This is a genomic window from Rhizobium sp. WW_1, assembly GCF_003610155.1.
Classification (GTDB): Bacteria; Pseudomonadota; Alphaproteobacteria; order Rhizobiales; family Rhizobiaceae; genus Rhizobium; species Rhizobium tropici_A.
On the sequence record NZ_RAIN01000027.1, the window covers coordinates 1 to 57,671 of the forward strand.

At 58.1% G+C, this 57,671-nt stretch carries 45 protein-coding genes, 4 pseudogenes and 1 riboswitch (1 of these 50 running past the window's edge); of the genes and pseudogenes, 17 read left to right on the forward strand and 32 right to left on the reverse strand.

Annotation, left to right across the window (positions count from 1 at the left end; genetic code table 11):
• Positions 1-145 precede the first annotated feature (145 nt).
• Both BJ928_RS35625 and BJ928_RS35630 read right to left on the reverse strand, forming a co-directional pair.
• Positions 146-760 carry a TetR/AcrR family transcriptional regulator gene (locus BJ928_RS35625; protein ID WP_047636745.1) on the reverse strand — a complete coding sequence of 205 codons (615 nt, stop codon included), beginning with the start codon at positions 758-760 and terminating at the stop codon, positions 146-148.
• Positions 761-933: 173 nt separating this feature from the next.
• Positions 934-1,680, reverse strand: a complete 747-nt coding sequence (locus BJ928_RS35630) for an alpha/beta hydrolase (RefSeq protein ID WP_052228048.1) — start codon at positions 1,678-1,680, stop codon at positions 934-936.
• Positions 1,681-1,887: 207 nt separating this feature from the next.
• Between BJ928_RS35630 and BJ928_RS35635 the strand changes: the two genes are divergently transcribed.
• Complete coding sequence (locus tag BJ928_RS35635; RefSeq protein ID WP_047636743.1) at positions 1,888-2,586, forward strand: DUF1223 domain-containing protein; 699 nt, start codon at positions 1,888-1,890, stop codon at positions 2,584-2,586.
• A 188-nt stretch (positions 2,587-2,774) separates the two neighbouring features.
• Here the strand turns inward: BJ928_RS35635 and BJ928_RS35640 are convergent, their stop codons facing one another.
• The 7 genes from BJ928_RS35640 to BJ928_RS35675 all read right to left on the reverse strand — a co-directional run bounded on the left by BJ928_RS35640 (position 2,775) and on the right by BJ928_RS35675 (position 8,024).
• Positions 2,775-3,485, reverse strand: a complete 711-nt coding sequence (locus BJ928_RS35640; protein WP_047636758.1) for a glutathione S-transferase C-terminal domain-containing protein — start codon at positions 3,483-3,485, stop codon at positions 2,775-2,777.
• A gap of 75 nt (positions 3,486-3,560) precedes the next feature.
• Positions 3,561-4,214 (reverse strand): peroxiredoxin-like family protein, encoded by a 654-nt coding sequence (locus BJ928_RS35645; protein ID WP_047636742.1) that lies wholly within the window; start codon positions 4,212-4,214, stop codon positions 3,561-3,563.
• 112 nt (positions 4,215-4,326) lie between these two features.
• Positions 4,327-4,746, reverse strand: a complete 420-nt coding sequence (locus BJ928_RS35650; RefSeq protein ID WP_047636741.1) for a CopD family protein — start codon at positions 4,744-4,746, stop codon at positions 4,327-4,329.
• Positions 4,747-4,854: 108 nt separating this feature from the next.
• A complete protein-coding gene (locus tag BJ928_RS35655; protein WP_047636740.1) occupies positions 4,855-5,064 on the reverse strand; it encodes a hypothetical protein in 210 nt (69 codons plus the stop codon).
• Positions 5,061-5,834: a hypothetical protein gene (locus tag BJ928_RS35660; RefSeq protein ID WP_245432743.1), complete on the reverse strand. Its 774-nt coding sequence runs from the start codon at positions 5,832-5,834 to the stop codon at positions 5,061-5,063. The genes BJ928_RS35655 and BJ928_RS35660 overlap by 4 nt, the downstream gene beginning before the upstream one ends.
• The gene (locus tag BJ928_RS35665) at positions 5,831-6,838 is read right to left on the reverse strand and encodes a Rieske 2Fe-2S domain-containing protein (protein ID WP_245432744.1); all 1,008 of its coding nucleotides are present in this window, start codon (positions 6,836-6,838) and stop codon (positions 5,831-5,833) included. Before BJ928_RS35665 ends, BJ928_RS35660 begins: the two co-directional genes overlap by 4 nt.
• A gap of 472 nt (positions 6,839-7,310) precedes the next feature.
• Entirely contained in the window at positions 7,311-8,024 is a 714-nt protein-coding gene (locus tag BJ928_RS35675; RefSeq protein ID WP_047636736.1) for an SDR family NAD(P)-dependent oxidoreductase, read from the reverse strand.
• A 244-nt stretch (positions 8,025-8,268) separates the two neighbouring features.
• Here BJ928_RS35675 and BJ928_RS35680 point away from each other — a divergent pair, with 244 nt between their 5' ends.
• The 5 genes and pseudogenes from BJ928_RS35680 to BJ928_RS35700 all read left to right on the forward strand — a co-directional run bounded on the left by BJ928_RS35680 (position 8,269) and on the right by BJ928_RS35700 (position 14,178).
• Positions 8,269-9,597 (forward strand): hypothetical protein, encoded by a 1,329-nt coding sequence (locus tag BJ928_RS35680; RefSeq protein WP_047636735.1) that lies wholly within the window; start codon positions 8,269-8,271, stop codon positions 9,595-9,597.
• 29 nt (positions 9,598-9,626) lie between these two features.
• Positions 9,627-10,109: pseudogene (locus BJ928_RS35685) on the forward strand (hypothetical protein).
• Positions 10,110-10,201: 92 nt separating this feature from the next.
• Entirely contained in the window at positions 10,202-11,830 is a 1,629-nt protein-coding gene (locus BJ928_RS35690) for a thiamine pyrophosphate-binding protein (RefSeq protein WP_047636734.1), read from the forward strand.
• Between the two features lie 25 nt (positions 11,831-11,855).
• Positions 11,856-12,959, forward strand: a complete 1,104-nt coding sequence (locus tag BJ928_RS35695; RefSeq protein ID WP_052228047.1) for an OpgC domain-containing protein — start codon at positions 11,856-11,858, stop codon at positions 12,957-12,959.
• Between the two features lie 7 nt (positions 12,960-12,966).
• A complete protein-coding gene (locus BJ928_RS35700) occupies positions 12,967-14,178 on the forward strand; it encodes a CoA transferase (protein WP_047636732.1) in 1,212 nt (403 codons plus the stop codon).
• A 332-nt stretch (positions 14,179-14,510) separates the two neighbouring features.
• Here BJ928_RS35700 and BJ928_RS35705 read toward each other — a convergent pair whose 3' ends face one another.
• The 5 genes from BJ928_RS35705 to BJ928_RS35730 all read right to left on the reverse strand — a co-directional run bounded on the left by BJ928_RS35705 (position 14,511) and on the right by BJ928_RS35730 (position 19,802).
• Positions 14,511-14,978 (reverse strand): YHS domain-containing (seleno)protein, encoded by a 468-nt coding sequence (locus BJ928_RS35705; RefSeq protein ID WP_047636757.1) that lies wholly within the window; start codon positions 14,976-14,978, stop codon positions 14,511-14,513.
• A 101-nt stretch (positions 14,979-15,079) separates the two neighbouring features.
• Positions 15,080-15,634, reverse strand: coding sequence for a hypothetical protein (locus tag BJ928_RS35710; protein ID WP_047636756.1), 555 nt, complete (start codon positions 15,632-15,634; stop codon positions 15,080-15,082).
• Positions 15,635-15,759: 125 nt separating this feature from the next.
• A complete protein-coding gene (locus BJ928_RS35715; protein ID WP_047636731.1) occupies positions 15,760-16,569 on the reverse strand; it encodes an alpha/beta hydrolase in 810 nt (269 codons plus the stop codon).
• Between the two features lie 434 nt (positions 16,570-17,003).
• The gene (gene arr, locus BJ928_RS35720; RefSeq protein ID WP_047636754.1) at positions 17,004-17,426 is read right to left on the reverse strand and encodes an NAD(+)--rifampin ADP-ribosyltransferase; all 423 of its coding nucleotides are present in this window, start codon (positions 17,424-17,426) and stop codon (positions 17,004-17,006) included.
• A 549-nt stretch (positions 17,427-17,975) separates the two neighbouring features.
• Positions 17,976-19,802 carry an EAL domain-containing protein gene (locus BJ928_RS35730; RefSeq protein ID WP_052228046.1) on the reverse strand — a complete coding sequence of 609 codons (1,827 nt, stop codon included), beginning with the start codon at positions 19,800-19,802 and terminating at the stop codon, positions 17,976-17,978.
• A gap of 270 nt (positions 19,803-20,072) precedes the next feature.
• Between BJ928_RS35730 and BJ928_RS35735 the strand changes: the two genes are divergently transcribed.
• Together BJ928_RS35735 and BJ928_RS35740 are read left to right on the forward strand one after the other, a co-directional pair.
• Positions 20,073-20,753: a LuxR family transcriptional regulator gene (locus BJ928_RS35735; RefSeq protein ID WP_281024181.1), complete on the forward strand. Its 681-nt coding sequence runs from the start codon at positions 20,073-20,075 to the stop codon at positions 20,751-20,753.
• Between the two features lie 426 nt (positions 20,754-21,179).
• Positions 21,180-22,955 carry a methyl-accepting chemotaxis protein gene (locus BJ928_RS35740; protein ID WP_047636730.1) on the forward strand — a complete coding sequence of 592 codons (1,776 nt, stop codon included), beginning with the start codon at positions 21,180-21,182 and terminating at the stop codon, positions 22,953-22,955.
• A gap of 346 nt (positions 22,956-23,301) precedes the next feature.
• Here the strand turns inward: BJ928_RS35740 and BJ928_RS35745 are convergent, their stop codons facing one another.
• The 3 genes from BJ928_RS35745 to BJ928_RS35755 form a co-directional block, all read right to left on the reverse strand.
• Positions 23,302-24,045: a LuxR family transcriptional regulator gene (locus BJ928_RS35745; protein ID WP_052228044.1), complete on the reverse strand. Its 744-nt coding sequence runs from the start codon at positions 24,043-24,045 to the stop codon at positions 23,302-23,304.
• 283 nt (positions 24,046-24,328) lie between these two features.
• Positions 24,329-24,808 carry an NUDIX hydrolase gene (locus tag BJ928_RS35750; protein WP_245432746.1) on the reverse strand — a complete coding sequence of 160 codons (480 nt, stop codon included), beginning with the start codon at positions 24,806-24,808 and terminating at the stop codon, positions 24,329-24,331.
• 978 nt (positions 24,809-25,786) lie between these two features.
• Positions 25,787-26,599 carry a helix-turn-helix transcriptional regulator gene (locus BJ928_RS35755; RefSeq protein WP_047636729.1) on the reverse strand — a complete coding sequence of 271 codons (813 nt, stop codon included), beginning with the start codon at positions 26,597-26,599 and terminating at the stop codon, positions 25,787-25,789.
• A gap of 134 nt (positions 26,600-26,733) precedes the next feature.
• On the opposite strand from BJ928_RS35755, the gene BJ928_RS35760 reads away from it, so the two are divergent.
• The 3 genes and pseudogenes from BJ928_RS35760 to BJ928_RS39590 all read left to right on the forward strand — a co-directional run.
• The gene (locus tag BJ928_RS35760; RefSeq protein ID WP_047636728.1) at positions 26,734-27,429 is read left to right on the forward strand and encodes a class I SAM-dependent methyltransferase; all 696 of its coding nucleotides are present in this window, start codon (positions 26,734-26,736) and stop codon (positions 27,427-27,429) included.
• Complete coding sequence (locus BJ928_RS35765; RefSeq protein WP_052228043.1) at positions 27,429-28,172, forward strand: siderophore-interacting protein; 744 nt, start codon at positions 27,429-27,431, stop codon at positions 28,170-28,172. The genes BJ928_RS35760 and BJ928_RS35765 overlap by 1 nt, the downstream gene beginning before the upstream one ends.
• A gap of 244 nt (positions 28,173-28,416) precedes the next feature.
• Positions 28,417-28,704, forward strand: a pseudogene (locus tag BJ928_RS39590) (Tn3 family transposase); the annotation flags it as partial.
• A 115-nt stretch (positions 28,705-28,819) separates the two neighbouring features.
• On the opposite strand, the gene BJ928_RS39595 reads toward BJ928_RS39590, so the two are convergent.
• The 12 genes from BJ928_RS39595 to BJ928_RS35825 form a co-directional block, all read right to left on the reverse strand.
• Positions 28,820-37,873, reverse strand: a complete 9,054-nt coding sequence (locus BJ928_RS39595; protein ID WP_245432748.1) for a YDG domain-containing protein — start codon at positions 37,871-37,873, stop codon at positions 28,820-28,822.
• Positions 37,789-40,629: a filamentous hemagglutinin N-terminal domain-containing protein gene (locus tag BJ928_RS35775; protein WP_245432750.1), complete on the reverse strand. Its 2,841-nt coding sequence runs from the start codon at positions 40,627-40,629 to the stop codon at positions 37,789-37,791. The genes BJ928_RS39595 and BJ928_RS35775 overlap by 85 nt, the downstream gene beginning before the upstream one ends.
• Positions 40,630-40,915: 286 nt before the next feature.
• The gene (locus BJ928_RS35780) at positions 40,916-41,425 is read right to left on the reverse strand and encodes an invasion associated locus B family protein (protein WP_052228035.1); all 510 of its coding nucleotides are present in this window, start codon (positions 41,423-41,425) and stop codon (positions 40,916-40,918) included.
• Between the two features lie 136 nt (positions 41,426-41,561).
• Positions 41,562-43,343, reverse strand: coding sequence for a ShlB/FhaC/HecB family hemolysin secretion/activation protein (locus BJ928_RS35785; RefSeq protein WP_245432752.1), 1,782 nt, complete (start codon positions 43,341-43,343; stop codon positions 41,562-41,564).
• Positions 43,344-43,569: 226 nt separating this feature from the next.
• Positions 43,570-44,403 (reverse strand): hypothetical protein, encoded by an 834-nt coding sequence (locus BJ928_RS35790; RefSeq protein ID WP_052228036.1) that lies wholly within the window; start codon positions 44,401-44,403, stop codon positions 43,570-43,572.
• A gap of 135 nt (positions 44,404-44,538) precedes the next feature.
• Positions 44,539-45,009 (reverse strand): invasion associated locus B family protein, encoded by a 471-nt coding sequence (locus BJ928_RS35795; RefSeq protein WP_183079505.1) that lies wholly within the window; start codon positions 45,007-45,009, stop codon positions 44,539-44,541.
• Positions 45,010-45,019: 10 nt separating this feature from the next.
• Positions 45,020-45,571 carry an invasion associated locus B family protein gene (locus BJ928_RS35800; protein ID WP_082012043.1) on the reverse strand — a complete coding sequence of 184 codons (552 nt, stop codon included), beginning with the start codon at positions 45,569-45,571 and terminating at the stop codon, positions 45,020-45,022.
• Between the two features lie 212 nt (positions 45,572-45,783).
• Entirely contained in the window at positions 45,784-46,710 is a 927-nt protein-coding gene (locus tag BJ928_RS35805) for a hypothetical protein (protein WP_052228038.1), read from the reverse strand.
• Between the two features lie 334 nt (positions 46,711-47,044).
• The gene (locus BJ928_RS35810) at positions 47,045-47,899 is read right to left on the reverse strand and encodes a methylenetetrahydrofolate reductase (protein WP_047636719.1); all 855 of its coding nucleotides are present in this window, start codon (positions 47,897-47,899) and stop codon (positions 47,045-47,047) included.
• Between the two features lie 331 nt (positions 47,900-48,230).
• Positions 48,231-48,725, reverse strand: a complete 495-nt coding sequence (locus BJ928_RS35815; protein ID WP_047636721.1) for a flavin reductase — start codon at positions 48,723-48,725, stop codon at positions 48,231-48,233.
• Positions 48,726-48,931: 206 nt separating this feature from the next.
• Complete coding sequence (locus BJ928_RS35820) at positions 48,932-49,960, reverse strand: methionine synthase (RefSeq protein ID WP_047636684.1); 1,029 nt, start codon at positions 49,958-49,960, stop codon at positions 48,932-48,934.
• 25 nt (positions 49,961-49,985) lie between these two features.
• Positions 49,986-50,969 (reverse strand): DUF1852 domain-containing protein, encoded by a 984-nt coding sequence (locus tag BJ928_RS35825; RefSeq protein ID WP_047636723.1) that lies wholly within the window; start codon positions 50,967-50,969, stop codon positions 49,986-49,988.
• Between the two features lie 322 nt (positions 50,970-51,291).
• Positions 51,292-51,502: riboswitch (cobalamin riboswitch) on the forward strand.
• Between the two features lie 98 nt (positions 51,503-51,600).
• Between BJ928_RS35825 and BJ928_RS39600 the strand changes: the two genes are divergently transcribed.
• The 6 genes and pseudogenes from BJ928_RS39600 (at position 51,601) to BJ928_RS35860 (ending at position 55,914) form a co-directional block, all read left to right on the forward strand.
• Entirely contained in the window at positions 51,601-51,912 is a 312-nt protein-coding gene (locus BJ928_RS39600) for a hypothetical protein (RefSeq protein WP_047636686.1), read from the forward strand.
• A 2-nt stretch (positions 51,913-51,914) separates the two neighbouring features.
• A pseudogene (locus BJ928_RS35835) lies at positions 51,915-52,718 on the forward strand (LysR family transcriptional regulator); the annotation flags it as partial.
• 38 nt (positions 52,719-52,756) lie between these two features.
• Positions 52,757-53,488: pseudogene (locus BJ928_RS39605) on the forward strand (IS3 family transposase); the annotation flags it as partial.
• Between the two features lie 233 nt (positions 53,489-53,721).
• Positions 53,722-54,315, forward strand: a complete 594-nt coding sequence (locus BJ928_RS35845) for a hypothetical protein (RefSeq protein WP_047636690.1) — start codon at positions 53,722-53,724, stop codon at positions 54,313-54,315.
• Between the two features lie 304 nt (positions 54,316-54,619).
• Positions 54,620-55,318 carry a hypothetical protein gene (locus BJ928_RS35855; protein WP_147413979.1) on the forward strand — a complete coding sequence of 233 codons (699 nt, stop codon included), beginning with the start codon at positions 54,620-54,622 and terminating at the stop codon, positions 55,316-55,318.
• Between the two features lie 155 nt (positions 55,319-55,473).
• Entirely contained in the window at positions 55,474-55,914 is a 441-nt protein-coding gene (locus BJ928_RS35860) for a hypothetical protein (protein ID WP_047636702.1), read from the forward strand.
• Positions 55,915-56,244: 330 nt separating this feature from the next.
• Here BJ928_RS35860 and BJ928_RS35865 read toward each other — a convergent pair whose 3' ends face one another.
• From BJ928_RS35865 to BJ928_RS35875, 3 genes are all read right to left on the reverse strand, one after another.
• Positions 56,245-56,853: a hypothetical protein gene (locus BJ928_RS35865; RefSeq protein ID WP_047636704.1), complete on the reverse strand. Its 609-nt coding sequence runs from the start codon at positions 56,851-56,853 to the stop codon at positions 56,245-56,247.
• 131 nt (positions 56,854-56,984) lie between these two features.
• The gene (locus BJ928_RS35870) at positions 56,985-57,629 is read right to left on the reverse strand and encodes a hypothetical protein (protein ID WP_147413980.1); all 645 of its coding nucleotides are present in this window, start codon (positions 57,627-57,629) and stop codon (positions 56,985-56,987) included.
• Positions 57,626-57,671, reverse strand: partial view of a hypothetical protein gene (locus tag BJ928_RS35875; protein WP_147413981.1) — the 3' portion only. 518 nt of this gene lie beyond the right edge of the window; only the last 46 of its 564 coding nucleotides appear in the window; its start codon lies off the right edge, out of view; its stop codon occupies positions 57,626-57,628. The genes BJ928_RS35870 and BJ928_RS35875 overlap by 4 nt, the downstream gene beginning before the upstream one ends.

A 57,671-nucleotide genomic window follows, 5' to 3' on the forward strand; every position in this document is an offset into this window, starting at 1 on the left:
ACCAGGCCAAAGCGGCTTAAATCAACCCGCAAACTGAGCCGGAAACTCCATTCTTCCAGAGCCCAAAAAGTCTCAAATCATTCGACGACGGACAGCAGCGACAAACGGCTCGTCGCCGAAGGCATTTGAGAACGAAGAGGTGGGATCATAAGCGAGCAGCTTCCAGTTTAGATGCCTCGTCGGATTCAAGAAGCGCGAAGATCGGCCGGACCAAACCTTCGAGGAGCTCCTTCTCCGGTCTGGCGCGCGCCAGAACCCGGACGCCAAGCAAGGTCGCAAGCAGCGTACGCGAGAGATCGGATGCCTCCTGTCGTCGGCTGATAGTTCCATCCTCCTGGCCTCTTGTCACACACCGCAAAAAGAAACCTTCAACCTGGATAAGGACACCGGCCACCACGCGCTGAAACTCCTCGTCGTGTGGCGCCACCTCGAGCGCGGAGTTGACAAGCATGCAGCCCTTCCTTTTGGTGTCGCTCAGTGAACGGGCGATAATCTCACTGAAAAATGCGCGGATCGCGTCACGAGGCGGCTTCGGTTCGAAGCGCCCGACACGCTCCATGAAGCTGCGCGCGACATAGAAATCCAAAGCCCGACGATAGACTGCGCGCTTGTCGCCAAATGCATTGTAGATGCTTGCGGTCGTCAATCCCATGGCCTGCGCGAGATCGCGGATCGATGTCGCTTCATACCCCCGCTCCCAGAATTGTTCCACGGCGAGTGCCAAAACCATTTCCTCATCGAACTCTCTTGGCCGGGCCATCCGTTCATCTCATACGCAATTGAAGACGCCGATTGCATAAACAGCAGAGCATGCCAGACTATTTTATAACGAATGAATTAAAACGCAATCCGGGAACGCCCCCGTGGATCCGCTTGTACGAAGAGCTCTCTCGATGTTCCCGGACCGGCGAAACCGCCGGACGTGCATTGGCCTCATTGACGCGGAAACGCCCCATCAAGAAATGACATGACGTGCTTCCAGTTTTCTGCCGCGCCAGCTGGATCCGCGTCTACCCGCAATGTCGAGGATCCATGAACTCCAATTGCCGGAATGTATTGGACTGCTTTGTGGCCCGGCACCGCTCTTGCAAGTGCCCCGCCGCCTTGAACCTCGTCACTGTCAGGTGAGGAAGTGATGAAAACGGGAATGGTGAGCCTCGCCGCTTCCTTCTCGATCGAATAACCCTTGATGTATTCAGCGGGCGAAAAGGCCAGCAGCGCTTTGACCTCCGGATGGCGCTCAGCTGCGATGAAGACTAGCGCTGACGAATAGCTCGATCCCCAGGCGGCAAGCGGGCCCGAAGTACGGGTGCAGCCATAAGCGATCGCCGCCTCCAGATCAGGAAGCGTGTCGGCATAGCTGGGCGTGCCAGCGACGCCTGCGGCGGTTTCGTTGATGCCTCCGAAGAGATTGCCGCCCGAACGCTGATCGATTGCCAGAGTGGCAAAACCCGCCTTGTTGAGAATGGGTGCCAGGGGAGAATATTCGCTCTTGTTCGAACCGGCCATGTGAAACAACAGGATGAGCGCGCGCGGGTCTCCTTGCGCGCGTCGGAAGTCGCCGAATATCGTTACACCGTCCCGTGTCTTGAAGGAGACTGGCTCTGCAAGCGTTGAAATGACAAATGCCGGATGGAGGACCATTGCCAAAGCGAGCGAGACGGATCGTAGCGGGTTCATGATTTCTCCCAAGAAAAGTCGACGTGACTCTCCCCTCTACGAAGACGGGCAAAGGTCCGTTACCGCACAAGGATTTGATCGCGGAAATGTTACCTTCCGCAAGCTCGCGATCACAAGGGTGTGAGGCTGTAACAATGCGCGGCATCCAGGCGAAGTTCAATTGTCAGCGGCAATTGCTCGGCGCAACACAAGTTTGGGAGCCTCTCGATGAAACATCATAGCCTGACCCTGGGATTGGTCTTCTTGTCTTTGCTGACGGCGGCCTGGGCCGCCCCGGCAGTGGCGGATGATCGACAGCCGATCGTCGTCGAGCTCTTCACAAGCCAAGGCTGCTCGTCCTGCCCTCCAGCCAATGCCAATCTCATCAGGATCAGCGGCCGAAAGGACATTCTCGCACTGAGCTTTTCGGTGACTTACTGGGATTATCTGGGATGGAAGGATACGTACGGACGAGCGGAGTTCACCCAGCGTCAGGTGGCCTACGAGCCAGCCCTGCACCAGCCGGGCCCCTATACCCCCCAAATGGTCGTTAACGGCACTGCAACGGCAGTCGGAAATAATCTGGCCGAGCTGGAATCACTACTCGGCAGTGTCCCTCTCCTGCACGGTCCCGACTTGAGCCTCAATCCAGGTGCCGTTGAGATCGCCAGTGGATCTCAAACCGTCATTGCCGATGTCTGGCTGGTGCGTTATGATCCCCGGCTCCAGACCGTGCCGGTTGCAAGGGGTGAAAACAGCGGCGCGGCGCTGCAGCATATCCACGTGGTTCGTCGGCTGGAGCGGCTCGGCATATGGGATGGGCACCAGGCCCATTTTCTCCTGCCCGCTCCTGATGCCGGATTGAAGACCGCCGTTCTGGTGCAACAGCAAAATGGCGGTCATATTCTTTCGGCGATCACAGATTGACCGGGCCGTCAGTCCAGCCTTGCATCCCGGTATCGTGACGCCGGACACTGTCTGGAAACAACCACGCCCTTCGTACTGAGGACGTAGAGTTACGTGATGGGTATCCGTCGCCAGAGGGCAGCGCTACGGTGGCAATTGTACCGCAGCGCGTGCCTCCCGGTTAGAAATCTTTCGACCAGTTGCCCGTCTCAAACAGTCCGGGCAGCAGGGTAGTTAGATGGAAACATAGCCCGTTTTGATTCCTCATCATCCGTGGTCTTGAAGCTATGGTCCCGACCCATGTTCCGAGCACGAGCGACGGCGGGACGCGAATCGACGGATTCAAAGAGCCTCTTTAGGTTCGGGTAGGAGGCCAGCGGATTGTCCAGCCCCTTGAGAACGCGCGACGCCCGGTCCAGCCAACCCCAAGCCGACATATCCGCAATCGTGTATGTATCGCCTACAATGAAGGCTCGTCCGTCGAGATGATCATTGAGAACCTGATAGTGGCGCTCGGCCTCGCGGCGGTAACGATTAACGGCATAATCGAGACCCTCCGGTGCAGCATATTGGAAATGAACTGCCTGACCCGAGAATGGGCCCAGGCCGGAGCCGAGGAAGAGCAGCCACGAGAGCAACTCTGGCCGGTCTTCCGCCGAACCTAGGAACTTTCCGGTCTTTTCGGCGAGGTAGAGCAGGATCGCCGTTGAGTCGAATACACGGGCCTCTTTGCCGCCGGGACCGTCCGTGTCCACAATTGCCGGAACTTTTCCGTTCGGATTGATGGCTCGAAACCATTCGGTATGCTGGTCGCCTTTGCGCGTATCGACCGGGATTAGCTCGTATGCGAGCCCGGTTTCTGCCAGGAAGAGTGCGACCTTGGCCGGATTTGGCGTCGGATGAAAATAAAAGCGGATCATGTCGTGCTCCCAAATTAGAAGGCCGGTCGTTGTTGCGGTCCTCGACAGGACGAAGAAATCGGCCAAACGTTTATGCTAGTTGAATGCCAAAGCGGTCAGTGCCTTCAGGATCGAAGCAGGTTCGAGTCGCTTGCGGTAGTCGACATCGACATGCGCAAGCGCAACGGCACCGCGCGGTGCGATGACGAAGGTGGCCGGAACCGGAAGTTCCCAAGTTTCATCACCATTCATGTCCGGAAGTGCTTTGTTGTTGGCACGTAGGGCCGCGCGTAGTTCAAGTGGCAGACTATAAACCAGTCCAAAGCGTCGCGCTGCAACATTGCCGACGTCGCTCAAGACGGCGAACCCGAGCGCATTGTCATTCGCGGTCTTTTCGGAATAATCGGGCTTCTGCGGAGAGACGGCAATGAGACGAGCTTTTAACCTCAATATATCCGGTAGGATGGCCTGGTACGCGCGCAGTTGAATATTGCAGTAGGGGCACCACGCCCCGCGATAGAACGTTAGAACTACGGGCCCCGATCGCAGCGCATGACTTAGCATCATAGGCGTCCCGTCAATATCGGGAAGTTCAAAGTCCGGAGCCGACTCGCCGACTTGCAAGGCTTGATCAATTGGAAACGTTAGGCGGAGTTCGCCGATCTTGTCGTCATAAAGCGCGACGCGCTGTGCCGGCGCTGTTCGCTCGAATTTAGCCTTGAAGGCCGCAAGCTCTTGTTCCAGATCCATCGGAGAGGCTCCTGTGATTGTATCGAGAGTGCTTTTGAAAGCTTTAGTTCGATCGTTTTAAAATTCAAGAAACCGCAATTCAAATTGTAGTCAACACTGCCGCGATCGTGGCTCAAAAGGGCTTCGTCACCGCGAGCCAAACGATGGCCGCAAAAGCAATCAGAATGGCCGCCGGTGCAAGGGAGAAATATCGATGCACGGGTCGCCGTTCCCGCAACAGCCGTTTTAGGGCAACGCCCTCCAGACTATGCAGAGCACTCAGGAATAAGACCGGCACAATCTTCAGGCTTAGCCAGATCGAGCTTTCCCATCCGGCTCCAAACGCCATCGCAAGACCTGCCATCCAAACGGTTGCAAGCGCAGGTGTCGTCACAAAGCCATCCCAGCGCAAAAAGGCTTCCCCGAAGCGCTCCAGGTCCTTTGCGGAACCCGTCGTGGCCGCGACGCGCAAAACAAGCGCCATCGCCAACATACCGCCGATCAGAGCGACCACAGCAAAGACATGTAATGCCTTAATAGAGAGATAGAGCATTCACCCATTCCCCGCGAGAAACGACAGCCGGCAAGCGCTGCCTTCGAAGGAGCCGCAACCCTCGCCTTAGATGATGAGGTCCATGCCTGCCCGAACGGCACGGCCTTGTCAGTCCATGAATTTCGCCATCAATGCATGCAGCCCCGAAAGCATTCCGATGGCGGCGACACCGAAGATCACATATTGCAGCTCTTCAAACGGGGTACCGTCGAGGAGCGCAGGGCCATATTCAAAGACGAGGGCTATCAGTCCCGCAGCGACCGTTGCGACCAACAAGCCAACCAGATGGCGCCAGGAGCCGTGCCAATGGACGATCATGCGCCCACTCCTCCTACAAGCCGCTCGACCTTGAAGATCAACAGATCGTCGCGTCGCTCGACCGTGCCCTCAAGAACCACCGGTACGCTTGTCTTGTTGAGCAAGGCTTTGGGCATGGGTCCGCCATCTTTCCCCGCCAGCAACAGAAAGATGTGACCATCCACCGGTGCGGTCGAGACGAACACCGGCGGGACGCCGCCTGAAATGCATAAATTCGCACAGGCCTTATGCGCCAGTCCCGTGCCCGGCTTCATAGCCCCGCTGCTACATTTCCCGTCGCAAATTTCACCGGTAAGCCGCCACCGTCCGAGATCCTGCGCCGGCGGGACCGGCGCCAGCATCTGGCCTCGTTCTCCGGCGGCCTTCAAATCGTCTCCAGCGCCAACCAGAAGCATTTCGAGATCTCCTCGCTTGACGAAGATGCCGCCAACCTCAGCGGCCTTGCCAGACAGCGGTAGAGCGCGGTTGTCGACGCCGAACTTTCCCGAACCGCCGAGCATGACGGCACGAGCCGGATGCTTGTCATTTGCCGGCACCCTCAGGATCGGATAGGGCTTGACCTCCATCGTCCCGATCAGATGCTCGCCATGTAGTTCATCCGCATAGCTTCCCGACCCTGGGCTTTCCGTATTGAGAGACAGGAATACGGAGGCCGATGCCATTCCCGCCATGAAGAAGACGATGAAGCCGATCATCAACACCTTGACGTCGGACGGCACCTTTTTGAAGTAACCGACAAAAAAGCCACGTTCGGCGGGCCTTAACATCATGCGCCTCCTTGCTTTGCCGGAGTTGCTGTTGCAACAAGCAACTCTCCGGGAATGGGAACCGGCTCCAGTTTCGTGCCGAGCGGCAAAGGTTCGGGATCAACAAGCACGCAGGAGCCCTTCAACTGAACACGATATTTGCGGATGCGCTCGCGGAATGGTGGCGGCGAACACCCGTCGTCGGGGCGATATTGATAACCATGCCACGGGCAAGTGATAAAACCGAGGACGACCTTGCCCTCGCCTACCGGTCCGTTTTGATGCGAACAGATGTTCGATATTGCCGACAGGCCTCCTTTCGAGCGGAAGACTGCAATTCGCTCGCCGCCCGGAGCCGCACCGATAATCGCCCTGCCCTCGGCAATCTCGCTAAGGTCGCCGACGACGATCCAGGGTTTCTCCGGCGCCTCGAGGGAGGCCGTGGCGTCCATCTCTGTCTCCCTGCGCCCTGCAATCAGATGCAGAGTGCAGAGCAACGCCAGCCCCCCAAACAGCAATAATCCCAATGCGAGGTCGTGGCGATCGAGCAGTGCTCCGAGCGTCACATGCAGGATGATGGCGGCATAGGCGAGGTAGATGCTCATGTGAACCGCCTTCCATATAGGAGGCGTCAGGAAAGAAAGCCAGAAATCGTGACTCGTCACCGCCAGAATAGTGAGAACAATCAACGCGAATAGACCGAAAAGCTCAAAGGGAAACCCGGCAATACTCGTAAAGCTGGTATTACTGGTAAGAAGCGCGGTCAGTTGCGGCGTCGGGCTGAAAGAGAAATACCAACCAAGCACATAATAGGCATGCGTTGCAGCGATAATGGCAGTCATGACCCCGAAGTGACGCCTGTTATAGAGCAGCGGCAGAAAACGCGTATCGATGCGAGCAAGCGGTCCAATCGCAAGGACGACCGTCAGCATCAGGAATGCCAGCGATCCGAAGGCGCGCATGCGTTGGGTTGGTAGATCGACGTCATGCAGCGCAGGTGACAACCGGGGACCGACCTTGAGGAACAATAGGATATAGATGCAGATGGCGGACAATAGAACGCCATCATAGATCATTTTCGTCCTGTTCCAGATCACTGGCTTGTAGGATACGCTCATGGTTGGGTCCCCACGGATGTCGGTCCATCCAGGCGGATCGCCGGCGCATCGACCGGCACCTTTGGATAACTTGCAAAAATCGCGGCAAGCAGGAGCGGCAGAATAATTGCCATACCGGTCCAGATTGCCGTGTGCGCGCGACGATGACGGCGTTGCATCTTACGTTCCCTCCCTCGCCAACCGCATCCAGCGCCAAAGAACGAACGGCCACAGAAGGACGAGCCCAGGCACAAGCAAAGGCCTCACCGCATAGGCGCCGTGCGCACCAGGATCGACTTTGTCGAAGCCAAAGAATAAAAAGGCGACCGCAACGACCAGTCCGATGCTGGCCCACGCCATCAAAGCTTCCGCAACGGGATCGGATGAGCCGAACATGGCAACCTCACATCCGACCGGTTGCCGGTATGGCGGCTCCCGTGACAATTCCCGCAGCTGGCGAAATCAGAAAACTGATGAGCTTTGCGATTTCGCTCGGATGAACCCAGCCATCTGTCTTTGCATTGGGCATTGCCGCCCGGTTTTGCGGCGTATCGATCGTTCCCGGAAGAATGCAGTTTGCCGAAATGCGTCTATCGCGGTTCTCCGCAGCGATCGCCTCGGTCAACCGGATCACCGCTGCCTTCGACGCCGCATACGCAGCCTGGTTGGCGCCGGCCTTCAGCCCGGGGGCAGCTGCAACGTGAACGATGCGCCCGTAGCCAGCGTCCTGCATCGGCCGCAGGACCGCTGTGCTGATGATGTAGGCGGTGCGTGCGTTGAGCTGGAACATCTGATCCCATTGTTCGAGGCCCGGCTCGCCGACCGGACCGGTCTGGAAGCCGCCGACCGTGTTGACAAGGGCATCTATCCGGCCGAACTTCGCAATCGTCTGGCGAACGGCGTCCTCGCAGGAGGCCAAATCGTTCAGATCGACGCCTCCAAGTTCAAGCTGCGTCGTTTCCTGCCTGCCGCGCGGTCGCGCCCCAGAAACGAAGTTACGTTCGACGGCGGCAATCTTCGCGCCATTCGTTGTCAACTCCGCAACGACCGCACTGCCGAGATTTCCGGCAGCGCCCGTTACCATGACCACGATCTCATCCTTTGCAGCCTTGCTCATCTCAGCTTCCTCCAAGCATGGGATTGGAACCGTTTCTCAATCCTATACGCTTCGGAACGAAGCTTTGTTACTTGCCCTTCAAAACAATTCCAGAATCGTCCGGCCCGAAAGAAATTCACGACAGCGGGGAAAAAAGTCACCCGCTGATGTAACGAACCCCAGGACGCAATCGTAAAGCCCTATGTCGGAGCCGAAGTTCGAGTCTCACAGCCCGAACGACGAGCCCTCCCCAAGGAGCAAAACAATGAAACGCGATGCGTATGACCTCGTCACAAGCACGGACAGCACAGAGGCACAACGAGCTTTCGAAAATGCAGTATTCGCAATTGCGGCGCACAGACCAAACGCCGGCACAGCCCTCCAGGCCACCCTTGTCGCCGATCCGGACCACGTCGCCGGACATGCCTTGAAGGGCTTTGCAAATCTTATACTGGCACGATCGGAACTGAGTACCGCCGCAACAAGCGCTCTTCGTGATGCCCGGGCTGCTCTGATCAGTAGACATGGCGGCACGCAAGACGAGCGCGTTTTGGTCGCGGCACTCGACGCAGCTGTGAGCGGGCATTTCGCAAAGGCGGCTGACGTGCTGGATATCGGCTTTAGCGATCATCCGGCAACGTTCCTCCCCTTCAAGCTAGCTCACGCTCTTCGCTTCATGATTGGTGATGCCGCCGGCATGCTGGCAGCCAGCACCCTTGCCGTAAGACGGCTCGGTGTAGGCACCAACGCCGCAGGCTTCATTCTCGGATGTCACGCCTTCTCCCTCGAGGAGCATGGGCGTTATGCGGAGGCATTAGAGGCCGGCCAGCGGGCAGTCGCACTTCAGCCGGACGATTCCTGGGGCCTTCATGCCGTGTCGCATGTCTTCGAAATGCGTGGAGATACGCAACAGGGCATCGACTGGCTCGAAGGTAGCCGCAGGGCCTGGTCGCGATGCAACAACTTTTCCTTTCACATGGCCTGGCATCTTGGCTTATTGCACCTCGAGCGCGGCGATTACGAGCGCGTCCTCGAACTTTACGACGATGAGGTCCGCCCGCAGCAAACGGACGATTTCCGCGATATGGCAAACGCAATTTCGTTGCTATGGCGCCTCGAGCAATCAGGCATCCACGTCGGTGATCGCTGGAGCGACGTCGCAGAGATTGCCTATCGCCGAAGAAGCGACACGACCTTGATCTTCGCTGCCCTTCACAACCTCGCTGCCATGGTCGCGGTGGGCGATAGGGAAGGCGTTGCCGAACTCGTCGCTCAAATTGACGCCAAAGCCCTTGGCATGGACGATCAGGCCAACATCGCCGCCGAAATCGGTGTACCGATGGCACGTGTTCTTGCCGGCCTGGATGCTCCTGCCGATCAGCGCATGATCGATCGCATGGTTGCCAATCTCCCGAAGATTGGCGGCAGCAACGCCCAGCGCGACTTTTTCGTGCTCGCCCTGGCCAAGGCCGTCGGCGCAGGCGGCGACAACGCCGCGGTCTCCCGCATTGGCCAAATACGTCAAAGGCTCAAGGCTGACGATCAGCTCTTCAAATCCATCGAACGTTTGGTCGGCACGCGACTGTCGGCCTGAGTGCTACCCGTCAAAGAAGGAAAATTGCGATGTCCATGATCGAAATGCACAAGACAAGCATCTTCCCCGAAATCCAGCCGGGCCTTGCAAGGACGATTGTCCTCTCCGGCCTTGCGGCCGACATCACCTGGGAAATCTGGGCCCGTCTCATTACACCACTTTGGGTTGGCGGACCGTTGGAGCCGGCCGCCCTCGTCCAGTCGGTCTTTGGGTTCAACAATCTGTTGTTGGCCGAGGCCATTCATGCCCTGGTCGGCATCGTCTTCTATCCGATTGGATACCTCTTCATCGCTCGTCCGCTGTAGCGACTCGTCGTCCCGAAACTCCCACTCCTGTTGACCGGCATCGGCTTTGGCACCGGTCTGTGGGTTTTCGCCCTCTACGTGATGGCGCATCTGTTTGCGGGATTGCCGCCCTTCTTGGGTTTCATCACGCTTACCTGGGCCTCTCTCATCGGTCACATTCTTTTCGGCACCGTCGTCGCGTTCGTTGTCCGCTTTATGGAGCGCTGATGGTGTCGTGAAGGAGGCCTGTCCGGCTCTCTCACCGCCCTGCCGGGCAGGCCAGTCTCTTCAGAATACTCACACGAACAGGTTTTCGCCCAATGCCTCAATCACACACCTCCGACCGTGTCGCCGATATCGTCGCCAGGACGCTTTATGCGCACATGGTGCGGCATGCCTTCGGAGTCCCCGGGGGCGAAATCGTCGCGTTGATCGACGCCTTGGAAGCAGTCGGGATTCCCTTTCATCTGGCGCGCCACGAAACGTCAGCCGCGATCATGGCCGCCGGCGCAAGCACGATCAGCAGAAATCCCGAACTTCTGGTGACCACCGTCGGGCCGGGCCTTGCCAACGCGGTCAATGGTATCGCCGACGCTGCACAGGAGCATATACCGCTGATCGTTATCTCGGGCATTGTCGATCGCGCCACGCGAAGCCGTTACACCCATCAGGTGATCGATCACGCGCAACTCCTGCGTCCGCTAGTCAAAGCGTCGTTCGAGATCGAACCGGAAAGTGCCGCCTCGACCGTGGCAAGAGCACTTGCAATCGCAACAACGGAGCCGATGGGTCCGGTACATCTGGATCTGTCACCATCCGTTGCAGCCTCGACAACCCCGGAACGGTCAGTGCCCGGTCCGGCTACGCGGTTTACCGTTTCAGCCTCTGTGACCGAGCCTGCGATTGCGTTGCTGACGGAGCGTATTCGTTCGGCCGAGCGCCCGCTGATCCTTGCCGGGCTTCAGGCGGTGCGCAGCAACAGTGGTGCCGCGGTCCTGCAATTGGCCGAAACGATCGGGGCTCCCGTGGTCACGACCTACAAGGCAAAGGGTCTCGTTCCTGAAATCCATCCTTTGTGTCTCGGTGGCGCGGGCCTGTCACCGATGGCCGACCGGATCTTGTTGCCCCTCATTCAAAAAGCCGATCTGGTGTTGACGATCGGCTACGATCCCATCGAGATGCGGCTCGGCTGGCTGGATTTCGTCTCCGACCAGTCCAAGCTGATCGATATTTGCAATACCGTTCCCGATCACGCCATGCATCATGCCGGGACATGGATACTGGGCGATCCACGGGGCGTATTGCAAGCGCTCAACAGCCGGATTGCCGAACGCAAGACCTGGCACGGAGGCGAGCCGCTTCATGCCAAGGCAGAGCTCGAGCGCATCTTTTCCCGTGAGGACCTGTGGGGCCCTCATGCGATCGTCGATCATCTAAACCGGGCCGCAGGGGCAAACGATCTCGTCACGGTCGACAGTGGCGCCCATCGTATTCTTCTTTCTCAAAAATGGATCGCCGCGCAGCCGCTTACCCTTCTGCAGTCCGCCGGATTTTGCACTATGAATGCAGCATTGCCTTTGGCAATCGGGGCCTTCATCGCCGACCGATCGAGGCGGGTCTTTGCCGTGATGGGCGATGGGGGGCTTGAGATGGGGATTGGCGAACTCGCAACTGTTCGCGATCTGCGCCTGCCGCTCACGATCGTTCTCTTCCAGGATCGCAGCCTTGCGCTGATTGCATTGAAACAAGCCTCCGCAGGCCTGGCATCGACCGGCGTTACTCTTGGCGAGACTGATTTTTCCACCGTCGCTCGCGGTTTCGGCGGCTACGGTGCCAATGTGGAGACCATTCATGAATTCCGCGACGAACTTGAAAGGGCCAGAACGCGTCCAGGCTTCAGTCTCATTGCCTGCAGGTTCGACAAGAGCGCCTACGACGACGCCTTCTGAGCCGCAAGCAGATCTGTCGCAACCGATGAAAACGACCAAACGTCCCCGCGATCCGCGGCTGGACTTTTTCCGCGGCGTCGGAATGCTCATTATCCTGATCGCCCATATTCCCGATGATGGGTGGGCACTATGGATTCCGGCGCGTTTCGGCTTTTCAGATGCCACGGAAATGTTCGTCTTCCAGTCCGGTATGGCTTCGGCAATCGCCTTCGGCGCAACCTATGACCGCAACGGTGCAATTGCACTTGTCGCTCGCGTCGGTCAGCGCATCTGGCAGATCTTCTGGGCGCATATCGCAGTCTTCATCGTGGTAACAGCCCTTATGGTGGTTGCGGGAACACGCTATGACGGCGTTAGTTACATCGAAAGCCTGAACCTTGTGCCGTTTATCAAGGATCCTGGCCACCTTCTCGTCGGTTTGCTGACGCTGACCTACGTGCCAAACTATTTCGATATACTCCCGATGTATATCGTCATTCTGGCGCTAATGCCGCTAATGGTCCTGGCTTCAAGATTTCAGCACTATCTACCCTTCGTCATAATGATCGGGCTTTGGCTCGCTACGCAATTTGGTTTGACGAGACTGCCGGCAGAGCCATGGTCTGATCGCCCATGGTTCTTCGATCCGTTCGGGTGGCAGCTACTGTTTTTTACCGGATTCTTCCTGATGCGCGGCGTCCTGCCGGCGCCAGGCTATGATCGCCGCCTGATGATCGCCGCGATTGCGATGGTCGTCGTGACCGTGCCGTTCGCCTGGGTCCGCTTCCAGGAGGTTCATCCTTTCTTCCAGACGGCTGCAAGCCACATTGCGTTCCTCACCGATAAGACCGACTTCGGCTTGCTGCGCTTTGTTCATTTCATGGCCCTTTGCTATATTGCCGCGCATCTGGTCGGCGAAAACGGATCGCGACTGCGCGGTCCGATTGTTCGCATCCTGACGGTTGTCGGCCAACAGTCGCTCGCCGTCTTTATTACCGGAATGGTAATCGCCCAGCCGATCGGTATCGCGCTCGACCATGCCGGCCGCACGGTCTCGGCCGAAATCGCCGGGAACTTGGTTGGCTTTGCGACCCTTATCGCAACAGCCTATCTGGTTCGATGGTTCAAGACCTCTCCCTGGAAATCGTGAGGCGCCAATGTCCGACTATCAGAAACCATCAAGCCTCGAAGGGCTGCGTATTCTCGATCTTTCGCGCATCCTTGCCGGCCCCACCGCTGCCCAGCTTCTCGCCGATCTGGGCGCGCAGGTCATAAAGGTAGAACGTCCCGGCGCAGGTGACGATACGCGCAGTTGGGGACCGCCATTCGTGACGGGCACGGACGGCAGCGACAGTGACCTCAGCGCCTATTTCCTGGCCGCGAACCGCAACAAAATGTCGATTGCGATTGATCTTGCAAGCGACGAGGGGGCGATCCTCATCAAAAGGCTCGCCGCCGTATCCGACGTCATCATCGAAAACTACAAGCCCGGCGACCTCGACCGCCGCGGACTTGGCTATGACGACCTTCGCAAGATCAAGCCCGATATCGTCTGGTGTGCGATTTCGGGCTTCGGACAGACCGGCCCCTACGCCGACCGTACCGGCTATGATTTCCTCATCCAGGCCATGGGCGGCATCATGAGCATTACCGGCGAGAGCGACGAGAACGGCGGCCGCCCGGTCAAAGTCGGGCTGGGCATTGCCGATGTCATGTGCGGTATGTATGCCACCGTCGGAATACTCGCAGCACTTCGCCATCGCGACCGAACAGGGGAAGGCCAATACATCGATCTGGCACTTTACGACACGCAACTCGCCTGGCTCATCAATGCCGCAACAAACCATCTGGTCTCGGGAAAAGTGCCCGGGCGGATCGGAAACAGGCATCCCAACATCGCACCCTATCAGACCTTTCGGACAGCCGACGGCGACATCGCTATCGCGGTCGGAAACGATCAACAGTTTGCCCGCTTCTGCGCGGCCATCGGAAAGCCTGAGCTCAGCCGCGACGAGCGGTTCGTACGTAACCGTGACAGGGTCCTGAACGTTGACGCCCTGGATCATCTCGTCACGGAGGCTCTAAAGGTCGATGTAGCCGGGAACTGGGAGAGCCGCCTGCTAGCAGCCGAAATTCCCGCTGGCCGTGTTGCGACGATCGATCAAGTTCTTTCCAATCCGCACACTTTGGCTCGCGAAATGGTGGTCTCAATGGAGACACAAGATGAGAGGAGTTTGCGGCTTTTAGGAAACCCATTGAAAATGTCGGCGACACCGATACGTTTCGACCGCCCGCCGCCGCATCTCGATCAGGATCGCTGCGAAGTTCTCCAATGGTTGCGGGACATCGAAACGAAGGAACGCGACTGAGGCACATTTCAGCGGTAGCCAATCGATGGCGCCCCGAGACATCAGAGAGGCGCGCATGTCGCATCGAACGATATCACGTCTTGCGTGCCAGCTCTGTCGCATTGCGCAATTGATCCTTGCTCAACTCTCTCGACAAGGCGTTCTGCCGACGGCCGTTGCCTTGTCGATAAGTGCGCTCATGTCGGTCACGATAGCCCGTTCACATTCGCGAAGCCGACATGGCGAGGCTTCAGGCAACGACGGTGCAGGAATCGTGGCTTGTCTCCTTGGAGAAACGTTCAGCTATCCCGTCCGCCCGCCTATGCGGGCAGCGGGAAGCCCATGGACGAGAGCTATTTCGGCGAAGGTTGCGCCTTCACAGTCTCCCAATTCTCATTTGCCTTGTTGATGTAGCCGGCGATGTCGGAGCGCCAAGTCTTAAGAACCATGTCGTTATAGTTGAGATAGAGCTTGTCATTGACGACGGTAAACGCCTGAGGCTCGGTTGTAGCCTTATGGCCCTGTGCCGTTCCGAAGGCGCAATAGCCGCCATATTGCGGAGCAAAGTGTTCCGGGTTCTGTATAAACGCGTCGCGGTGCGCCGCAGATGCAAAGTAGAAGGTCGCTCCCTTGTATGGCGCCGTGAATTTGTCGGAGCCCTTCACCGGCCTGTGATCGGTGAAGTAAGCGACGGCATCGTAACCATTTATGGCAATTCCATCGGTCGTATAAATCTCACCACCGAATACGATGGAAGCGGATGAGAATGCGAGCGCGGCAACTCCAGCTGAAAGCAGAATATGTCTGATGGATTGGGTCATGATCATTCCTTTGCAGTTGAGCTGAACACACCCGTTACGCAGGCCGCAGAGTTGATGTTACATATTTCGCCGTTCACAACTTTGTGCATGCCCGACCGGGACTATTGCGCGCACATCGCCAGCGCGACTTTCGCTTCCAGCTCGCGAATTCGGCGATCCTTCTCGGCCGCTTCACTCATCAACCGGTCAATGCGAGCATCTCCCGACCGACGAATTTCCCAGAAGGTCACGGTAAAGACGATTGGCAATGTCGTCGCGCTATCACAATTGGCGCCCCCCGGTTGCTGCGCTGCTTGTGGTTGATCGTCAGCCTTGACGCTACCCCAAAGCCTGAGCGCGGAATCGATACCCAAGTCGCAATGGAGCATGCTCTCGATGGGAGTATGCGGCCGACCGACAGCATGGCGAAAAGCCGGCGCCTCTGCGCGAAGCCGGATCGTCGAGGCGTTGCTAACGCTGGGCGACGTGACCAAACCCCTGACCGCCTCAAACACGATACCCGGGCGTATGCGCGAATAGTCTATCTCCAATTCATGACGCTCCCGGAGAAGATGGGCGACGCTCGGAGTAATCGATTGGCCCCAAACGGCAGCGCCCGCGCCAAAATGATGGACGATAGCGTGGCCTACATTCGGGCATACGATTGCGTGCAGCATGACGAGTTCCTTTGCAACAATCGAGGCTTCCGCTCGACCCCAGAATTCGGAGCCGGCACCCCGATGCTCCATATTCGTCGTGCTCGGGGCCTTTGTTACAAAGAAACTGAAAAATTCGACGTCGGCTACCGGGTGAAGCCAACGGCAGTCAAACCGGCATCGAGCATATCGGCGCGTGCCTCATGGCCCGCATTGTGAATGCACATGATGCTGGCTCCGCGTATGCAGTCCGGCACGTCTTCACACTGAATGCCGGCAAGTCGAATGGTCTTGACGCCTTTTGGTGCGCACTTGGCCCGTGCTCGCATCACCGACATGCTTTCGAAGGCGTTGCCTTGGTAGAATTGACCACCGATCGCCCTTCCGGCCAGAGGAAAGGTCTGATCGGCGGTTCCGTGAAAATGCACGATGGGCGGCAGATCGGCAATACAGTCGTCTGCCCTTGGAAGAGGATCCCAAAACACCCCGGAGAACGTCACCATGGCTGCGGCCTTTTCGCCCTGTTGGCAGGCGGTATACCACGCCATGGAGGCGCCGATGGAAAAGCCGCCGAGGACGGTTTGGTCCGATGTAAAGCCGTAACGAGTATGCAAATCGCTGAAAACACTCGCAATGAAGGCCTTCTCATCGCGGCCGGCGCGAGGGCTGTGGGGAAAGGACCAGCTTCCGTCGACCCCGTCGACCGCAACAAAGGCCAGGTGATGCGCGAGTGTTGTTTCGACCAGCGGACGCTGCTGCATCTCGGATTCTGCCGAGCTTTTGAAGCCGTGAAAAAACACATAGGCACCGCGTACATCGCCGTCCTTCGGTAATTCGATCCGATAATCACCCATTGCGACCAAACAGGGTGCAGGACCGCCGCAAGAGCTCGCCGCAGACGCGATCGAAACGTGCCCCGTCATAATCAAGAAAAAGAAAAACAGATACAGGCGCATTGGCGAATTCCCCCACGACCGGCAGAACCTGCGTAGAGTGTTGTCGTGTGCTCGGCAATTTCCCCATTGATCAAATTAGCGAGAGCACGCTCTCGATCCCGAGCGACGCAAGTTCTCGATTGTTCGAAAGCGAGCAAATGATTGCCTCAGCTATTTGCTCAGCAGCGCGAGCGTCGGATTCCGAAGCTGTAAGTCCCCATAGCGCGCTGAACAACCGCCATTGCTACGAGAGCTCCCATCATTGCGACAGCCGCCGCGAGATATAGGCGAAAGCAAGTAGAGGTTCCCCCAGTGATAAGGAGACCACCACAGCCAGAGGAAGAGAGGGCCAAGACAGCCGGATGATCTGGGCATGTCCGCGATTGCTGGAAAGCTGACCGTCTCCCTTTAGCGATTCGATCATCTAATGAGCACACAATGCGTGTCGCCTCGCATCAGTTGATGATTTCTCCTCGTTCGTCTGAGCGCAGGGAGGTCAGGCGTTCTCTCCATACCTGTAGCGCCTCAGGCGTCAATCTGGTCCATTGCGTGATTTCGCCGATGATCCTGAGTGGTGCGCTGCTGCGATAAGACCGGGTCGGGTTGCCGGGAAATTTCTTGTCGGTCACGTTCGGGTCGTTCTCGAATGTCCCGGTCGGCTCTACGACGTAAACACGCGGGACTGCGTCGTCTTTGGCGAGTTCAGCCGCGATTTCAGCGGCAAGGCCGGCACCGTCCACAAGGGCAGTGAAATAGATATGGTTCATCACCACTTCAGGGCGATAGTTCGACCGATATCCCGCAGTGAGGAAATCACCCACGCGCAAATCCGCGATTGTGCCATGAAAGAAAGGCCCCTCGTCCGGTGCTTCGGTCATCGTGATCGTCCTTACCCTGTGAGTCTGCTTGTAATCAGTTAGCCAAACAATGCCAACATCGTTGATGGGGTCGAGCGCAATTTTCACGAACGCGTCAAGGGATGTTGCATTTGTTGGCGCAAGGCGTCTACAAATCTCGGGGCAAGTCAACCAGCATCGGAGTAAGGCCACTAGCGAGCGTGAATCGGTGCTATTGCGTGCCCCCTGCCGCTTGTCCTTCAGGTTCGTCATCAAGCGAAAAATCCTCCGCGGCACAGTGAGCCGAGACGATCGGGCTTGCCGTGACAAGATGCTTGGTCTCATGAAGACATCTGTGGTTTCGTTTGCGTCCTGATTTCAGGCGAATTTACTTTCGTGCGACGCTGCTCTGAACTCGATACATGAAATTTGTCAAAGGCTTCTCAGCGAAGGGATGGATCGATGCCCGATGGAAGTTCAGGTCAGATTGACGTGAACTCGACACCGAAGCGATTTCGAGAACCTATGATAACGATCAGCACTGAAATCCTATGCCGATTCAGTTACAAAGCACCTATGATACGCTCCGCTCTACTTGAATGCCTCGCCGGTGGTGCCTTTTATTCTCGGCATGGTGGTAACGATTTGCGCGAGTTGGCCAACGGTGCAAGCCTTACTGAAGTACCAACCCTGAAGCAGATCGCATTTCATTCGGCGCAAAAGTTTGACCTGTTCGACCGTCTCGACACCCTCGGCGGTGACGACCTTGCCTAGGCTATGTGCTATTTCGATAATGCCACGCACAATTGCTTGATCTTCGCGCGACGCAACCATGTTTGCAACGAAGCTCTTGTCGATCTTCAGACGATCGATCGGCAGATCGCGAAGGTGCGTCAAAGAGGCATATCCCGTTCCAAAGTCGTCGAGTGCAATCTCGACGCCGCTGCGATGCAATCTGCGCAGCCCAACATCCACGCGCTTCTGATTAAGCCCCAGAAACATCCCTTCGGTCACCTCCACGCAGAACTGCTGAGGTGGAATCCTGGTCAGTGTGCAGAGTTCAAAGAAGCGATCCAGGAACGTGTCCGACCGAAAGTCCGAGTTTGTCAGGTTCATGGCAACGCGGCGCAGGGGTATTCCCTGATTTCGGAAGGTTACAACGTCTTTGAAGACCTGCTCCAGCATGAACATCCCGAGTGCCGCACGCACGGCCTGGTCCTCAAACCCGGCCGCGAAGTGACCCGGAGTGAGCAGACCGAGCCTGGGGTGGCGCCAGCGCATCAGTGCCTCGAGCGAAAACGTAGCTTGCGCGTCGATCGGAACGATCGGCTGATAGTAAAGTTCGAACTCGTCTTTCAGCAGGCCGGCTTCGATCTCCTCCAGAAGCTCAGCCTTGCGCTCAACCACCTCGCGCAGATACGGCTCAAATGTTTCCGCACGATCTCGCCCCAGCGCCTTGGCATGATAGAGGGCCAGATCCGCCGCCTTGATGAGGCTCTCCGCATCCATAGCATCGCGCGGACAGGCAGCCACACCGATACTGGCGGAACATCGCCTTGGCGATGAGCCGATGGACATGGGTGCACGAATTGCTTCGAGGACACACTCAAAGAAAATGCCCGCCTCGTTATCCGTTGCACCCACAAGGATCAGCGCAAACTCGTCTCCCCCGACACGCGAAATGAAAACACGGTCGTCAGCGATGGATCGCAGCCTGCCACCCGTCTCCTGCAAGAGGGCGTCGCCGGCATTGTGCCCGAAAGAGTCGTTCACTTCCTTGAAGCAGTCGACATCCATGAGCCCTAGGTGAAACGATCGCCCACCTCTTGCGTGATCCGCTACGAGCGTTTCCAGATGCTCCTGAAAACGCCGCCTGTTCGGCAGCCTCGTCAGTGCATCGAGATTGGCGATGAGATCGAGGTGTTCCTTGCTCGACCGCAGCGCATCTTCAAGCTTCTTACGCTCGGATATATCAAATCGGATGGCAGTGTAGCTGTCGACCTTTCCGCGCTCGTTCAGGTGCGGGACGATCGTTGTGTCGACCCAATAGAGCGAGCCGTCCTTTCGGCGATTGCATATCTCCCCATGCCAGACCTTTCCCTGAGCAACTTCTCGATACATCGCCTTGAAGAAGGCCTTGTCATGCACGCCAGAGCGCAACATGCGGTGGTTCGACCCCAGCAGCTCAACTTGGGAGTAGCCACTGATTTCACAGAACTTGCTGTTGACATAGGTGATCGTGCCTTGGACGTCGGTGTGAACGACGATTGCGGCACTGTCTAACGCGTATCGGATAAACTCATCCTCAAGAATATGACGTGATGATGTATTTAGTCTATCGGCTATCTGCTCCAGTGTTTCGACATAGAATGAGGTATCACCCTTCGCAACGCCCTTGAGCTTGTCAACCAATGTCATACTCATCTCGCACTATTACCCAGGCCAAAATCAACACAACGCCTAGATGCAGATATAATAATGAGAGGAGCGGCAAGTCATCTGTCCAGTTAAACACTTGTCAACCGATCTGTATTTAAATATTATCGCGGATCTATTTCAACGTTCCTCGCCTCAATTGAGAAGGAGGAAATCGTTACATCCGCGACAAGGTGCATTCTGAAGACGGACCTCCTAGAACAAATTGTCACCATTTCCAACGCTCTATATGAAGCCAAAAGCCGTGAAAATCTGTTTGACGCCTTGAATTCCGGATGCTTCGCACTTGGGTTCGATCTCTTTACACTGTCCTGTAACAAGCCATCGGGACGAGCAATGATCCTCGACTCTACCTTCACAACGGTCAGCAGCGAGTTCCTCCGTGACTATGACCATCTCGGTTGGTACGATGACGATGCCATGGCTGCTCGCATCGTCTCTGGCGATGGCCCATTTGCCTGGAATAGTCAGCATGACAAGTTTTCGGAAGTCCGAAAACAGAGCTACGTCGATTTCCTTCATGCCAACAGTCTTTGCAGTGGAATCATGGTGCCGCTTGCGGGAAGAAACGGGACCGTTGGCATGCTCGGATTGATCAGCCTGAGGCAAAGTCTGTTCGAGCGCGAGTTGATTGCTGCCGTAACGATCATTGCGAACGCCGCCGCGGCTCGGGCCGAATTGCTGGGTCTCGTCGGACACGTCTCGTCGGATGAAGCCCAGGCCCTGCATACCCTTTCGGAGCGCCAGTACGAGATCCTTCGGTGGATTGCCGAGGGCAAGTCCAATTCCAGCATCGCCGTGATAATGGGCCTCAACGAGCGAGCGGTTCGTTTTCACGTCAGCGAGATACTGCGTAAGCTCGGGATTGCGACGCGCAACCAGGCCATCGGCATCCTCCAGGCCAGCGAAGCAGCCATTCGCCCTCGAAAATAGAGCGGTGCTAGCGAACAGAGATCGTTGCACAGTCCCGATCGCTGCCGCGATTCAAGCCAATCAGTCCGAAACCCCATACTTGCTATCGAGAGACAGGGCCAGTCACACTCAGGCGATGGCAGCTCATCTGTAAAGGCGCAAAGATCGATGAACCAACTCGTCCCAACCCAGCGTCGAGTAAATCAGCAATTCTAATTCTGATTGCATTTAATAAAGACACAGATACCCAGATTAATATGGGTGATTACAGTTAACAACTGGCGAACAATACAGTCGCACTCTTCGAGATCTTACGTCAGCTATACCGGTAGTTACGGCGGATTTCCAAAAGAAATACCATTATGAGGCAGATCGATAGCAATCTGCTTTCATGGTCTTTCTGATCACCGAATGGAGATGCCCGGCAATCTGTGAGGGAACGCGGACATGTTGAGAATGACTTCGCCTATAAAGACAGCAAAACTCCGTGCTCTCGACTTGATAACCGCAAATATCATGATCGCGGACGCGGATCTGAACATCGCCTACATGAATTCCGCGACACGGGGCCTGCTGAAAGAGGCAGAGGAAGATCTCAGGAAAGAACTGCCGCGCTTCAGTCTCTCTTCCCTGATTGGTTCGAATATCGATATCTTTCACAAGAACCCGACACATCAGAGGACCATGCTGGCCGCACTCAAGACTCAGCATCGAGCGACAATCTGGATTGGACAGCGGATATTTGACCTTATCGTCACGCCACTCATGGAAAAAAATAGGAGCGTCGGCTTCGTGGTCGAGTGGGCAGACGCAAAAGCCCGTATCCAGAATACCGATTTCCGCAACCAACTTTTGGCAATCAGCCGCGTCCAGGCTGTGATCGAGTTCGCGCCGAACGGCGATATCGTCGCGGCAAACGAGAATTTTCTAAAGACGATGGGTTATACATTTGCCGAGATCCAAGGACGTAACCATCGCATGTTCCTCGAACCCGGTGCGACCGGGGACCAACTGTTCAAACAATTGTGGGCAGACCTTGCATCCAACAAAGCGCACATCGGCGATATCGTCCGCTATGGGAAGAACGGCAAACAGATTTTTCTCAATGCAGCTTACAATCCAATCACCGACGACTCAGGAAAAGTCGTCAAGGTTGTCAAATTCGCAAACGATGTTGGAGACCGTGTTTTTTCCGTTCGCACGATCGGCGAAGCGCTTTCGAAACTGGCGGCCGGCAATCTGGACTTTTCCCTTGATCATTCATTCGCGGCTGATTTCGAAGCCTTGCGTGTGAATATGAATGAAGCATTGGGACAGTTGGGCAGCACCCTTGTCGCCGTCTCGCGTTCGAGCGAAATGATCGACGGAGGCGCGCGAGAAATCAGCGAGAGCAGCAGCGATCTGTCAAGACGTACAGAACAGCAAGCAGCAGCGCTTGAGGAAACGGCGGCCGCACTCGACCAGATCACCGCAAATGTGGTTAATGCCTCCCGGCGGGCTGAGGAGGCCCGCCAGGCGACCGAAGCTGCTGATGCCAGTGCGAACCATTCCGGCCAGATCGTGGCGGACGCCGTCGCAGCCATGGCGCGCATCGAGCAATCCTCCAATCAGATTTCCAGCATCATCGGCGTCATCGATGAAATTGCGTTCCAGACCAACCTCCTTGCGCTTAACGCTGGTGTGGAGGCTGCACGTGCCGGTGAGGCAGGCAAGGGCTTTGCCGTGGTGGCGCAGGAGGTTCGCGAACTGGCGCAACGCTCGGCCAAAGCAGCCAAGGAGATCAAGGAGTTAATTCGCAGCTCCAGTGAGGAGGTTAGAAGCGGCGTAAAGCTCGTAAGCGAGACCGGAGACGCACTGCGGAAGATTCAAGGTAATATTTCCACCGTCAACCAGCACATGCAGGCAATAGCAGTGTCCGCACGTGAACAATCGACCGGCCTGTCGGAGGTAAATTCCGCCGTCAATCAGATGGATCAGGTCACTCAGCAGAATGCGGCAATGGTCGAAGAATCGACGGCAACGGCAGCATCACTTGCTCAAGAAGCCGAAGCGCTACGTCATTTGATCGCGCGTTTCCAATTGGAGACATCGTCATCCCAGACGGTTCAGACGCGGCCCCAGTTCGCGGGACGGCGGGCGGCGATCACCGTCTCGCCGAAAGTAAGCCGCCCCGTGATAGTCGGCAACACCGCCGTCGAGGCCGGAGAATGGCAGGAATTCTGACGTGCCGTAAGATAGGAGTTGCGCGTGGCAACTTCTTTGCCATTTGAGACGCCCACTTCTTGCCAGGTTAGAACTGAACGCCGATTGCACAGAAGGTTTCAATAGCGGTTACTCGCGTCGGAAGGGTGCCATTTTAGCGTCATCAAGATGATACCAACGCATGCAGTCCCGACCGGTTCGATCCGACAATCAGCAAGGCGGCGCCTGCGATCGGATGGCCGCGCCGGGCTTACTCGGTCTTGCGCCGACGTTGGAGATCACGATCCGCTTTGTATCGCGGGTAATATCCGCGATGACATTCGCGCCTCAACCGGCCAAAGCTGTCTGTCGTGAAGTGTCACTGCGGTCAAATGATCAAACCCGCCGAGGACTGAAAGATCGCAATCGCCTGTTGGCGTGTCGCGACGCCGAATTTGCGAAGGATCTCGCTTACATGGTAGCGCACCGTCCGTTCGGTATGCCCAGTGATGACGGCAATGACAGAGTTGGATTTTCCTTCGGCCATCCATTTCAAGATCTCGACTTGCTGCAAGGAGAGAAGGCGAAGAGCGGCAGCCTCGTCCGCCGAGATGCCCTGACTAAGGCCAAGCATTTCAGCCTTAGTCAGGGCAGCGTTCGCGACTACCACGGCAGCCAGCTGCTGATCGCGCCCAAGTTGCTGAGGATTGAGAGACAACAACGCCATGCCGCTGACGCTTCCATCACAATGCGATGAGGGCAGCACCATCCATCCAGACATGCCCAGTGATCGCATGAAATCCACGAAGCTTCTTCGGCGGATCTCGGGATAATTATGATCCTGAATATTCCACATAAAGCGCTTTCTGTCTGTAAAAACGCGCTCGGTGATTGGATCAACATCAGCCCAATGCAGTCGTTCATAATCCCTCAGGAACTGATCTGGAAACGTAGCAGCAACCGGTTCCATCACCAAACTCACTCGGTCATTCTTGCGCGAGCTAAGATGAAAACTATCGAAACCGAGAGCGCGAATGCCAGAGGCCAACGCCTGAAAGAGCATGTCACGGTCGCTCGCTGCATAGATTGCATCTGAAATGGTGACAAGGTGTTGCAGAATTTCAGTGTCCAAATATCCCCCACGAGCCGACAGCCAACTTTACCAAATAAACGCACAATGACGACACTCGAGTGCCCGAACCTGTGAATGCCGCGAGCATCCGGCCCGGAATGGATCGCGCCGTCAATCATTGGGCTGACGTAGCGGAACACCGGTGAAACACACGCGACAGAAAAGGTGCGTCACGCCGGATGATCACCCGACAGCGATCGGGAGACGACAATCATGGTTCTCTTGCGACGAGACTGGGAGCACCGAATTCACGCGCCCAATAAATAGAAAGCCGGCAAGTGCTTCAACTGTCACGGCCTTCGCGTGACGCGAAGGGTAAATTCTCGCTTGGATGCTGCGTACCAATTTGATTTGCATTATGGACCTTTTGAGACTGCCATTTCTTCTTAACCATCATTTTTTCGGCAAACGCTTGCAATAGAGGTCTAAGTCCGTCCTCGTCGGTCTCCGCGGCAGCCGTTCCTGCGGCAACCCATCGGACTTCACGCTGCCGCATTTCCGGCCACTCCTTGTATTGCCGGTTCACCGAAAGGGGAAATACTTCAACCTCGCAGAGAATCGCCTTCCCTTCGTCGTCCATCAGTTTACTATAGAGAAATCTCCCGATCGGCCTGGACCTCACTGGACCTCGTACGCCGGCTTCTTCGAACGCCTCCCGCGCTGCCGATTCATCCGGTCGTAAACCCTTTATTGGCCAACCCTTTGGAATGATCCATCGGCGTCGCGTCCTCGACGTGACAAGCAGTATCTCCAGTTCACCCACATCATTGCGACGATATGGCAAAGCCCCATATTGGACCCTGATGTTCTTTCCTGTGAGTGCATACTTTGCGATGGTTCGTATCTCCTCATTGCAGGCGCCAGCTGCACTCCGTTATAATGCTGGAAACTCTCTCGCAGTATCGGGCAGGGTAGCCACTTGTTATTGCTGCGACACTTCACTATTATTCCGCCTGTTTGTTGTCACATACCTAGGCGCGCCCATCACAACTAGAATGTGCAATCCGCCGATACTCGATCCTTGATGTATTATCTGATATTATTGAGCATCGCAGATCGCAACGAGGGGCGTCCGGAGTTGTGATCGAACATGCGATCATGAAAGCCGCCAGAGCGCTCAAGTCGTTCACCCAATCAGAATATTCATCCCCAGAGCCTAACGGATCCAGACGAATGGGCCGGGAATCTTTTTGGTTCTCACACGCCAATCTTGAGTTTGGTCCCATTATCCTGAGCCCGAGCCCGTCGAAAGCGGGAAATGGTGCAACAGCTCCTCGCGGCGACCGGATGTGAAGTTGTACGGGCCCGTGGACGGGCCGTTAATTGCTATCGGCTCAGACCGCGGATCCGCTGACCACGGAGTAAAACGATACCATTCAAATGATCCATTGACAAAAATCCTGATGTGAAAGGATACGGACCTAAGGCCCGTAGTTTCGGCATCATTGGAATGATCTATCCATGTGATTTTGTTGGAGACACTGATCTTACGCCTCTCACGACCGGACTATCAAATACATTATTTTCGCATAGGGCGCGCCACTCCATCAACGATTTGCTTAGGTCTGGCTGACGGAGATGTCGCGGAAGTATTCCAGAGCAAGCTCAAATACGTGGCAAGCAGGCTTTCCGTGCGCGTTTTCGAACGATTTGTGGCCGGGTCGAATTACATAGTCTCCATTTCTGCTGGCTTAGAACTGATGCGTCAAATCACAGCGGAATTCAACTGATTGAGCCTTGCTCAGGTGCGGCGGAAATGGCGTTCTACCATGTAGCGTCCGGGCGAGGTTCCGAGCGTCTTGCGGAACATCGTGACGAAGCTAGGCACGCTCTCATAGCCAAGGTCAGCCGCCACCTGTTGGATGGAAGCTCCCGCAGCAAGCCACTTGACCGCGAGCATGACACAGAGCTGTTGACGCCAGCGCCCGAAGCTCATGCCTGTCTGCCGGCTCATCAGCCGTTCCAACGTTCGCCCGCTCATGCCCACTTTCATGGCCCATGCGTCCAGTGTTCCCCGGTCGGCTGGGACCGCCATCATCAGGTCGATCATCCGCCGAAGGCGTGGGTCAAACGGCATTGGCAAATGCAGATCTTCAGCCTTTGCCAATGCCAGCTCGTCGAGCAACACGGTCATCAGCCGCGAGTTGGCGCCGCCTTCCTCATAAAGGAGCGGCAGATGGGCGGAGCGGATCAGGAGTTCGCGCAGCAACGACGTCACCGAAACCGCGCTGCAGGTTGCCGGCAAGTTGATGCCGGCAGCCGGAGCGACAAAAGCGCCGTAGCCCTCCAACGCACCTGCCACCTTTATGGCATGGACCGCGCCGCCGGGTATCCATATCGCACTGCGGGGCGGGACGATCCACAACCCGCCTTCCACTTCGCAGCTCAGCGCTCCACGCTGAACGAGCAAAAGCTGGCTTTTGGCGTGGAAGTGGGGTGCCAACTCGAAGTCACCGAAGGTTTCGGACGCGAAGCCATAGGTGACCACCGGGCGAGGCACATCGTCAGGTTCAACCCAATCCGTCTCACTGGAAACATCGGTTAGAAGCGGCATGGCGGTTCCAGAACTGAATGGCGGAAATGAATAATAATCTGTCTATACTTGGGAATGACGTCAACTGCGGCCTCCCCTATCTGATCTTATCACGCCAGTTAAGGCTGATCGGTTCCGCAGGCAAAGGAGAGTCCATGAATACGTCGAATAGCGGGCGCGTCGCCCAAATATTGACTGAGCTTCATCAAGAAGCTGAGGCGGCCGATGGCCCCTTCTTCCAAAAGATGATAGCAGACCTCGAGGTCTCAGGCACTACGATTGCGCAAGCAGCGGCGCAGCTGATTGCCGATGAGCGTGGCAATTACCCTGCGGTCTATGGCCGTCACTCCGAGCACTTCCTATCCGTCTCGCCCAGCTATGGACATTTCCTGTACGCCATGGCGCGGGCGTGCAAAGCAACCCGGATCGTGGAGTTTGGCACATCGATGGGGATTTCGACCATCTATCTCGCTGCGGCGTTGCGAGACAATGGCGGTGGGCAGCTCATCGGGTCCGAACTGGAGCCGACCAAGGCGGTCAAAGCACGCGGGCATATTGCTGCTGCTGGGCTCGGCGACCTCGTTGAAATTCGCCAGGGCGACGCACTCCAGACGCTCAGGGATGTTGGCGGAGAGGTCGATCTTGCATTGATCGATGGTGCCTGGTCGCTATACCTGCCTGTGCTCAAGCTGATCGAACCATGTCTGCGACCCGGCGCTGTGATCCTTGCGGAAAACGCCTTTGCTGAAGACTATCTGGAATATGTCCGCGACCCCTTGAACGGCTACATCGCGCAAACGCTGCCGATCGACGAGGGCCGCGGCAACGAGTTCGCTGTGAGGATTCTGTAATGGCCGTAGCGCAAGCAAATGATAGCGCCAGGAGGGCGCCTGGACGGCTCACCAAGACGCTGCTTGGGCTGTTCATGAAACATGCGACTGTCGCCGCGATAGACGATACCAACGATCGTTTTCGGCTTGTCACGCTAGAGGGGCCTGCCCTACAGGGCGTTGAGTGGAAGCCTGGGCAAAAGGTCCAGATTGCAATGGGCTCGGCCTTCTCAAGCCGGACCTATACATCGATGAGTTGGGATGCGATTGCGGGACGTACTCGTATTCTTGGCTTCCTGCATGGCGATGGGCCGGGGAGTGTATGGCTGCGCGGCCTCAAGACAGGAGACGAATGCGATCTCTTCGGCCCGCGCAGTTCGCTCGGCGGTATGCGCACGCCTGCACCGCTGGCCGTCATCGGTGACGAAACCTCGCTTGGGCTTGCACACGCGCTGATATCGATGAACTGGAACGAAGCCCTGACCTGCTGCTTTGAGGTCACCGACGTGGCGGGTGTCCATCAGGTCTTGACGCCGCTCGGCCTCCAAGAGGCCGCGCTGATCGCGAAGCGCGACAATGATGCTCATCTCGACAAGATGGAGGCCACGCTTGGCGCACCTGCTACCGCTGGCGCCTCGTTTATATTGACGGGCAAGGCCGGCACAATCCAACGGCTTCGGCAATATCTAATTCGGCAGGCCGTACCCCCAGCACGTATCCTCACCAGGGCGCACTGGGCGCCCGGGAAGCAGGGACTCGATTGAAGCCCAAAGATGGGTAAACAATTATCCCTTTAGCGGAAGGCATCTTTCGCCTGAATGGCGGCAATATCCCTATTTGCTCTTGAATGGATTTGAACCGACAGCCCTGTTAATGCAAAGCACCATCCATCTGATATTCCTGAGTAGTGGACTTCGACTTTACCGCTACGGAGCGAATGATTGAGGCCGGTACCCGGCGCCTATGCAAAGAAGAGCCAAGGCCCTCAACCGACACACCGTACAGAAGATGGCCGCTATTACAACACACGCTGTCACACCCTCGACGATCCTTGAAAATTGTCCGCGTCATCGAAATCCAGCGAGTTAGCGAAGGCGCTCCGCGAACTTGGCCGCATTGAGAGAGCCTCATTCGTGATCGGGCGGTATGCGAACCCAGGTTTGTATTGGCGCTGCTAGGCCGGCTCAACAAGTGCGAAGACGCGCACAAGCTTAAACGCGCCATCTTCCACGAACGCGGTCAAACCCATGACCGATCTTTGATAGTCGGGCATTCCGCGCTTCTGGCCTTAGCCTAGCGGGTTCAATTCCATGACTGTTGCTCGAACCCGATTGCGCCCGCTAACCAGACACGCGCGATCGCGAGATAGCCTTCGTCCATCTTGCTCGACACTCCTGCGAATTGCTCATCCTCACGGCACAGCCGTCCGGACCACACACCCCTCTCCATTTCCGAAGCAGACGACGGTGCCGTCGAAGCGCGGGTCGACGATATAGGGTCGGCCGCCCTGATCATTCCTCTCGCCACTGACAAAGGTGGGTCCCGCCTGCTCCTGAACCGGCAGCAGAGGCGTGGTATCGGGTGCATAGGAACGGGGTATGCCGACGCTGGCGAGTTGCGCGCTCGGGATCGTCGGCGCCGCCGTCACCGTCAGCACGCCGTCGATAAAGCTCATGTCGTAGTTGCCGGACGCGGCAAGCGAGCCTCGGGTGATGGCATAGCTGCCCGGTGAGGAGAAGGACGTGGCCGCGCTTGCGAGCTGACCGAACAGCCTGTCGCCATTGACAAGACCCGCACCACCGATGGTGTAGGTGAAGAGCGGATTGGCTGATCCCGTTGCTCGGCTGGCATTGTTGGCGATGACGTTGATCAGGCGCGGCGTGATCGTCAGGTTGGCGCCGGTATAGCCGATCGTGTAGTTGGCGTTGCCGAGCGTGCCGAGACCGATGACATAGGAGCCGACATTGGACAAGGCATTGGCCGAGGTCGAGAGCGCGCCGCTCAGGCTGTCGCCATTGACCAGGCCGGTCGTGATATAGCCGAGGAGCGGGTTCTGGTCGCCATAGGAGCGGCTGGCGCTGTTGGCCGCAACCGTGATGGTGCGCGGCGTGACGGCAAGGCTGCCACCGGTGAAGGTGAGGTCGTAATTGCCCGAGGCTGCAAGCGAGCCCTGGCCGATGCCATAGATCCCGACATTGGAGAACTGGCTCGCGGCGGTAGCAAGCGCGCCTGAGAGATTGTCATTGTTGACGAGGCCTGCTCCGCCGATGGTGTAGGAGAGCGCCGGATTGGCATCACCATAGACACGGCTCTGATTGTTGGCCGCGACAGTGATGGCGCGCCTGGTGACCGTCAGATCCGCCCCGGTGAAAGTGAGGTCGTAGTTGCCCGACGCTGTAAGGGTACCCTGTGTGACACCATAGATCCCGACATTCGACGTGCCATCGGCCGAGGTCGAGAGAGTACCAGAGAGACTGTCATTGTTGACGAGGCCGGCACCGCCGATCGTGTAGGTGAAGGCCGGATTGGCATCACCATAGATACGGCTCTGATTGTTGGCCGCAACCGTGATGGCGCGCGGCGTGACGGCAAGGCTGCCGCCGGTGAAGGTGAGGTCGTAATTGCCCGAGGCTGCAAGCGAGCCCTGGCCGATGCCATAGATCCCGACATTGGAGAACTGGCTTGCGGCGGTAGCAAGCGCGCCTGAGAGATTGTCATTGTTGACGAGCCCTGCTCCGCCGATGGTGTAGGAGAGCGCCGGATTGGCATCACCATAGATACGGCTCTGATTGTTGGCCGCGACAGTGATGGCGCGCCTGGCGATATCGGCGAGCGCCGCGGCAGTCGTATCAGCCAGCGTATAATTGCCGGCATCCGCCCCCGAGAGAGACAAGCCGGAGATCGCGACCGTCTTGCCCGCGCCCGCGTTGGCATCTGCAAAAGCCCCACTGTAGCCATTGCCAAGGGTGAGCACGTCGCCGGCGACCATACCATTGAAGGTGGCGCCATTGGTGTTCAGGGTCGCACCTGTCGTGCCATCGTACGTCTTGCCATTGGCGCTGATGCCACCGATCGAGGAAATCACCGCCTTGGCGATGTCGACCATGTCGGTGCCGCCTGCCAGCATGTAGTTTGAGGCAAGACCGCCATTCGTGCCGTTGCCGAGCGCCAAGGAGCCGAGGCTCACGGACTTGCCAGTGCCGGCATTCTTATCGGCCATCGCGCCTGTGCCCGAGAGCGTCAGTGTCTCGCCGGTCACCAGGTTCGACAGCGTGAAGATCGAGTGGTCGAGATCGGTGGAACCGTTGTAGGTACGGCTGCCCGACAGGCTGATCACTCGCTGGGCGATGTTAGCGAGTGTCGTCGCGGTGTTCGAGGCGAGCGTATAGTTGCCGGCGTCTGCTCCATCAAGCGTCAGCCCGGAGATGGAAACTGTCTTGTTCGTCCCGGCATTGGCATCGGAGAACAGGCCAGTGAAGCCGCTTCCGAGCGCGAGCACGTCACCCGGGACGATGCCGTTGAAGGAGACGCCACTGGTGTTCAGGGTCGTATCGGTCGTGCCGTCGTATGTCTTGCCATTGGCGGTGATGCCACCGATCGAGGAAATCACCGCCCTGGCGACATCGACCGTGTCGGTGCCACCCACCAGCGTATAGTTCGAGGCCAGGCCACCGCCCGTGCCATTGCCGAGCGCCAGCGAGCCGAGGTTCACGGACTTGCCATTGCCGGCATTCTTGTCGGCCATCGCGCCTGTGCCCGACAGCGTCAGTGTCTCGCCTGAGACCAGGTTCGAGAGCGTGAAGATCGAATGGTCGAGATCGGCAGAGCCATTATAGGTTCGGCTGCCCGACAGGCCGATCACCCGCTGACCGATATCGGCCAGCGTCGTTGCCGTCGTATTGGCCAGCGTATAGTTGCCCGCATCCGTGCCACCGAGGCTGAGGCCGGAGATGGTGACCGTCTTGCCGGTGCCAGCGTTCTTGTCGCCGAAGGCGCCGCTGAAGCCGTTGCCGAGCGTCAGTACGTCGCCGGCAATCATGCCGTTGAATGTGACGCCGCCGGTATCCAGCAGGGCATTGGTCGTGCCGTCGTATGTCTTGCCGTTGGCACTGATACCACCGATCGAGGAAATGACCGCCCTGCTGATGTCGGCGGTCGTCGTCGCCGTATCCGAGGCGAGCGTATAGTTGCCGGCGTCCGAACCGGCGAGCGCCAGGCCGTTTGCCGTCACGGTCTTGCCCGTGCCGGCGTTCTTGTCGGAGAAGGTGACACTCGACCAGTCTGTTCCGACGAGGTCGCCCGCCACCACGCCGCCGAGGCTGATGACGGGGCTGCTCACGGAGGTGGTGCCGTCATAGGTCTTGTTGGCAACCGTGAAGCTGTTGATCGTCAGCAGCGCCCTGGCGATATCGGCTGTCGCCGCAGCGGTATTCGAGGAAAGCGTATAGTTGCCGGCATCGGCACCGGAAAGCGATAGGCCGGAGATATCAACCACCTTGCCCGTCCCAACATTCTTGTCGGAGAAGGTGCCGGCAAATCCATTGCCGAGCGTGAGCACGTCGCCGGCGACCATGCCATTGAAGGTAACGCCATTGGTGTTCAGCGTCGCATCAGTCGTGCCGTCATAGGTCTTGCCATTGGCGGTGATGCCACCGATCGACGAGATGACAGCCTTGGCGATGTCGACCGTGTCGTTGCCACCTGCCAGCGTATAGTTCGAGGCCTGGCCACCGCCCGTGCCGTTGCCCAGGGCCAGCGAGCCGAGGCTCACGCCCTTGCCGTTGCCGGCATTCTTGTCGGTCATTGAGCCGATGCCCGAGAGTGTCAGTGTCTCGCCGCTCACCAGGTTCGACAGCGTGAAGATCGAGTGGTCGAGATCGGCAGAGCCATTATAGGTTCGGCTGCCCGACAGGCCGATCACCCGCTGACCGATATCGGCCAAGGTCGTTGCACTCGTATTGGCCAGCGTGTAGTTGCCGGCGTCCGCGCCAGCGAGCGACAGACCGGAGATCGTTACCGTCTTGCCCGAGCCCGCGTTGGCATCGGAGAACAGGCCGGAGAAGCCATTGCCGAGCGAGAGCACGTCGCCGGCGACCAAGCCGTTGAACGTGACCCCACTGGTATCCAGCGTCGCACCGGTATCGCCATCATAGGTCTTGCCTGAGGCCGCAATGCCGCCGATCGACGAGATGACCGCCCTGGCGATGTCGACCGTGTCGGTCCCGCCCGTCAGTGTGTAGTTGGAAGCAAGGCCGATGCCATCGCCAAGCACCAGCGAGCCGAGGCTGACCGCCTTGCCGTTGCCGGCATTCTTGTCGGCCATCGTGCCGGTGCCAGACAGCGTCAGCGTCTCGGTGCCCACCAGGTTCGACAGGGTGAAGATCGAGGCAGCCAGATCGGTGGAACCATTATAGGTACGGCTGCCCGAGAGGCTGATCACCCGCTGACCGATATCGGCCAAGGTGGTCGCACTCGTGTTGGCCAGCGTATAGTTGCCGGCATCCGCGCCACCCAGCGTCAGGCCGGAGATATTGACCGTCTTGCCCGAGCCGGCATTGGCATTCGCGAACGTGCCAAGCGCGGTGTCGGCGGTGAGGCTGTCGCCCGCGATCATGCCGTTGAAGACGGCGTTGTTGGTGTTCAGCACCGCATCGGTCGTGCCGTCATAGGTCTTGCCCGAGGCCGTAATGCCGCCGATCGACGAGATGCTGGCGCGGGTGATGCTGGCATAGGTGTCGTGATCGGTGATGCCGAGCTGATAGTTGCCGGCATCCGCACCGGTCAGATAAAGGCCGCTGATGGTGACGGTCTTGGAACTGCCGGCATTCTTGTCGGAGAAGTTGGCGCTGGCATAGCCCACATGCATGTCGTCGGTGCTGATGACCGGTATCGTGTAGATATTGACGGTTGCCGTCGTCGTGCCGTCGTAGACCTTGTTGTTGCCGCTGATCCCACCGAAGAACACATAGGCCTTGGCGATATCGGCGGTCGTCGTCGCGGTGTTGCTGGCGAGCGTGTAGTTGCCCGCATCCGCGCCGGAAAGCGTCAGGCCGGAGATATTGACCGTCTTGCCCGAACCGGCGTTCTTGTCGGAGAAGGCGCCCGTGGCGCCGCCGAGTGTCAGGACGTCACCCGCGACCATACCATTGAAGACAGCACCACGGCCATCGAGCGTCGCAGCCGTCGTGCCGTCATAGGTCTTGCTGCCGGCCGTGATGCCACCGATGGACGAGATCGTCGCCTTGCCAATGTCGGCTGTGGTCGTGGCGGTGGAGGCAATCGTATAGTTGTTCGCATCCGTGCCCGACAGCGTGATGCCTGCAAGCGTCACCGTCTTGCCGGTGCCGGCATTCTTGTCGGAGAAGGTCGCACCGCTATAGCCGAAGGAGACGGTGTCGTTGGCAACGAGGCCATCGAGCGTTCCGGCATTGCTGATCCCGGCGCCCACACTGCCGTCATAGGTCTTGTTCGACACGGCAAAACCGCTGAGCGTCAGGCTCGCCCTGGCGATATCGGCCAAGGTCGTCGCAGTGGTCGAGGAAAGCGTATAATTGCCGGCATCCGTGCCGGAAAGCGAAAGACCAGAGATGCTGACCGTCTTGCCGGTGCCGGCGTTCTTGTCCGAGAAGGCCCCGGAGAGGCCATTGCCGAGCGAGAGCACGTCGCCTGCGACCATGCCGTTGAAGGTGACGCCACCGGTGTTCAGCGTTGCACCTGTCGTGCCGTCATATGTCTTGCCATTGGCCGTGATGCCGCCGATCGAGGAGATGGTAGCCTTGGCGATATCGACCGTGTCGGCGCCACCGACCAGCGTATAGTTCGAGGCCAGGCCACCGCCCGAACCGTTCCCAAGGGCGAGCGAGCCAAGGCTCACAGACTTGCCATTGCCGGCGTTCTTGTCGGTCATTGAGCCGATGCCCGAGAGCGTCAGTGTCTCGCCCGAGACCAGGTTCGACAGGGTGAAGATCGAGTGGTCGAGATCGGCAGAGCCATTATAGGTTCGGCTGCCCGACAGGCCGATCACCCGCTGACCGATATCGGCCAAGGTCGTTGCACTCGTATTGGCCAGCGTGTAGTTGCCGGCGTCCGCGCCAGCGAGCGACAGACCGGAGATCGTTACCATCTTGCCCGAGCCCGCGTTGGCATCGGAGAACAGGCCGGAGAAGCCATTGCCGAGCGAGAGCACGTCGCCGGCGACCATGCCGGTGAAGCTGGCTCCATTGCTGTTCAGCGTGGCACCTGTGGTGCCGTCATAGGTCTTGCCCGAAGTCGTAATGCCACCGATCGTGGTGATCGTGGCCTTAGCGATGTCGACCGTGCCGGTGCCAAGAACGTAGTTCGAGGCAAGACCGCCATCGCCATGGATGCTGTTGCCCAGGGCCAGCGAGCCGAGGCCCGCAGACTTGCCGTTGCCGGCGTTCTTGTCACCCATGCTGCCGGTGCCCGACAGCGTCAGCGTCTCGCCCGAGACGAGATTGGACAGGGCGAAGATAGAATTATCGAGCGCCGTGGTGCCGTCATAGATGCGGTTGCCCGACAGGCTGATCACCCGTTGGCCGATATTGGCCAAGGTGGTCGCCGTCGTATTGGCCAGCGTGTAGTTGCCGGCATCGGCGCCAACGAGCGACAGACCCGAGATCGTCACCGTCTTGTTCGAACCGGCATTGGCATCGGAGAACAGGCCGGAGAAGCCAGTGCCGAGGGTAAGCACGTCGCCACCGATCTTGCCGGTGAAGGTCACGCCGCTGCTGTCGAGTACGGCGTTGGCCGAGCCGTCATAGGTCTTGCCCGAAGCCGTAATGCCACCGATCGTGTTGATGACAGCCTTGGCGATATCAACCGTGCCGGTGCCGAGAACATAGTTCGAGGCAAGGCCGCCATCGCCATGGATGCTGTCGCCCAGCGACAGCGAACCAAGATTGACAGACTTGCCATCGCCGGCATTCTTGTCACCCATCGAACCCGTACCGGACAGGGTCAGCGTCTCATTGCCCACGAGATTCGATAGCGTCAGCATCGAGTGGTCGAGCGCCGTCGTGCCGTCATAGACCCGGTTGCCCGAGAGACTGATCACCCGCTGGGCGATATTGGCAAGCGCGCTGGCCGTGTTCGAGGTGAGTGTATAATTGCCGGCATCCGCACCAGCGAGCGACAGACCGGAGATGGTGACTGCCTTGTTCGAACCGGCATTGGCATCGGCGAACAGGCCGGTGAAACCAGCGCCGAGGGTGAGCGCATCTCCGGCGACCATGCCGTTGAAGGTGACGCCATTGGTGTTCAGGGTCGCATTGGTCGAACCGTCATAGGTCTTGCCATTGGCGGTAATGCCGCTGATTGTAGAAATGGTGGCCTTGGTGATGTCGACCGTGCCGCTGCCAAGAACATAGTTCGAGGCCAGGCCACCATTCGTCCCGTCGCCCAGCAACAGCGAGGAAAGCGCCACAGCCTTGCCATTGCCGGCATTCTTGTCGCCCATGCTGCCGGCGCCCGACAGCGTCAGCGTCTCATTGCCCAAAAGGTTCGACAGCGTCAGCATCGAGTGGTCGAGCACCGTCGTGCCGTCATAGACCCGGTTGCCCGAGAGATTGATCACCCGCTGGCCGATATCGGCAAGCGTGGTGGTCGTATTCGACGCGAGCGTATAGTTGCCGGCGTCAGCGCCGGTGAGGCTGAGGCCTGAGATGGTCACGACCTTGCCCGAACCCGCATTGGCGTCAGAGAACAGGCCGGAGAATCCAGCGCCGAGGGTGAGCGCATCGCCCTGTGCCATACCGTCAAAGACCACGCCGGACGCATCGAGTGTCACTGCGGTCGAGCCATCATAGGTCTTGTTGCCGGCGACAATGCCGCCGATCGATGAGATCAACGCCTTGCTGATGGTGATCGTGTCCGTGCCGCCGGCAAGCGTGTAGTTCGAGGCAAGGCCCGAACCATTGCCAAGCGCCAGCGTGTTCAGCGAGAAGGTGAGATTGCTGCCGACATTCTTGCTCGCAAGCTGGCCGAGACCCGACAAGGTCAGCGTCTCGCCATTGGCAAGGTTGGAGAGCGTCAGGTTGCCGGAGGCGATATTGGTCGTGCCGTTATAGGTCTGGTTGCCCGAGAGATTGACGATCCGCTGGTTGATGGTCAGCGCGCCCGATCCGTAATCGATGAAGAAGTCGTCGGCAGCACCGCCCCGATAGGTCAGCGAGAGCACGTTGGGATCGCCATAGGCATAGGTGCCGGCGTTGGTGGAAGAATTGATCGCACTGCCCCAGCCGACCGTCACGAGCGAGGCACCGTCGCCGCCGACCGTGATGCCGGAGGTGCCGCCGATCGTATTGCCATAGGTGGTCGAGGTGTTGCCGGACAGGACCACATAGTAGCTGATGAGCGGGGCCGTGTTCAGCGCCCGCAGCACCGGTGTGCCGCCGGTCTTCAGCGTTCCCCAGGCGGTACCGTAATCCCAGCCGGCATTGATGAAGTTGGTCGGGTTCTGCATCTGCGCCGTCGTCAGGCCGGTGAGGCCGGTGCCGGTGCCAAATGCGGCACCCGTGCTCTGCCCGCTCGCCTGCGTGTCCCAGAAGCTCGCCGAGATCGTGCCGTTGTTGGACCCGACAAAGCCGCCGTTACTACCGCCGCTGCTGGCATCGACCGCTCCGGTCGCGTAGGATGTGCTGATCGTTCCTCTGTTCAAGGCGACGAGACCGCCGGAGGTCAGATAGGTGTCACCGACTGCGCCGGTTGCGTAGGAATTGCTGATCGTTCCCTGATTATAGGAGACAAGGCCGCCGTTATAGCCATCGATACCCGAGGTAGCGCCGGTCGCGTAGGACAAGGTGATCGCGCCATAGTTGGCGCCAACCAGCCCGCCCGGACCGCCCAAATCGGAGATCACGGCGCCAGTGGCATAGGATTGCGAAATGGTGCCGCTTGCGGTGAGGACGGCAACCAGGCCTCCGGCATTGTAATCAGTCCCTCCCGAGCCGGCATTGGCGGTGACCGAAGCCGACGACGAGCTGCCGCTGATCGCGCCGCTGCTCCGGCCGGCAAGGCCGCCGGCGGACTGGCTGCCCGAGACAGTGCCGCTGGTCGAGACATTGGTGATGCGGCCGGCATTGTCGTTAACGAGAATGCCCGTATAGGCGCCGGTGCCGGAAATGCTGGCGCTGGTCACGCTGAGATCATGGATCGTCGCGGCAGAGGTGGTGGAGGCGAACAGGCCGCCGGTGGTGGAGGTCAGGCCGCTGATCGTGTGGCCGTTGCCGTCCAGCGTCCCGGCAAAATTCGCCAGTCCGACCCAGCCGGCCGTGCTCCAGATGTCGGAGGCATTCAAGCCCTTGGTCGCGCTGGCATCGAGATTGACGGCGAGTTTGTAGTTGCCCGACTGGTTGGCGCCGATCAGCGCGAGCTGGTGCAGGTTGGTGATGGTGGTGACGCCGTTGCTGTCCGCCGTCGCGGCTTCCGAGCGCAGGATCGGCCGCATGTCGCCGGACTGGTACCAGGTGTTGGTGAAGTCCCAGCCCGTATGGCCGCCGCCGTGCGCGCCTCCGCGGTGGTCAGCCCAGTCGCTGTGGCGCTGCTACGGTTGCCGTATGCGCTGGTTTGCCCGGTTGTGCCGATATCCCAGAAGCCGTCGCTGTCGTAACCGTATTGACCTCCGACAAGGCCGCCGATGGTGCTGCCGCTGCCGATAGCGCTGAGCGCGCCACTAGCATAGGACAAACTGATGGTGCCGTCATTCCAACCCGCGAGTCCGCCGACAACGGCGTTGTTCCCGGTGACGCTGACCGCTCCGGTCGCGTAGGAAGAGTAAATATTACTGCTCTCAGCCGCCAACCCGCCGCCGGCACTGGTGTCCCCTCTGACGGTGACCGCACCGGTCGCGTAGGAAGAGATGATGTCGGCTGCATTTAAACCCACCAGACCGCCCGCGTTCATTACATATCCGTCGGCACTTACCGCGCCGGTGGCGTAGGAAGAGGTGATGCTGCTGACATTAAAGCCGACAAGGCCGCCGAGCCAGACACCATAGCCGGTCGCCGTCACCGCGACGGCGGAGCCGGAGTCGGTGATCGTGCCGACGTTGTATCCAGCGAGCCCACCGTAAGTGCCGCTGGAGCCGTTGCCGGCCAGCGTGCCGGAGACATGCACATTGCTGACCGTGCCATCGTTCTCGCCGACGAGGACGCCACCGTAGTTGCCACTACCGGTCACGGTGGCCTCCGACAGGTCGAGGTTTTTTACCGTGCCGCTGCTGCCGATCATACCGAACAGGCCGGTATTGCCGCCCGGTGACAGGATGGAGAGCCCCGAGATCGTATGGTTCTTGCCGTCGAGCGTACCGTTGAAGCTGGCGAGCGGCTTGAAGCCCACGCCATTGTTCCAGACCGCGGTGCCCGACGCGTCGATATTATTGGCCAGCGTCCAGTAGGAGGCCAGCGACGAACTCAGCCCCTGCAGGCCATAGACATCGGCGAGCCGATAGGCGGTCGCAGCACTTGCGCCATCGCCGCCGGCGACGCGCAGGAAGCTGGTGCCGTCGGTGAGGCGGAAGTCTTTCGCTGAGAAGGCAGGCAGCGTGGCGCCGTTTTGAACCCAGTTGCCCGAGGCGAGCACGAAAGCGCCGACATTGACAGCGGCATTTGCCGAAATCGTGTTGGTGCTGCCGGCCGAGACGATCAGGCCGCCATTCGCGGTGATCGCGTTGTTGATGTTGATGTCCGAGGCCGCCGCCAGCGTCAGTGTGGTGAGCGCACTCCAATTGATCGGCGCAGCCACCGTGATGGTGCCGGCCTGCGGATTGGTCGCATCCGATGACGAGCCCGTCGTCACCGTGACATTGGCCGTCGCCAGCGCATTGGTCAGCGTGTTGACGTTGATGATGCTGTCATTGCCTGACGCCGTGAAGCCCGAGGAGTTGCTGTCCGTGCCCGTCGAGATCGTGACGTTGTAGGGATCGAGCAGCAGATTGCCGAAGGAGCCATGGATGGCTGTCAGGTCGGTAAGGCCGGTATAGGACAGCTTCGCCTTGCCCGAGACCTCGACCTCGCCGCCATTGCCGGAGAGCGCGCCGCCCTTCGCCGTGATCGTGCCGGCGAAACGGGTGAGATCGTCGGACCACAGCACGACATTACCACCGTTGCCCGTGCTGATCGCATCGGCGTTGATGACGGTGTTGGCATCGACCGTGAGCGTCTCGGCCCGCTGCAGCGGTCCCTTGCCCTGGCGGTTGCCGCCGATATTGACCGTACCGCCACCACTCTTGCCCGACGCATTGATCTTCGCATTGGCCAGCGTGATCTTGCGGCCGGTCACCTGGACCTTGCCGCCGGTGCCATGCCTGTTGCTGGCATCGAGCTTGCCGGTGATGGCAACCTCGCCATCGCCGCCCGACAGGATGATGTCGCCGCTTCTCCCCGAGACGCCCTTCGCCTCGATCGTGCCCGACATATTGACAGCCTGCCGCGCCATGTCTCTGGCCGCTGCTGCAGTCAGCTGCACCGTGCCGCCCTTGGCCGATATCCTGCCGCTATTCTCAACCAGCGCCTGTTTGCCATTTGCCTTGGTCGGAACCGCCACCTGCAGGAAGCCGTCACCGGACAGATCAAGCGTTGCCTGTTCCCCCGATCCGAGTGCCGCCTTGCCCATCGGCACGGTGATGGTGCCGGTATTGGCGACCGTGCCGCCGATCAGCGCCATGTAGCCGCCGCGGTTGATGGTGATCTGACCGGCATTGGTCACAGGCGCAGAGGCGCCATTGCCGGTAAAGCTCCTTTTACCGCCCATGAAGTCGTCATCGGAGATGCCGAGCGTCGAGGCGACGAAGGCGCCGGTGTTGACGGTCCCGGTTTTGGTAATGGCAATGCCGTTCGGATTGATCAGGTAGACCTGGCCATTGGCATTGATCTGGCCTGCAATCGTCGACGTCGTCTGGCCGGTGACACGATTGAGGATGGCTGCATTGGCATCGGGCTGGACGAAGGTGACGCGATTGCCCTTGCCGACGTCAAAGCTCTGCCAGTTGACGACGGCGCTGCTGCCCGTCTGGTTGATGGTGAGAGACCCTGCAGACGGCGACCCGATCGTCGCGCTGCCCGCCGCCACCTGGCCGCCGGTCGGCAGCGACTGCGCCAAGGCCGTCGTGCTGACAAGCGCCGTCGTCGTCAACAGCGCCGCAAGCCGGGTCTTGTGCGAAAGCGTCTTGTTGCCGAGCATCCGGCGGGTCGTCTGTCTGGTCATTGTCGTCGCCCTAGAGCGGAACTGCCGTCGCGGCCCCACGCCATGCGACTTGTTCCAGCGAATGTGGTTCATTGAAAACCAAAGCGATTCGGCAGGCGTGTCGGGCCAGCCGATCAATCGGTTCATCCAAGTGAAGGGGACGCTAGGTGGATTCTAACCCACTGTCGCCGTCCATTTCTGATCAGTTCAAGCCGCCGAATAGGCATGGCGCCCGCGCGCTTGATCCGCCCGGCGCCAACTGGCGGACCAGCCTCGATCTGCCAAAACGGCCTGCAGGTGGCAGGGTTCAGCGCAGAACCGCCTCGGCGCGCGTAAGTGCGGTTGCAAAGCCATTCAGGGAAATCGCGAAGGCAATCGGACTGCTGGTGTCGGCGACAATCGCATGGACATGCAGGATCTTGCCCGCCTTCAACAGCGCGACGCGCAGGGCGTCGATATCAAGCTCGACGACGCAACCCATCGGGACCGCCGTGCGGAACGGAATGGCCGGCGCCATGCTGTTGTCATCGACCTGAAGGACGACGCCTTTCTGGAATGAAAGGCCGAACGGCAGGATCAACGTGCCCTTGATACGCCCGGCTTGCGGCCGCAACTCGATCAACAACAGGCGCTGGCGGCTATCGTTGTGGATCTGTTCCTGCGCGATGACACAGGTCTTCTGCGGTCCAGCCTCCCCGGTCTGAACCGTTCCGATCAACAGCCAGTCGCCATGGACTTCGCGCAAGGCGTCGGCGCCACCCGGCAGGCGCGTATTCGGTGTCGTGACAGCCGGTTTGGGGGCAACTTGATCGCTCATGTAAACTGTTTTCCTTTTATTATTGAGACCAAATGACCGGCCGCACCAGGCAGCCGATCCTTCCTTGAATGCCTAAACTGCACCCGCGACCGATGCCGGCCGCAGGCGCGGGCGCGATCGTCTGCAACCTCCAGCGTCAGAACTGGAATGCCGCGGAGACGGTGAAGCGATTGTCGTTGTCGCCGTTTCCGAAGCGCTCGACGCGGCCATATTCGAGATTGACGTTGGTGTTGTTGAAGCTCGCCTGCTCGGCCGCAGCCAGCCGCAAGCCGAGGCCATAGGCCGCGCCGCGCGAGAAGCCGCTTTCCAGAACCGTCGGATTGACGAGCCTGACGCCGCCATAGGCGCCGAACACATAAGGCGAGATCACCACCGCCCCCGCGGTGCTTGCCCCATCCGGCAGGTTGGTACCCTGCTGTGCCGGAAACTCCGGCCAGCCGAACGGCAGCGTGAAGCTCGTGCTGAACGGGAACTGCGCCTCGGCGCGCAGCACGAAACCGGAATCGCCCTGTAACGACCCGGTCGGGAAGCTCGACAGGCCGTTCGACGAGACAAGGCCGATCTGCTCGGAATTGAGCAGCGGCTGGCCAAAGGAGGTCTGCGCCCGCGCCCTGAAATCAAGCGTCAGATGTTCGGCGACCGGCTGGCGGTAGCCGAGCGTGACCTCGAGCTTCTGGAAATCGGCATCCGCGCCCTGACGTGACAAAGGCGTGCCACTGGCGGCCGCGTCAGCTGCACTGCGCGCGCCCAGCCCGTCGATGCCGAAGGAGCCGGTCATGCTGGCGCTGACGAGCGCATCGCCGGAGACATACCAGGACAGATCCGCGCCCGTGCGCAGGATGCGCAGCCGGTCCTTCGACAGGGTCAGGCCGCCGCCGTTCAGCAATTCGAGCTCTTCGTCCTGCGCGTCGAAGCCGCCGTTCAGGTTCAACGTCAATTCGCGCGAGCGGATCAGCGGATAGGCAAGCCGGGCCGAATAGCGCGTGAAGTCCGACATGAACTGCAGACCGAAGACACCCGCCTGCGGCGTCGTGCGCGACGCGGTGGCTTCAAGGTTCAGCGTCAGCCCGTCGATGCCGATCGGCAAGGTGACGCCGCCGGCCAGCGAGCGGTTGCGCGGCGAGCCGGTGAAATAGCCTTCGTCACCACCAAAGCGCGGTGCGCCGGAATCCCTGAGATAGATGAGTTCGCCGAAGCCGAGCACCGAATTGAAGTCGAGACCGATACCGGTGTTGTATTTGCCGAGTGCGTCGGTGGAATTGTTGTCGCCGGAGATGAAGCCGGTCACCGGCTTGTAGCGCGCCTCGATGGTCAGCACGCTGCCGCCGGGCTTGGTGCCGCGCGACAGGGTCGAGCGCAGCACTGTTCCCGGCAGGTCGCCGGCCAGGAGCAGCCGCCGCTCGATCTCGTCATTGGACATCCCCTTCTCGCCGATGAGCGGCGCCAGCATTTTTGCGATGCGGTCACGGATATTGTCGGGCAGATGCGAGGTGTCGATGTCTTCGACGAAGCCGTCGATGACGACGATGCGCAGCACCGCCCCATCCACCAGCCGCTGCGCCGGCAACACGACGCGCACCAGACCGTATCCCCTGGCGGCATAGGCCCGCTCCAGTTGACCGGCCGCCTCGAACAATGCCGCTGCCGTCACTTGGCCGCCGCTCAGGCTCTTGACGACGCGCGCCTCGTCCTCGGCAAAGCCCGGAAGGCCGCCCTCGACCTTGACGGACTTCAGGCGAACCGTGAGCTTCTCCGCCCCCTTCGGCGCCACCGGGCCGGAGGCTTCCGGAATGACAATGCCGCTGCTCTGCTTCTGAAGCTGAGGCTCGAATGTCTGAGGCGTCACCTGTGACGCTGTCTGGGCATGGGCTGCGCCTATGGTAGCCGACAACAGGGCGAGCGCCGTTCCTGCCGACAATACGGGCCGCCCCACCCGCATTTGCTTAGGCTTTCCATGTACGATAAGCATTCAGATTACTGCCCTCAATCATTTGTGGCGGACGCTAGGTGGATTCCCGCATGCTGTCTCCGTCCATTTTTGACTAGGTCGGAATTTCTCAAAATGAGCGGTTGCGCACTTCCCGCAAGCGAATCCTTGCGTCATCGAATGCCGCTATCATGTTGCCAGCATTGACTTACTTCGCTCAGGCGAACCGGGCTCGAGCGGAAATCTCATCGAGGATCAGGAGTTTGCAAACCTGCACCCTGGCGTATTCCTCATAGAAGCCCTGCGAAACCCAAAGCTCCGAGCGCCCTCTTCGCCCTGTCCAGCCGATACCGCCGATCCGCTCCGCCGCTGACATTTTCCGGCTGGTGTGAGCGCGCGACAGTCCCGACGATTGCGCCAGCCATGTCAGCGAACTCACCGTTGTCTGATGCCGGTCTTGCCGGCCTATGCCGGTGACGTCGATGCCGCCAATCAGCCGGTCCATCAACAGGCTGCCAGAATCGGCCCAGGTAAAGATCGTGTAGAGTGGGCCTGGAGCTCGCAAGGTCTCCTCACACAACAAAGCGCAGGCCACTTCGAACTGGATCAGCGCAAGAGATCGAACCGGGTCCGCCAGCAACCACATCGCCCTGTCGCCTCCATCGATGAGATCCAGTGCCTCGAAGTGGGCCCGATACCAGGAAGTCAGTAACGTCATGGCAGCAGGCGATGGAACCGCCTGCTCAAGTTTGATGTCGCCGATGCCCATGAGCGGCGTCAGAGCGCCTCGTTCGATCGCATGAGAGAACAGGGTGGTCGCCGTGTTGCGACTGCAGATATTATGTCTGACGGCGAGCATCCCGAATACACGCCTTGTCAACCAGCCATGGCTGAATTGCTCTCCCGGGAAATAATGGGCAAGCGCTGCATGACATAGAAGCCACGACTGATGGCTTGCGAAGAGCGCCGCAACAGCTATGCACGACTCGTAGGTGAAGATGAAGTCGCGGGCCATCCGGACGACGGCATGCGGAAAGACGCCAGCCGCCATATAATGATCGGCGGGACGGCGTGATCGATTATGGTGCGAGGCAGAGACCAAACCAAGGGCCGAGCGCTCACAGAGACCACACATTGCAATACCCTCTCACCGGAGCGCTTGAAATCGCCGACCACCGAGAAAATGTCACTTGCCAATCAAGCGTGCGCGAGCAAGCGCACTCGCAAAGCCGTTGAGCGGTATCGAAAAATTGATCTCGTCACCCGTATCGGTCTCCGCCGTAACATGCAGGCAGCGGCTCGATGTCAGCTTTGCGACCGTTGCCTCGTCAAAATCGAGATCGACGAGATAACCTTTGGACTGCACGATGAGCGCCTGGCGCGAGCTCGGCGCACTTTCTTCGAATTGCAGCACGACGCCCTGATCTTGCGACAGGCCGGACGGCAACAGCAGGGCGCCTGCGACACGTTCCCGTCCCGGACGCAGTTCGATCACCAGCAAGCGCCTTCGTGTTTCCTCATCGAGCTGAACTTGCGAGATTATGGAACAGGCATCGTCAAGAACGCGCGCCGGCTGTGGCGTGGTTGTCAGCGTCCAGTCGCCATGAACCTCGCGCAATCGAATTGCGCCCGCATTTTCGCGAGATGTCTTTGTCACGTCCGTTATCTTACTTGGTCAGTTCGCCGATGCGGGTAAGGGCTGCTGAAAGGCCCTTCAACGAAACCTTGAGCGCCACGGGCTGGGAAGCCGCCAGCGCCGTCGCACTCAGATTGAGGTTAGTTCCGCTCTTGAGCTTGACTAACTGGCCGGTATCGAAGGTGATTGTCGCCAGGCATCCTTGCGGTATGCAGGTCGAAAACGCAGCCGGGCTTCCCGCCGGTGCGTCGTCGATCCTCACCGACACGCCCTGTGCGAGCGCGAGACCGAAGGGCATTAGCAAGGCTGCCTGCAGCTTGCCATCCGCGCCGCTGGACAGCTCGACGGTCAAGATGTTCTGACCATTGTCCTTGTTGCTCTGGGTCTGCCGCATGACGCATTGCGTCGCATTGTTTTGCGACTGACAGGCAACGATCCAATCCTGATATGTTTCGATGAGCGATCCTGCACCGCCCGGAAGCGGCGCCGCTGATGCGGACGACGCAACCGGCTGGATACCGGCGACAATAGCCCCCAGGAGAATAGCCAGTCTGGGGCGATCAAAGAAGCCAATGCGGCGCATGCGGTGAATTCCTTCGTCTTCGAAAAGTGAATAGGGACCGATTGCCGCCAGCTTCCTTGCGCGACGGCAATCCATTGATTTCCTGGGACACTAAGCCTCGTCTCCATGCCTGTCGCCGTCCATTTCTGACAAGATCACCATTCGTCCCTGTATCGTCCCACCTACGCTCAAGGCCTGGCTGGAGCGGTCATCCACTTTTGCAGGACGTGCGTTTAGCTATCGCTCCTCTCACCGTTCGGACCGTATTGCGGCAGTTGACCGGCACCGTTTGAAGAATCGGACAACAGACTGCGGACCCTACTGCAGGCGTGATCGAGGATCAGCAACTTCAGGGCCTGCATCTGAGCATACTCCTTGTAGAAGCCGTGCGAGATCCAGATCGAAGAATGACCCTTGGGCCCAAGCCAGCCAATGCCGCCGATCTGCGCCGCAGTCGAGAGCTTTCGACTGGTATGCGCGCGTGACAGCCCGGTTGCTTTTGCGAGGAAGGAGATCGAGACTAGATTCGTTTGCAAGCAGTCGCGCTTCCCAATCGCCGATGGCTCGATCCCTGCGACGAGCCTATCCATCAGCAATCCGCCCGCATCAGCCCACGTGAAAATGGTATAGAGCGGACCTGGCTCGCGCACTTCCGGGATCGAAAGCAGCATATAGGCCAGCTCCGGTTGGAGTAACCGGAGGATGCTGTGCGGGTCGTCCATAAACCACGAAGCACGGTTGCCGCCATAGATCGCATCAAGTGCATTCAAATGAGCGCTGTACCATGCGCAAAGCATCGAGATCGTTGCCGGTGCCGGCACGTACTCAACGGCCTCTCGATCACTCACGGATTCGATCGGATTGATCACATCATAGGCGACGACTTCGTCGAAGAACGCGTAGGCAGTGTTTCGGCTGGATAGGGTATTTTTGAGCGCCAGGTTGGCCAAAACACGACGCGTGAGTTTGGTCTTACCGGTATTGATAGCCCAGAAATGATGGGCAAGCGCTGCATGGCTTAGCAACCAGCGCTGTTGTGCGGCGAACAAACCAGCGAGACGCGGAAGACCTTGATTGAGTTCGATAAGCCTCTTCGACAACGACACGAGGTGATGCGCGAATGCTTCATCGTCAACGAGCCGAGCGGCGTCCTCGCGCAAGTCTAGACTAAGGCCATATCCTCCGAAGGATGACGATGAGGTCGAAAAATCACAGAGGCAGCACATATGCAGAAAATCTCAAAGTAGCATTCATGTAGCTTGCCGACTGTGCCCATGCGCCGTCGGCTGCTGAAGGCTACGCGGGGTGGACTCAGCGTGTCACCGTCCATTTCTGATTGTCTTTCAAGCATAGTCGTGGATCGACCTGACCAGAACGCAGATCGACCAGGCTCAATAAAAGGACATTCCGTGGGATACGCTCAAGATATGGCCGGCCGCATGCCGGCGACCATGCCGCTAGCGAACGAAATCTCAAACGATATGTTTCCTGCGCCTACCAGGAAGCGCGGCTTCGAAGCCAAGCCGCAGCCTTATCCAGTCCACCGAACGGAAAAATATGCATCTGGGAGATCAACACGTCTTCCAGATCGCTTTGAGCAGTTTCGATGGGTTTCACAAAGGTTTCGGGCGAATATCCGGTCGCAAGCGCCATCAGGCTGCCGGAGTGCTTCGTCAGCATCGACATGGAATTGCCGACACCACAGAGCGTTCCGTACTTGATGAGCGTGGTCAGCTTCGCCGGGCCGGCAACCCCAATATGCACCGGCGCAGATATGCCGATCTCCCTGAGACCCTTCGCCCAGACCAACGCCTTGGCAGGATCAAAGCCGAATTGAGTTACGATACGAAGCCTCGCACCGGTCAGTCTCGCAAACGCCTGCTTTTCATGAAGCACCTCAAGCGCCAGGGCCTCGGTAAAATCTGGACTGCCCTCTGGGTGACCCGCAACAGCAATGTCGGTGATGCCGAAACGGTCAAGATATCCAGTTCTCAGAAGGTCCATCGAAGAGGCATAAGGCCCACGCGGAGAAGTGACGCCCCCGCCTATAACCAACACATCGGTAACGCCGGCCTCATGGACGAGCGCAGAAATGCGTCTCTCGAGTGTATCTCGGCTGCCAATTCTTCGGGCAGCCAGATGAGGTACCGGCACAAGGTCGCAATCGCACAATCGCCGCGCAGCTGTAACCATCTCGTGTTCGGTATCGGCAGCACCGATATCCGTCAGATATACCCGGGTACCGACCGGAATCATCGATTTGAGTTCATCGACGGTCGGGATCTGCTTAGGCAGGATTTCGATGGATGCGGAAAGCGGGCGGGTGTCGACTGATAAGGAGGAGGCCATATATATACTCTGATGGATACGTGCTTTTATGTCGCTTGCTCTCTACGCGTAGTCGCTATGCGGTTGCTACGCGCGGAATGCTAATCGGATACTCCGTCCAGTTTGCAGCCCAGGCCGTTACGCTTGTCTCGAATACGCCATGCCTGAATGACCTCCGGCGTTTCGCGAAGCTCCCAGGCAAATCTGGCCGCATAGTAGGGTATCTGGAACGTGCCCTGTGCGCGTGATGAACGCAGAGACCGCACGCTTGCCGCCTGCAGCCATCATTATGGGTAGATTCCTGAAACCTCAAGAGAAACACCGCCAGGCCTGCAAATTAGAGATCCTGAGCCTAGCCGTTGAGATAGCGGCGCATGCAATAGAGCAGCGTTGCCTGTTCTTCGTTCTCACGAATGTCGATTACGCGCCCGAAGAGGATGCGGTGGGTTGCCTCGTCGACGGCATTGGTGAGCTCGCATTCGAAGCTGACCGAAGCGTTGGCCAGGATCGGGACGCCCGTGAGGCCCTCTCTCCATTCGCCCAGCGCAAATCGATCCTCCATCGGCGTCTTCCCGCCGAAGGTGTTCGAGATGTCCTCATGACCCGGCATCAACGTGTTGACGCAGAAATGGCGCGTGTTTTCAAAAGCATGAAAACACGAGCTCGCTCGATTGATACATACGAGAAGTGTTGGCGGCGTATCGCTGACACTGCAGACTGCTGACGCCGTAAAGCCGTAGTGCTTACCGCCAGACCTGGTGGTGACGACGCTGACCGCCGTGCCAAGGCGCGACATGCCGTTGCGAAATGTGGCTTTGTCCACAATGTTGAAGCGGTGATCCACCATTCCCATATCGGCCTCTCAAACGCGTTCGGGACAGGCGAAACCGAGACGGTTCCGCAAGGTTCCTGTTCATATTCGGTGCGCAAACGCATCCCCTCGCCTGCACGACCCGTACGACTATTTCGATGAAATCGATAGGTCGCCCGGGAAGAGCGATGGGATGACGTTGAAGCCGTCGGCACCCTTGGTGGTGAACCGGCTCACCAGCACTAGGCCGAGAGTTCCCTTCGGACGATTTCTGCGCCGGCGCTCAAGGCATTCAGCTTGCCTCTTGCCACACGACGAGAAAGGGGTGCCATGCCGCAATTGGTGCAAGGGCAAAGTTTGTCGGCATCGACAAACTGAAGTGCCTTTCGCAGAGTAGCGGCCACTTCCTCTGGCGTCTCAATGGTATTGCTTGCCACGTCGATAGCCCCCACCATCACTTTCTTGCCTCGGACAAGCTCGATGAGATCCATTGGAACATGAGAGTTGTGGCATTCCAGGGAGATCATACCGATACTGGATTTCTGCAGCTTCGGGAAAGATTCCTCATATTGCCGCCACTCCGATCCTAGGGTCTTCTTCCAGTCTGTGTTAGCCTTGATGCCATACCCGTAACAGATATGAACGGCAGTTTCGCATTTTAGCCCTTCGATCGCCTTCTCCAGGGTGGCAACTCCCCAATCATTCACCTCATCGAAGAAGACGTTGAATGCTGGCTCGTCAAACTGAATGATATCGACACCAGCAGCCTCTAATTCCTTGGCTTCCTGATTGAGGATCTTGGCGAATTCCCATGCCAGCTTTTCACGGCTTTTATAGTGGGCATCATAGAGCGTATCGATCATGGTCATTGGACCGGGCAGCGCCCATTTGATGGGCTGCTTGGTCTGCTGACGCAGAAACTTGGCATCTTCGACAAAAACGGGCTTCTGACGCGACACAGCTCCGACGACTGTTGGGACGCTCGCATCATAGCGATCTCGAATTCTGACGGTCTCACGCTTCTCAAAGTCGACGCCGCTGAGGTGCTCGATGAACGTCGTGACAAAATGCTGGCGCGTTTGCTCACCGTCGCTAACAATATCGATACCTGCCTGTCGTTGATCGTCCAAAGACAAACGCAGGGCATCCTGCTTGCCCTCGATCAATTCCTCATCTTCCAATTTCCAAGGTGACCAGAGCTTCTCAGGCTGCGCAAGCCATGAGGGCTTCGGCAAACTGCCGGCGGTGGACGTGGGCAACAGTCTTTTCATGATAGCGACCTTATATTTCGGTTCGTCAAATAGCGTAATTGGCAGACCATTGCTCAAGAATGGTCTTGTATGGTTTGATGAAGTGCTCCTCAGCAAATCTGCCCTGCTCGATAGCCAACCGGCTACGTTCTTCTCGATCATAGACAATTCGAGTGAGTGAATAGTCCTGGTGCTTCAGGCTCGGCTGATAACATGTCCCGGCAGCCGAATTGGCATTGTAAATCTCGGGTCGGTAGATCTTCTGAAAAGTCTCCATCGTGCTGATGGTGCTGATCAGTTCAAGATTGGTGTAATCACCAAGCAGGTCGCCGAGAAAATAGAAAGCCAAAGGCGCGACGCTATTCGGCGGCATGAAATAGCGAACCTTTAGTCCCATTTTTCTGAAGTATTCATCGGTTGAAGAGAATTCATCCTGGTGGTATTCGATACCCAACACCGGATGCTGATTTTCAGTTCGGCGATATGTCCTGCTGCTTGACGCGCTCAGGCAGATAATCGGCGGCTTATCGAAATTTTCCTTGTAGGCACCTGAATTCAGAAAGCTTTTGAACAGCTTACCATGCAGGTCGCCGAAATTATCCGGAATGCTGAAATCGGGGCGGTTCTTGTTGTGCTCTGGCAACACGACGCTGAAGTCGTAATCTCGCACGTAAGAGGAGAAGTTGTTCCCCACAACGCCCTGAATGCGTTCATTCGTTTTCCGGTCGACGATGTTCGTTTTCAATACCTCAATTAATGGGAAGGCATTACCGTCGCCTTCAGCACCGATATTCATTTCAACGGAAATGATCTCAAGTTCGACAGAATAACGATCTGCATTTGGGTTATCCCAATTCGCCAGGGCGTTGAAACGGTTGTCGATCATCTTCAAGGCGTTCCGCAGATTCTCCTGACGGTTCGCCCCTCTCGCCAAATTGGCAAAATTAGTGGTGATCCGCGTGTTCTCTGCGGGGCGATAATCCTCATCGAAAGAAATTCGCTTTATATTAAACGTAAATTCTTCGTTCATCGCGATCTTGCGCTCTAAATTCCGAGATAAAACCTGCATTACTGTTTTCCCTTTCGAGATTTTCCTAATTGTATGTTCCGGTTTTCTCGGGCGTAATTCGTCACACCCTCCGACATTAGGAGCGGTGCGTGCTATGTAGCTGAGGGATTGATCGACTAAAAATGGTTTTATCTCATTGAAGCATGAGCCATCTTCATCATTTCGCGGTCGAAGCGCTCCAGCCGGAATTCAAAGACGTCGCCTTTCCCAGTGCTCATAATGGGCAGCCACTCGCCTCAAGCTTGACTTTTTACAGACATCTTGACCCCTTCGGCGACATGCGGCATTGGTTCGTCGTCGTGGTTCTGCGGACGAAAGTCCGGAGCTAAGAGGGAATTCGGTCAGGGATCTTGTGAAGACCCGAAGCCGAAGCTGCCCCCGCAACTGTGAGCGGCAAGCGAAGGTCCATCCATGTCACTGAGGCGTGCCTCGGGAAGACGGACCATAGCAATGACCCGCAAGCCAGGAGACCTGCCGCGATAGATAACGTCCACGGGCGGGGTGTCCCGGTGTGCCGCTTTTGCGATCGGCATTCCCGTGCCGTCGCCTTTGCGTCATGTCAGCACCTTACCACAACACAATGGCAGTGCCGATGACAGAGACCACGACGATAGCAAAAACTGCCCAGCATGGCTCGATAGCCAGCCTTATCGATATCGCTTTTCCCGAAGATACGAACCATCACGGCACCCTTATCGGGGGTACCGGACTTGTCGAGCGCGCAGGCCGCAGCTCCATGTCCATCGAGACAAAATTTCGGTCCGAAAACCCGTTGACGGGCAACTGGCATAATACGGTCACCCGACACTTCAGGATGGTGGCGGTCTGCAAGGATCACCGGCCAGCTTCCGTCCACGGTCGTGGTGCGACCGGAGCCGTTCCCCTTGAGCAGAGGCGGGCATAACCATGCTGGACAGGCAACATCTGTCAATCCTGCGCGAAGTCGATCGCTTGGGCAGTCTGACGGCGGCAGCCGAACGGCTGAATGTGACCCAGTCTGCACTCAGCCATACGATCCGAAAGCTCGAAGAGCGCTATGGCGTGGCTGTGTGGGAGAAGGATGGTCGTAATCTTCGCCTCACCGAGGCCGGGCGTTACATTGTGACGCTGGCGCAACGCATTCTACCGCAGATCGAAAGGGCTGAGGATGTCTTGTCGGATTATCGCTACGGTCAGCGAGGCTCTCTGAAGATCGGCATGGAATGCCATCCCTGCCATCAATGGCTGATGGGCGTCACAAAACCCTATCTGGTGGACTGGCCGGACGTGGATCTGGAACTGACGACATCATTTGCCTTCGGAGGGGTGGCAGCTCTGACGGGATACGAGATCGATATCCTGATCACACCGGATCCGATCGAGGCGCCGGGCATCCATTATCTATCTGTGTTTGACTACGAGCTCGTGCTTGCCGTACCGACCGATCACCCACTCGCGCGCAAGGACTACGCCGAACCAGCGGATCTGCTGGACGAAACTCTCTTCACCTATCCCGTGCCGCCGGAGCGATTGGATGTATTCACGCAGTTTCTAGCTCCCGCCAACTGCCGTCCGCGACATCACCGGAATGTTGAGACCACGGAAATGATGCTTCAGCTCGTTGCGGCCGGTCGTGGCGTCAGCGCCATTCCGAACTGGCTTGTACGTCGGGAGGCTGCCGAACTCGGCGTTCGTCCTGTCCGGATCGGAAAGAGCGGAATAGGTAAGAGTATCCATCTCGGTCTGAGAAGCGGCGACGAAGCCGTCGATTTTATAGCTGGGTTCCTAAACACGTCGCGCCAGACATCAGCTTGACGCGTCTGTGCCCTTGTCCTCCTTGCCGGAATAGACCTTGCCGATCGAACTCGGCGAGGTCTACGGCTATCAAAGACTGTATGACTATCGTCTCGACCGAGGCGAGATGCGTTGCCCGAACCGGGCTGCGCATCTGACCCGTCTTGCCGGAGTTAAGGCGCAGATCTGTTGCAAACGTCGCTGGCGCCTGGGGCGGCAGGACTTCCATCGTTGTAGATAATGCGCTCAACCAGCAATTTGACGTAGAAGTTCCGGATAAGGACTGGGTCACGGGCGTCATATTGCAAGCGCTGCTGATGGCGGTGTCGAGGTGCAAGCCGAAGGGTCAGATGTCGATCCACTCGGATCAGAGCTCGCAGCTCACCCGCATGGACTGGGCCTCGTTCGTCAAGCACCATAACCTGGTTCACTCGATGAGCCGACGGGTTAACTGCCATGACAATCCTGTGGCCGAGAGCTTCTTCAATCTTCTGGAGCGTGAACGGATACGCCGCAGGGGTTGCCGGTCACGCAACGAGGCTCGCTAGGACGTGTTCGATCACATCGCGACGTTCTGCAATCCGAAACGCAAACACGTCAAAAACGGGATGCTGTCACCGGTCGGCATCGCGAAGCAGCAGAAATTACAACCCAGGGGCGTCTACGAAGCGCTGGGCAATTTCCATAACCGGATCCCGTGTCCATAATAAGTACACACGCGTCTATTCGAAGAGAAAACTAGTTCACGCAAGCGCACGTCGGGATATGACTCGGGGTAACGAAGAAATGTTAGAGCGTGTCTATGCAAGCAAACAATGTTCCGCCAACTCAAAGTCGTAGGACATCGTTAAACCTGTTGCGTTGCCTTATATTAGCCTTCGTCCCTATGCTCTCACATTCGGCCTCGGCCCAGTCCTCCGACCAACTCTGCATCAACAACATGGTGGACGTCGACCTCAAGACCGTCGCTCTCTATGAGGTGGATACGCCGACCGGCATCCACTTCGTTCATGGTCCTGAGGCAGGAAGTTGCCCTGCTGCGAACGACGTCTGCCAGCAGCGGGCCCGCCTCGTGAAAGGCAATCAGGTTGTCGTCATAAGCCGCTTCGGCGATTACGCGTGTGCGATATACGTTGCAGCGCGTAAAGGTAAGGCTATCGCCACTTCCGGCTGGTTGCCACTTTCGGCTTTGAAGACTATCGAGCCCTCGCCCCACTGGGCCGGTCATTGGATCAGTGATGACAGCGATGCGACGATCGATGTCGTGGCAAAAGACGACGCCAAAATTGGGATCGATGGCAACGCGACATGGAACAGCAACCCAATCGACGCGCAATCAGGTCAGTTCGGTGCAGTCATCTCCCCCCAAGGCGCTTTCGTCTCCTTTACCGATGGCGACAATATAAAGACTGCCTACGCGAATTCAGCGTGCACAATTAAAGCTGCTCAACTCGGCCCTTATCTTGTCATCACGGACAACCACAATTGTGGTGGCTCCAACGTCACCTTCTCAAGCGTGTACGTTCGAAAATGACGGCGTCCAAAACCGGCAATCACGTGATTATAGAAAGAGCCGAGGAGCGGCGAAGCGCAATGTGTCGCAACTCTCACATTCCTTAGCGGCATGATCGAAAAGGCGTAGGAGATCATGCGATCGATAAAATCGTCCACGATGGCCGACAACGATGGATAGTGGAGAGAATCACGTTTTGTATCGGGGAATGACCGAAAAGCCGATGCAAGAATATGTTGCACGCGTATCCTTACATCGAGTTTTGGCGCCGTTGTTGCCCATGATCATGGGGTCGATAGACGCTAGTCCGTGATGCAGGGCTTTCTTGCTCGACCGCGGTCGAAAGATTTTCGAAACGAAGCGATCCACAAAGTGGTCGCCCTCCACAAGGAAAAAAGCGATCATGCGCTTGAGACTCCTCTCCCTAATCGCGGCTTTGCTTTCAACTCCGCTTCTCGGATACGCAGCGACTGCCGGATTGCCGGGCGCGAACGCCAGCGCCGCTGACGTCGTGAGATTTACGGTCGACTACGAAGGCCATGCCGCCGACGCGGACGAATTGCTCCGAGGCGCCAGTCGTTCACCGACGAAGATGGAAACGATCCTGTTTACGCATGATTTCCTTGCGAGTTGGTACGCGCTGAAGGCGAAGGAAGCAGCAAATCCCGATGCCGTCTCGGCGCCCAATAGCACTCCGGGAATCGACAATATAACGAATGGTGAGACTGACTATCTCACCAGCGCGGACTCCGACGATGGCGGTGCCCATCCGGTGAAATTCAAGGACGTATCCGATAAGCTCAACGGCGTCATGGTCGCGATGAACTATAACGCGAACGGCTCTTATTCTTGCTTGTTCTTTCTAAAACCGGAAAATGGCAGGCTTAAGATTGACGATATTCTGTTAAGCCCCTTCTCTGGCGGAAATTTCAATCCATGGACCCTGCATCGTCCCGGCGTTTCTCCGGGCGTTCGGCAAGATGTTGCGAAGGCGTTGAGTGACGGTAAATCAAATGGCAAATAGGGGAGATTGGGTCACTCCTCCGAACCGCGCTGCGGCGCAGCAGCCCTTGCAGTTAGCTCGCCGCGCGCTATCACGGCATATTCATTGGACTTTAAATCCCCGGCCGGTGGTCTACCGACAGCAGACAGGCTGCACAGCAACTTTGGAGGAACTGAATGACTGATGTAATGAGAGCGGCCGGTGCGTTGTTGCTGACAGTCGTTGCCCTCGCCGGGTGTGCGCCCACCGCACAGAATGGATTTGCTGGTAATACCGGCGCGGCTTCAGCCACCGCCGTCAATTATGACGGCGCGGTCGCCGAAATGAATAGAATGACCGAGATGGATCGGCAGAGAGTAGCCCAAGGGTTGGCATCGCCAGAAGTAATCCCACTCGATATCGAGAAAGCAAAGCTGGCGACAGAGGCCCAGGCGATAATCGCGTCGGGCGACAAGGCGAAGGCCCGCGCATGGTCGGAGCGTGTACACGCCATCGACGCGCGCCGAAACGCCATCAACAAGCAGTTTACGATGGCCTATTTCGCTAAGCATCCTCCCGTCGACACCCCTGCCAATTGCAGTTTCGACCCCAGACTGGGCTGCCGCCCAACCTATTGAGAACTCCGCGCCACGAGAATGGAAGGATATGACCGTCATTTCTCGACCCAGGTCTTTCTGCTGTCCGATGTTCCTTCAAGCTCGGCGGTCAGCCGGTAATCTTTCCGAGGCAGCACCACCAATTGATTCGTGTGCGTTCTGTCTTTCCTGCAGCCTTGCCATGATTGCGGAGGCCAGGAGGTGAACGGCATCTCGGGATAGCCGCCGCCGTCCGCGATTAGCGTTGGGTCCCGCTGCTTGTTACCGGAACCATGTCTGACCTGATGCGCGAAACCAACACGGTCTTGGAATTGGGCTCGCCCGCCTGCCGACCAATAGGTTTTCCCACCATCAATCTCCCACTTTTGAACGGAGCTGGTTTGACGCGGCATTTCGCAACCCGAACCACAGTCCCGAGGCAACGCAAGCCTGCCACAAAGGAAAGAACAAGCATGACATGGTCAGTGAATATCGCATCTGAAACACCCCTTCCGGCCAAAACGCACCACCGAAAGTGCCAGCGATTACCATAGGCCATCCGGAAAATCGGATATTTCGGCGCCTAAGCAGAACCCATATGACGATTGCCATGAAGGCTGCACCTATGAGGCCGCCGATGGCGCCACTCATCGCGTAGTCCGTATATTGCGGGGTACTGTCGTCGCTAAGAAGAAAATCGACGCTACCCGCTGCCAAAACAAGAGCGACGGCGGTCGAGGCGATAAGCAACGCAAGTAGCCCAACACCACGACCTCCGTTTTGCGCCGTGATTTTACTGCGGACGATCATCGCCACGAGGATGCCAAACGGCGCCGAGAGCGGAACTGCCAGCCATGTCGGTTGCCGTCCAAATTGATCGAGTGCATTTGCCTCCAGCATGGCGCTGATTCCGACAAATGCACAACCCGTTAGCGCTCCCAGAAGAGCTATCGTCACGTAATCCTTCAATGGTTCCTTCATCCCATATCTCTTGCCTGACACCTTAGGAGCTCCAGCTCATCAGCCTCTTTGGATTATCGGTCAAAGCTTCGCGACACAGCCATCGGCTCGTAGACTCGGACAAGGACGATAGAGGCTGCGAGATCCGGCCATCACCAGTTCTCTTTGTCGAAGGCGGTCAGTTCGCAATCCGGCTTCGTGGTATAGGAAATACTGGCACTTTTGCCCGCAAAGTCCTTTAGGTCAAACCAATGGGTGCTTTGAGGTGGCCCCGCGTCAGGCCCCGGAAATGTCAAATGCCGTTCGTTCGACCCTGTCGCCGCCGCCATCTCCTCCGGAGTTGGACAGGAATCGGTCAGCAGAGAAACCGTCAACATACGAGAAATTGTCGTCTTGCCATTCGGCCCTAACGGCGCCTCGAATCTCCATTCAACCATCACCTTCCCGATTCCAAGGCTCGACGATGGTGGGGCATAGATTGCCGTGAAGCGCGGATCGTCCCCGCTGGAAAATGGTCCGTTCCATGTCGCCGGAGCTCTGGACAACTCGGGCAACCGCAACGCGGAAGCGAGATCTTGCCAACTCGCCTCTTCTCGATCGCGCACGATTTGTGCAAAGCCGGCAGCGACAATAGCACCGCTGCTGCGATGACCGGTGTTCTGCGCATCTGCGCCCGTAGCGATCACCATGGCCAGCGCAAAGCCACAGCGTGTACATAACTTCATCCGGTGACGGCGAGCAGGCTGGGATTTTCCAGATGCTACATATACCCCAGATGCTGCATATACCAATGTCATGGCTTCTCCTTACTTTGCAGCGTGACTGCAAAAAATTCTGCA

Coding starts and splice junctions, on each gene's coding strand:
- BJ928_RS35625 (WP_047636745.1), bottom strand. CDS start 760: ATGGCCCGGCCAAGAGAGTTCGATGAGGAAATGGTTTTGGCACTCGCC.
- BJ928_RS35630 (WP_052228048.1), bottom strand. CDS start 1,680: ATGAACCCGCTACGATCCGTCTCGCTCGCTTTGGCAATGGTCCTCCAT.
- BJ928_RS35635 (WP_047636743.1), top strand. CDS start 1,888: ATGAAACATCATAGCCTGACCCTGGGATTGGTCTTCTTGTCTTTGCTG.
- BJ928_RS35640 (WP_047636758.1), bottom strand. CDS start 3,485: ATGATCCGCTTTTATTTTCATCCGACGCCAAATCCGGCCAAGGTCGCA.
- BJ928_RS35645 (WP_047636742.1), bottom strand. CDS start 4,214: ATGGATCTGGAACAAGAGCTTGCGGCCTTCAAGGCTAAATTCGAGCGA.
- BJ928_RS35650 (WP_047636741.1), bottom strand. CDS start 4,746: ATGCTCTATCTCTCTATTAAGGCATTACATGTCTTTGCTGTGGTCGCT.
- BJ928_RS35655 (WP_047636740.1), bottom strand. CDS start 5,064: ATGATCGTCCATTGGCACGGCTCCTGGCGCCATCTGGTTGGCTTGTTG.
- BJ928_RS35660 (WP_245432743.1), bottom strand. CDS start 5,834: ATGATGTTAAGGCCCGCCGAACGTGGCTTTTTTGTCGGTTACTTCAAA.
- BJ928_RS35675 (WP_047636736.1), bottom strand. CDS start 8,024: ATGAGCAAGGCTGCAAAGGATGAGATCGTGGTCATGGTAACGGGCGCT.
- BJ928_RS35680 (WP_047636735.1), top strand. CDS start 8,269: ATGAAACGCGATGCGTATGACCTCGTCACAAGCACGGACAGCACAGAG.
- BJ928_RS35690 (WP_047636734.1), top strand. CDS start 10,202: ATGCCTCAATCACACACCTCCGACCGTGTCGCCGATATCGTCGCCAGG.
- BJ928_RS35695 (WP_052228047.1), top strand. CDS start 11,856: ATGAAAACGACCAAACGTCCCCGCGATCCGCGGCTGGACTTTTTCCGC.
- BJ928_RS35700 (WP_047636732.1), top strand. CDS start 12,967: ATGTCCGACTATCAGAAACCATCAAGCCTCGAAGGGCTGCGTATTCTC.
- BJ928_RS35705 (WP_047636757.1), bottom strand. CDS start 14,978: ATGACCCAATCCATCAGACATATTCTGCTTTCAGCTGGAGTTGCCGCG.
- BJ928_RS35710 (WP_047636756.1), bottom strand. CDS start 15,634: ATGCTGCACGCAATCGTATGCCCGAATGTAGGCCACGCTATCGTCCAT.
- BJ928_RS35715 (WP_047636731.1), bottom strand. CDS start 16,569: ATGCGCCTGTATCTGTTTTTCTTTTTCTTGATTATGACGGGGCACGTT.
- arr (WP_047636754.1), bottom strand. CDS start 17,426: ATGACCGAAGCACCGGACGAGGGGCCTTTCTTTCATGGCACAATCGCG.
- BJ928_RS35730 (WP_052228046.1), bottom strand. CDS start 19,802: ATGACATTGGTTGACAAGCTCAAGGGCGTTGCGAAGGGTGATACCTCA.
- BJ928_RS35740 (WP_047636730.1), top strand. CDS start 21,180: ATGTTGAGAATGACTTCGCCTATAAAGACAGCAAAACTCCGTGCTCTC.
- BJ928_RS35755 (WP_047636729.1), bottom strand. CDS start 26,599: ATGCCGCTTCTAACCGATGTTTCCAGTGAGACGGATTGGGTTGAACCT.
- BJ928_RS35760 (WP_047636728.1), top strand. CDS start 26,734: ATGAATACGTCGAATAGCGGGCGCGTCGCCCAAATATTGACTGAGCTT.
- BJ928_RS35765 (WP_052228043.1), top strand. CDS start 27,429: ATGGCCGTAGCGCAAGCAAATGATAGCGCCAGGAGGGCGCCTGGACGG.
- BJ928_RS39595 (WP_245432748.1), bottom strand. CDS start 37,873: ATGCGGCCGATCCTGCGCTCGGAAGCCGCGACGGCGGACAGCAACGGC.
- BJ928_RS35775 (WP_245432750.1), bottom strand. CDS start 40,629: ATGACCAGACAGACGACCCGCCGGATGCTCGGCAACAAGACGCTTTCG.
- BJ928_RS35780 (WP_052228035.1), bottom strand. CDS start 41,425: ATGAGCGATCAAGTTGCCCCCAAACCGGCTGTCACGACACCGAATACG.
- BJ928_RS35790 (WP_052228036.1), bottom strand. CDS start 44,403: ATGGCGGCTGGCGTCTTTCCGCATGCCGTCGTCCGGATGGCCCGCGAC.
- BJ928_RS35800 (WP_082012043.1), bottom strand. CDS start 45,571: ATGCGCCGCATTGGCTTCTTTGATCGCCCCAGACTGGCTATTCTCCTG.
- BJ928_RS35810 (WP_047636719.1), bottom strand. CDS start 47,899: ATGGCCTCCTCCTTATCAGTCGACACCCGCCCGCTTTCCGCATCCATC.
- BJ928_RS35815 (WP_047636721.1), bottom strand. CDS start 48,725: ATGGTGGATCACCGCTTCAACATTGTGGACAAAGCCACATTTCGCAAC.
- BJ928_RS35820 (WP_047636684.1), bottom strand. CDS start 49,960: ATGAAAAGACTGTTGCCCACGTCCACCGCCGGCAGTTTGCCGAAGCCC.
- BJ928_RS35825 (WP_047636723.1), bottom strand. CDS start 50,969: ATGAACGAAGAATTTACGTTTAATATAAAGCGAATTTCTTTCGATGAG.
- BJ928_RS39600 (WP_047636686.1), top strand. CDS start 51,601: ATGACAGAGACCACGACGATAGCAAAAACTGCCCAGCATGGCTCGATA.
- BJ928_RS35845 (WP_047636690.1), top strand. CDS start 53,722: ATGGTGGACGTCGACCTCAAGACCGTCGCTCTCTATGAGGTGGATACG.
- BJ928_RS35860 (WP_047636702.1), top strand. CDS start 55,474: ATGACTGATGTAATGAGAGCGGCCGGTGCGTTGTTGCTGACAGTCGTT.
- BJ928_RS35865 (WP_047636704.1), bottom strand. CDS start 56,853: ATGAAGGAACCATTGAAGGATTACGTGACGATAGCTCTTCTGGGAGCG.
- BJ928_RS35870 (WP_147413980.1), bottom strand. CDS start 57,629: ATGACATTGGTATATGCAGCATCTGGGGTATATGTAGCATCTGGAAAA.